Source organism: Pseudomonas sp. SWRI77 (assembly GCF_014269105.1).
GTDB classification, from domain to species: Bacteria; Pseudomonadota; Gammaproteobacteria; order Pseudomonadales; family Pseudomonadaceae; genus Aquipseudomonas; species Aquipseudomonas capeferrum.
In genome coordinates, this window is the sequence record NZ_JABWRV010000021.1 from 55,878 (window position 1) to 111,112 (window position 55,235).

Sequence of the window (55,235 nt, forward strand, 5' to 3'; positions counted from 1 at the left end):
CCTGGGTCGGCGCCAGCCAAGCCGGGAACACGCCAGCGTAGTGCTCGATGAGCATGCCGATGAAGCGTTCGAACGAGCCGAGAATGGCGCGGTGCAGCATGACCGGGCGCTTACGGCTGTTATCTTCGGCGATGTAGCTGGCATCCAGACGCTCTGGGAGGTTCGGATCGTACTGCAGGGTACCACACTGCCAGTTACGGCCGAGGCAGTCGCGCAGGGTGAATTCGATTTTCGGGCCGTAGAAGGCGCCCTCGCCCGGTTGATATTCCCACTCCAGGCCCGATTCATTCAAGGCATCGGCCAGTGCACCTTCGGCACGGTCCCACAGCTCTTCAGAGCCCACACGCTTGGCTGGGCGGGTCGACAGCTTCATGGCGATGTCGCTGAAACCGAAGTCTTTGTAGACGTCCAGGGTCAGCTTGATGAAGTCAGCGGCTTCTTTCTTTACCTGGTCTTCGGTGCAGAAGATGTGCGCGTCGTCCTGGGTAAAGCCACGTACACGCATGATGCCGTGCAGGGCGCCGGACGGCTCGTTACGGTGGCAGGCACCGAACTCGGCCAGGCGCATCGGCAGGTCGCGGTACGACTTCAGGCCCTGGTTGAACACCTGCACGTGGCACGGGCAGTTCATCGGCTTGACCGCGTAGTCGCGGTTTTCCGACGAAGTGGTGAACATGTTCTCGGCGTAGTTGGACCAGTGGCCGGAACGCTCCCAGAGAATACGGTCAACGACCTGCGGGGTCTTGATCTCGAGGTAGTTGTTGTCGCGCTGGACCTTGCGCATGTACTGCTCGAGCACCTGATAGACGGTCCAGCCGTCCGGGTGCCAGAACACCATGCCCGGGGCTTCTTCCTGCAGGTGGAAGAGGTCGAGCTGCTTGCCGATCTTGCGGTGGTCGCGTTTTTCGGCTTCTTCGATGCGCTGGATATAAGCAGCCAGCTGCTTCTTGTCAGCCCAGGCGGTGCCGTAGACGCGTTGCAGCTGCTCGTTCTTGGCATCGCCGCGCCAGTAGGCGCCGGACAGCTTGGTCAGCTTGAATGCCTTGAGGAAGCGCGTGTTCGGCACGTGCGGGCCGCGGCACATGTCGACGTATTCTTCGTGGTAGTACAGGCCCATGGCCTGTTCGTCCGGCATGTCTTCGACCAGGCGCAGCTTGTAGTCTTCGCCACGGGCCTTGAACACGTCGATGACTTCGGCGCGCGGGGTCATCTTCTTGACGACGTCGTAGTCCTTCTCGATCAGCTGCAGCATGCGCTTTTCGATGGCGGCCATGTCTTCTGGGGTGAAGGGGCGCTCATAGGCGATGTCGTAATAGAAGCCTTCGTCGATCACTGGGCCGATCACCATCTTGGCGGTCGGGTACAGCTGCTTCACCGCGTGGCCGATCAGGTGGGCGCACGAGTGACGGATGATCTCCAGTCCCTCTTCATCTTTAGGGGTGATGATCTGCAGGGTGGCGTCGTGAGTGATCAGGTCGCTAGCGTCGACCAGCTTGCCGTCAACCTTGCCGGCCAGGGTGGCCTTGGCCAGGCCTGCACCAATGGAGGCTGCGACTTCGGCTACGGATACGGCGTGATCAAACGAACGCTGACTGCCATCGGGAAGAGTAATAGTGGGCATGGCGCCTCCTCTCCTAGTGGTGACCCCTACCAAAGGTCACGTGGGTTGGGATGAGCCAGTACAAGATCCGCGCTGTCTTTCTCAAGAGAAAGCCTGCCTCACAGTGGCAGAAGCCTTTCGGCTTACCAGGGGCGAACCAGAGTGACTGGAAAGTAAGAAATAGCTGCAGGCCGCGGCTGCGGGACTGCAAGCCGAGCATGCTAGCACGCGGGGTTGGGCGCTATGCAGAAATATTTGGAAATTACACCGCAGGGGTGAACTTCCGCGGAAAATTCCCTATCAGACTTTGGGAAGCATCCTACTCTTGATGAGACCTAAACCAAGGAGTGTCTGGTTATGAGATTTCCGTCTCTTCTGGCCCTGAGCGTTGCTGGCGCCCTGCTGCTACCTGTGGCCGCCAATGCGGGTGAATTCCCGGCTGGCGCGAAGCAAAACTACATGACCCAGTGCACCGAGGCCGCCACCGGGCAGGGCCTGGACGCCAAATCGGCGCAGCAGCACTGCACCTGTGGCGCAACCGCTATCGAAAAGAACTTCAGCACTGAGGAAATCAAGGACCTGGACAGCAAGGACGGCGTTGACGCCGCCCTGATGCAGAAGGCACAGAAGGTCGTGCAGCAAGCGTGCATGAAGGGCTGAAACCATAAAGCCGGGGGGTTCGCCACCCCGTGTTTGCGCTGGATCAACATTTGGCGAAGGTAAAAGGCGCTAGATGCGCAGAATTAGACTATGATGTGTCCTGTGCTTCGAAGCCTCGGCAACATCGCACTACTGAAAAAAATCAAATCTGGAGATTCACCCCATGTCCAATCGCCAAACCGGCACCGTTAAATGGTTCAATGATGAGAAAGGCTTCGGCTTCATCACCCCACAAGGCGGCGGCGACGACCTGTTCGTACACTTCAAGGCCATCGAATCTGACGGCTTCAAGAGCCTGAAAGAAGGCCAGACTGTTTCCTTCGTAGCCGAAAAAGGCCAGAAGGGCATGCAGGCTGCACAGGTTCGTCCGGAGTAATTCGGGTAGCTGTAAAAAAACCCGCCCTGGTGGCGGGTTTTTTTATGGGGTTTGCAAAGGCTCAACCACAGTTGACGCGCGTGACCACACCTTGCTCGTCCACATTCAGGTTCAGGCGCTCGGAGCGGTACTCCAGCGTCACCACGTCATGCGGCTTGAGGATACGTGCCATCTGCGAGCCACTGGCCTTGCGCGCCTGCTCCAGAAGCTCTGCACTGCCCGGCTTGCCGATGGCGAAATCGGCACCGCTGGCCTCACAACGACCGTCGTTGCCTGCTGGCGCGGCAGGGGCGCCACCACCAGAGTTGCCACCTGTACTGCAACCAGCCAGGACAGCAGCCATCGCCAGGGTTGCCAGGTAAGCACGGGTACGGAACATGAATCCTCCTAAAATCGATCTGGGCACTGTCTGATCCGACAGCTGCGCGCATAGTTTGTTGCAAAACCGCACAAGTCTGCCTGAACACGCCCAAGGAGGCGAAATGCAATCGTGACCGGATTTTGCACAATGGGCTTGGTTTGCTGCGCAAAGCTTTTTATTCTTAAGTCGCAGAGTCATTGACGCAACGGCATGATTTACTGCAAAAAGTGGAGCGCACCGTGCCTCCAGCGAACACCAGGGTCCGGCGTTCGCCCTTCCGTCCCAGGCCCCCAGTGAGAGCCTTTCATGAGCAGCCACAGCATCGATGCCGATATCAAGGTCAAATGGGCCGAGGGCCAGAGCGCCTACAGCCCCAGCACACCGGAAGAGTTGCTACTGATTGCCATCGACCTGCTGGTACGCGATCGCGGCAGTGAAGCGGCGCGCAGCTTCATCGACCAGGTGCTCGAACGCTTCGCACCGCATCCGGCTATTGCAATCGAGCCAGGCGCGCGCTGAGCAGGTCGAACACGCCCTGGGCGTCACCTTCCTCCACCCACATCACGTTGGCGGGCTGTTTAAGCACGCCATACCAGTCGGCGACAGTCTGCCCCAAGGTCGGGCCTTCGCGGCTGTCGATGGCCAAGTGAATGCGCCGGCCGCTGAACAGTTCGGGTTTCAGTAGGTAGGCAATGACGCTGGCGTCGTGCACCGGCCCGCCGGGCATGCCGTACAGGTCCATGTCATGGGTAATGTAGGCGTTGAGAATGTCCACCACCCGCTGGCTGGCCCGGTTGTTCACCGCTGCAAGCTGCTTGAGGCGTGCCTCGCTGGTGAGCAGTTTGTGGGTGACATCCAGCGGCAGGTAGGTCAGCGGCACACCACTGGCCAGCACCACCTCGGCGGCATGCGGGTCGGCGTAGAGGTTGAATTCTGCGGCGGGGGTGATGTTGCCGCCATTGAAGTGGGCGCCGCCCATGACCACCACCTCTTTGATGCCTTTGGCGATTTCCGGGCGCTGGATGAGTGCCAGAGCCAGGTTGGTCTGCGGGCCTAGCATGGCGATGGTGATACTGTTGGGCTTGGCGGCGCCGAGGGTGTCGACCAAGTACTGCACGGCATTGCCCTGGGCCAGGGGCTTTTTCGGCTCATGCACCGGAACGCCGGTCAGGCCTTCTTCGCCATGGACGTCGGCGGCGTAAATGGGGGCGCGCACCAGCGGGCGCCCTGCCCCGGCGTAGACGGGGATGTCTTCGCGGCCAGCCCATTCGCGGGCCAGGCGGGCGTTGCGTGAGGTTTTGTCGAGGCGCACGTTGCCGGCCACGGTGGTAATGGCGCGGATGTTCAGCTCATCGGGCGAGGCCATGGCCAGGAACAGCGCGACCACGTCGTCGGCGCCGGGGTCGGTGTCGATGATCAGGTCGCGTGGGGCGGCCTGGAGGGTGGTGGTGGCAGCTGCAGCCATGAAAGTGAGTCCTTGTAGCAGGGGTTTGAGCATGAGGCACTCCTGTTGCCTTGGGGTATTTACCGGTTTTTGTAGGCACGGCGATGCGATCAGAACGTAACGCCTGAGATCAAAGCAATGTTGCTGTACGGCTGGCACTCCCCCGTGCGCACCACGGCCCGCGCGCTGCGTGAGAGCACTTTGAAATCTTCATGGGGCATCCATTCCCGTTTGCCCAACTTGCCGCGCAAGCGCTCGATTTCCACCAGCCCGGGCGGCACCACTTTCTGCATTTCCTCGGCCAGCACATGCCGCTCCACCTGCAACTCGCTCAGCACCACGCGCAAGACACTGGCGAAATCCGGTATGCCCGGGGTCAACGCCAGGTCGATCAGCTCGACGCCCGGCGGCACCGGCAACCCGGCATCGCCGATCACCAGAATATCGCCATGCCCCAACCCCGCAATGACCCGTGACAGGGCGACATTGAGCAGCGCGGTCTTCTTCATGGCTGCAGCTCCGCAAGGTAAGGGATCGACGGCTGCGCCCCGGCGCGAGTGACCGACAAAGCCGCTGCGCGCTGGCCGAGCGCGATCGCCTCGCCCTCCTCCAACCCACGCACCAGGGCGGCAGCAAAGCCACCGATGAAGGTGTCGCCTGCCGCCGTGGTGTCCAGCGGTTGCACGCTGGGCGCGGGAAAGTGCCGATGGCCCTGTTCGGTCACCAGCAAGGCGCCTTGGGCGCCGAGGGTGATGATCACTTTGCCAGCCCCCAGTTGCAGCAGCCGTTCGCCGGCGCGCCAGGCGCTGGCCTGGTCGCTGACGGCGATCCCGGTCAGGGCTTCGGCCTCGCTTTCGTTGGGGGCCAGGTAATCGATATGGGCGAACCATGCCGGTGGTAACGGCCCGGTGGCGGGTGCCGGGTTGAGAATGACCTGCTTACCCAGCTCACGCCCCCTCGCCAACGTCCAGGCCACGGTGTCGTACGGCACCTCCAACTGGCAGATGATGACCTCGGCCGCTTGCAGCAGCGCGTCGAAGCGCTGCACCGCCTGCGGTGTCAGCAGACCATTGCCGCCAGGTATGATGACGATGCAATTCTGGCTGGCGGCATCGACGGTGATCAGCGCCACACCACTGGAAACCCCTTCGCACACGCTCACTGCCTGGCAGTCGATACCTTCTACTTCCAGCGCCTTGCGCAGTTGCTGGCCGTAGGCGTCGTCGCCCACGTTGCCGATCATCGCCACGCTGCCGCCCAGCCGCGCCACCGCCACCGCCTGGTTGGCACCCTTGCCGCCGGGCACGGTGAAAAAGGCCTCGCCGGGCAGGGTCTCACCGGCCCGTGGCAGGCGCTGGGCGCGGGCCACCAGGTCCATGTTGAGGCTACCGACCACCACTACCTTGGCATGCATGGGAATTCCTTAGCGGTAATCATTGAACAGGTCCGGGCGTGGCCCGGTGGACTCGCGCTGCACGATGCGCGGGGCAACGATGCGTTGCTCCGCCGAGCCTTGCCGGGGCGTGGCGATGCGTGAAAGCAGCAATGCAGCAGCGCTTTCGCCCAGCTCGCGGATCGACTGGCCCACGGTGGTCAGCGGCGGGTACACGTAGCGGCTGAGCTCGATGTCATCGAAGCCGATCACCGACAGCTCGCCCGGTACGTTGATATTGCGCTCGGCCGCAGCGCGCAGCACGCCAAAGCCGATCATGTCGTTGCCGGCAAAAATCGCCGTGGGCCGGTTGCCATCCAGCAACCGTGCCGCCGCCCCGTGGCCGCCCGGGCTGGTGAAGTCGCAATGCAGCACGCGGCTCGCCCCCACCGCTGCGCCCGCCTCGCCCATGGCGCGACGGAAACCGGCCAGGCGCAGTTGGCTGACGCCGGTTTCGGACGGGCCGCCGATGTAGGCGATGTCGCGATGGCCAAGCTCAAGCAGGTGCCGGGTGGCGAGGTAGGCGCCGTGCTCGTGGTCGATGCGTACCAGGTCAGCGTCGACGCCATCCAGCTCACGGTCGACGATGACCATCGGCGTGCGCACGCAGGCCAGGCTGTGCAGCAGGTCGCTGTCCTCGCCCACGGACGCCACCACCAGGCCGTCGATGCGTTTCTCCAGCAGCACACGTAGGTAGCTGCGCTGCTTTTGCGGGTTGTCGTCGGAGTTGCACAGGATCACGCAGTAGCCGTTACGCTCGCAGGCGTCTTCGATGCCTCGTGCCAGTTCGGCGAAATACGGGTTCACGCTGTTGGGCACCAGCAAACCGATGGTGGCGGTGCTGCGCGCCTTGAGCGAACGCGCCACGGCACTGGGCACGTAGTCGAGTTCGACGATGGCGGCCTCGACCTTCAGGCGCACCTGTTCACTGACGGGGCGGGTCTTGTTCAGTACATGGGACACGGTGGTGTAGGAAATACCCGCCAGTGCCGCGACATCTTTAATGGTTGCCATGTTTTCAGTTCCGCCGGCCTGCACGCCGGCTACGGTAAGTGTCGAGCACCACGGCGATGACGATCACCGCCCCGGTGATGATGCGTTTGGTGGGTTCCGACGCGCCGATCTGCGCAAGCCCTGCGGCCAGCACCGAGATGATCAGCACGCCAAAGAAGGTACTGATCACCGAGCCGCGCCCACCCATCAAGCTGGTGCCACCGATTACCACGGCGGCGATCACCTGCAGCTCCAGGCCCGACCCGGCGTTGGGGTCGGCGGCTTCCAGGCGTGAGATCTGGAACAGCGCTGCCAGGCCGGCTAGCAGGCCCATCAGGGCGAACACCAGCACTTTGTAGGGGCGCGGGTCGATGCCGGCCAGGCGCACGGCCTCTTCATTGGTGCCGATACCGATCAAGTAGCGGCCGAACACCGTACGGGTCAGCACCAGGTGCGCCAGCACGATCACCAGCAAGGCGATGATGAAGGCCGGCGAGATGCCGAACGCGACCGGGTCGGAGAACCAGGCGTAGGCGTCGCCGATATAGGCAGTACGCGAGTCGGTGAACTGATAGGCCAGACCGCGCGCCATCTCCAGTACGCCGAGCGAGACAATGAACGACGGGATACGCCAGGCCACGGTGACGCCACCGGTGATGCTGCCAGCCAGGGCGGCCACGGCCATGCCGAGCAACGCCGAGGGCAGCACGCCCCAGCCCCAGCCGAGAATGGCCACGCTGACCGTGGAGGCCGCCAGCGCCAGCACCGAGCCGACCGACAGGTCGATGCCGCCGATAATCAGCACGAAGGTCATGCCGACCGCCAGTACCATCAGGTCGGGGATCTGATTGGCGAGGGTGCTGAAGGTGGCGTACGACCAGAAGTGGCTGCTGAGAAACGAGAACAGCACGATCATCGCCAATAAGGCGCCGGCCAGGCCCAGGTAGGTGCCCAGGCCGAAATACGTGCCAGTGCGGCGCACGGGGGCGGCGCTTTGGCTGTCGAGGGGGGTGGTTTTCATGCATCCGTCCTGGGCGCTGCGTCATGCAGCAGTGCGTCACGTTTCTGATAGCCGGCAAAGGCGGCGGCAAGTAGCTGGTCCTGGCTCCAGTGGTCACGCTCGAACGTGTCGATCAGGCGGCCGGCCGACAGCACGGCAATGCGGTCGCAGATCAGCATCAGTTCGCGCAGGTCGCTGGACACCACCACCAGGGCCTTACCCTGGCGCGCCAGCTCAGCCAGCAGGCCGTAGATGTCGAATTTGGCGCCGACGTCGATGCCTCGGGTCGGCTCGTCAAACAGCAGCACCTGGCAATCACGCTCCAGCCAGCGGCCGATTACCACCTTTTGCTGGTTGCCGCCCGACAATTCACCCACGGCCTGGTGCGGGCCGGCGCTGCGGATGCGCATGGCCTGAATCTGGCGCTCGGCCAGGGCCCTTTCTGCCGCGCCGTCCAGCACACCGGCACGCGATACCGCGCCGAGGTTGCCCAAGGCGATATTGGCGCTGATCGACTGGGTCAACAGCAGGCCCTCGCCTTTGCGGTCTTCGGTAATCAGGGCGATGCCGGCTTTTACCGCCGCCTTCGGTGAGTCGATCGTCACGGCCTGTGGCGGCTGGCCCAGCGCGATGCTGCCGCTGTCGGCGCGGTCGGCACCGTAGATCAGGCGCAACAGCTCGGTGCGGCCGGCGCCGATCAGGCCGGAGATACCGAAGATCTCCCCTGCCCTGACCTGGAATGACACGTCGCGCACCTTGTCGCCGCGGCTGAGCCGATCGACCTGCAGCAAGGGCTCGCCAATCTCGCGGCGGCCCAGATCGATGTGTTCGCCCAGCTCGCGGCCGACCATCAGGTTGACCAACTCGGCGCTGCTGTAACGCTGGATCGGTTCGTCGCACACCAGCTTGCCGTCGCGCAGCACCACAATCCGCTGCGCCACGCGCTGCAGTTCTTCAAGGCGATGGGAGATATAGACGATGGCCACGCCGCGCTGGCGCAGGCGCTCGATCTGGGTGAACAACAGCTCCACCTCGCGGGCGGTTAGCATGGCAGTGGGTTCGTCGAAGATCAGCACGTGGCAATCGCCGATCAGGTTGCGGGCGATCTCGACCATCTGCTGATGGCCGATGCCCAGCTCGCCGACTGGCGTGTCCGGGTCGATGGCGTCCAGGCCGACCTGGGCCATGGCCGCCGTGGCCAGTTGGCGCAGGCGCTTGTGGCTGATCCAGCCGAAGCGGCTGGGCAGGTTGTCGAGGAACAGGTTTTCGGCCACGGTCAACGTCGCCAGCAGGTTGAGTTCCTGCATGACCATGCGCACACCGAGGCGCTCCGCCTCGCTGCGGCTGCCGGGTGCGTAGGCCTGGCCGCGGTAGGTCATGTGCCCGGTGGTGGGCACTTCGAGGCCACTGATGAGCTTGGACAAGGTGCTCTTGCCGGCGCCGTTCTCGCCCGTCAGGGCCAGCACTTCACCGGCCCGCAGGCTCAGGCAGACGTCACCGAGCACGGGCTGGGCGTAGGTCTTGCCCAGCCCGCTGGCGGTGAGCACCACTTCATTTGCCGTAGCAGGCATGGCCCTCTCTCCTGGCGGGTATCAGGGCTGGGTGATGAGTTCGACCGGGGTCTGGATGACGTTGTCGGCATCCACGCCCGGCTTCTCGCCGTTGATCATCTTCAGCGCCGCCTGGATACCGAACACCGCCTGCTGGCTGGCGGCCTGGTCGAGGGTGGCGAGCACGCGGCCATCCTCGAGCATCGGCTTGATGGCATTGATGTTGTCGTAACCGACCACTTGTACCTTGCCGGCCTTGCCTGCCGCACGCACCGCCGACACTGCGCCCAGGGCCATGCTGTCGTTACCGGCCAGCAGGGCCTTGAGATCGGGGTATTCGTTGAGCATGGCGGCGGCGACGGCGCTGCCTTTGTCGATTTCCCAGTTGCCGGACTGCACCGCGACGATCTTCATCTGCGCAGCGTCCATGGCATCCTTGAAGCCTGCCGTGCGCTGCTGGGCGTTGGTGGTGGTCGACACGCCTTCGATGATGCCAACCTGGTCACCGGCCTTGAGCTTTTGCTGGGCCAGGTAGTCACCGACCATGCGTGCGCCCTTGCGGTTGTCGGGGCCGACGAAGGGCACGCTGATGCCTTTGCTCTTGAGCAACTCGGGGTCAAGGCGGTTGTCGATGTTGATCACCACCACGCCTTTGTCCATGGCTTTTTTAACCGCAGAAACCAGGGCCTTGGAGTCCGCCGGCGCAATCACCAGCGCCTTGACCCCCGAATTGACCATGTTCTCGACGATGCGGATCTGCTCGCCGGTGTCGGTTTCGTTCTTGATGCCGTTGGCGACCAGGTCGAAATCACTGGCGTGGGCTTTTTGATAATCCTTGGCGCCGTCTTCCATGGTGCGGAAGAATTCGTTGGCCAGGGACTTCATCACCAGGGCGACTTTGGGTTTTTCTTCGGCGTGGGCCTCAGACAGCGGCAGGGCCAGGGACAGGGTGGAGACGACAGCGAGGGCCAGCAGACGACCGGGGAACGGCAGTTTCATGGACGATGACTCCGAATCTTGTGTTTTTTATCGGATCGCAAACGTTTGCGTTGACTCACTATGGAAACAGGACCTGGTTTTGTCAAATCCGTTTGGCTGGCTGGGCCTGAGTCACGCCCTGGGGCAGAGTATCCGGAATTTATCCGAAAAACCGAACAGGTTTTCCTATTCTTGTTCGGGATACCGAATCAAACCTGATGTTTGTAGGAGCCGCCTTGCGTCGCGAAAGGGCCGCATAGCGGCCCCGGGATATCCGCAGCGACGCCTAAATCCGGGGGCCGCCTTGCGGCCCTTTCGCGACGCAAGGCCGCTCCTACCACAAGCCGCATCTAGGCTGGTACGAAACATGCCTAGCGTTTGTTGCACTTCAGCAATCGCCTCATTAGGAAGAGAGAACAATAACTATGAATGCTGCACTTAAAACCTTTGCCCCCAGCGCACTCGCTCTGCTGCTGATCCTGCCGACCACGGCTTCGGCCAAGGAAGCCGAAACCCAACAGAAACTGGCCAACGTGGTCATCCTCGCCACCGGCGGCACCATTGCCGGCGCGGGCGCCAGCGCGGCCAACAGTGCCACCTACCAGGCCGCCAAGCTTGGCGTCGACAAGCTGATCGCCGGCGTGCCGGAGCTGGCAGACCTGGCCAATGTGCGCGGCGAACAGGTGATGCAGATCGCCTCCGAGAGCATCACCAACGAAGACCTGCTGAAACTGGGCAAGCGCGTCGCCGAACTGGCCGAGAGCAACGACGTCGACGGCATCGTCATCACCCACGGTACCGACACCCTGGAAGAGACCGCCTACTTCCTCAACCTGGTAGAGAAGACCGACAAGCCCATCGTGGTGGTCGGCTCGATGCGCCCGGGTACCGCCATGTCGGCAGACGGCATGCTCAACCTGTACAACGCCGTGGCCGTGGCCAGCGACAAGCAGTCGCGCGGCAAAGGCGTACTGGTGACCATGAACGATGAAATCCAGTCCGGCCGCGATGTCAGCAAGTCGGTCAACATCAAGACCGAAGCATTCAAGAGCGCCTGGGGCCCAATGGGCATGGTGGTGGAAGGCAAATCCTACTGGTTCCGCCTGCCGGCCAAGCGCCACACGGTCAATTCGGAATTCGACATCAAGCAGATCAGCAGCCTGCCTGCCGTCGACATCGCCTACGGCTACGGCAACGTGACCGACACCGCCTACAAGGCACTGGCGCAGAACGGCGCCAAGGCGATCATCCATGCCGGTACCGGTAATGGCTCGGTGTCGTCGCGGGTAGTGCCGGCGCTGCAAGAGATGCGCAAGAACGGCGTGCAGATCATCCGTTCGTCCCACGTCAACCAGGGCGGTTTCGTGCTGCGTAACGCCGAGCAGCCTGACGACAAGAACGACTGGGTCGTGGCCCACGACCTCAACCCGCAAAAAGCCCGCATCCTGGCCATGGTGGCAATGACCAAGACCCAGGACAGCAAAGAGCTGCAGCGTATCTTCTGGGAATACTGAGTGCTGTAGCAGCAAGGCCGGTGCGCTGCCTGCGCCGGCCCTTCCCTTCAGCCAAGCCTACGGCGCAACGCGCTTGAGCTCATTCAGCAAGCCCATCAGTTGCTCCAGCTTGTCTTCGCCGAACTGCTGCTGGATCTTGCGGTAGTTGGCCTCCATACCCTCGCGCATCGACTCGAAGCAGGCCTCGCCACGTTCGGTCAGGCTCACGAACATGCGCCGCTGGTCCTGGGCGGCCTTTTGCCGGCGCACCAGGCCGTCGCGCTCGAGGCGGCTCAATACCCCGGTCATGCTCGGCTTGAGAATGCAGGCCAGGTGCGCAAGCTGGTAGCTTTCCAGTTCGCCCTGCTGGCTGAGGATACGGATGACTCGCCACTGTTGTTCGGTCAGGTCATGTTCGTTCAGCAATGGCCTGAAAAATGCCATCGCAGCCTCCCTGGCCTGCAGCAGGCTCAGCGTCAGCGAGGGTTGAGTCTTGGTCATGTTGGCGCCTGTGATAGGAGTACAACGGGCAAGATTAGGGGCATAGGCGAAAAGGGACAAGGCACCTGGAAAGTGCAATCTGTTCCATGGAAAACCCATTCAAGGCCAAGGGGCAAGCTGCGACCATCCGGATCAAACACCCACAACCCGATCCGGGCGTACCGACGTGGCCATATCACTGCAACTGGGCTTGCCGCTGGCGGTATTCGCCGGGCGTGAGCTTGGCGTAACGGTTGAAGAACCGGCTGAAATAGGCCGGGTCCTTGAAGCCCAGCTGGTAGCAGATTTCGTTTGCCGTGCTGCCGGAAAACAACAGCAGGCGCTTGGCCTCCTGCATCAGCCGCTCAAGCACCAGGCGTTTGGACGGCAAGTCGGCAATGCGCCGGCACACATCGTTAAGGCGTGCTTCGGTCACGCCGATCTGTTGTGCGTACTGCGCCAGCGGCCAATGCTCAAGGTAGTGCGCCTCGATCAGCGCATTGAAGCGGTGGAAGATTTTCAGGTCTTCATGCCGGGCCGGCGTCGACTCCAGCGAGTTGGGGCACAGCCGCAGCAAGCTGACCATGATCAGCCGAGTCAGCGACTGCAGTGCCGCCTCGCGCCCCGGGTGGGGGCTGGCAAACTCATCGCTGAGCGCATCCAGCCAGCGCTCCAGCCGGCGCGCCTCGGCCGTGTACGCGGCCGGCACGTTGCCCAGGGCAACGCAGGCAGGCTGTACCTGCACCCCCGCCGGCAGCAGGCTGGCGTCCGCTTCGATCAATTGCCAGACCAGCTGCTGACGCACCGTCAGCACATGGCCGTCGCTGTCCGCCTCGGTGACGAAGGCGTGCGCCACCGTCGGCGGCGTCAGGAAAAACATCGGCCCCGACTCGATGTACTGCTGATCGTCCAGGTACACCCGCACCGTGCCGGACTTCACGTAATGCACCTGAAAAAACCGGTCGTGACGGTGCACGGGCATGTTGCGCCCGAAGAACCCGGCAAGGTTGCCCAGCCGGTCGTAATGCACCTCGCTGTCACTGTAGCGCTGGTCGTAGACCTGGCCGATGTTGATGTTCGGAATCGGATGCCGATCGCTCATGCCTGCTTACCCGCAAATCGCTTGACCGTGTTGACGTTCACCCATGGTGCCCCGGCTGCCCGGCAGATACCACTGACGGATGTGTTGACCTTCGTTAACATATTAACTATAACATTAACACGTTAACAATCTCGGCAGAGCGACCACCGCCCTGCACCGCCTGGAGAAAAGCATGAGCCATGCCCTGCATGACGTTGCGACCGGCACCCTGTTCGGCGTTGCGCTGAACTACCAGGGTCTGCTGCAGCAGCACGAAGCGGCGTTTCACGAAGCGCCCTACAAACAACCGCCCGTCAAGCCGGTGCTGTTCATCAAGACGCCCAACACCCGCAATCACCATGAGGGCAATGTGCTGTACCCGGCCGGTGTCGAGCGCCTGCAACCGGGCCCTGCGCTGGGCGTGGTGATCGGCAAGGACGCCAGCCGGGTCAGCGCCGAAGACGCACTCGCCTATGTGGCGGGCTACACCATCGTCAACGAAATCAGCCTGCCTGAAACCAGCTACTACCGCCCTGCGGTCAAGGCCAAGTGCCGCGATGGCTTCTGCCCGGTCGGCCCCGAGCTGGTGCCTGCGGCCCAGGTCGCCAACCCGGACGCCCTCGGCCTGCGCCTGTGGGTCAACGGTGAACTGCGCCAGCACAACACCACCGCCAACTGCGTGCGCACAGTGGCCCAGTTGATCGCCGAACTCAGCGAATTCATGACCCTGCATGCAGGCGACATCCTGATCACCGGCACCCCCGAAGGCCGCGTCGATGTGCAGCCGGGCGATCGCGTCGAGGTCGAAATCGACGGCCTGGGCAAGCTCACCAACCACATCGTCGCCGAATGAGGACTCACCCTGTGAAACACGCCCGTATCCAGTTCGACGGCCAAGCCCACACCGTCACCGTCGAAGACAAGCACCTGCGTCTGGCCGATGGCCGTCTGGTGCATGAAGACCAAGTGACCTGGTTGCCGCCGGCCACCGGCAGCATGTTCGCCCTTGGCCTGAACTACGCCGACCACGCCGCCGAGCTTGCCTTCTCGCCGCCCACCGAGCCGCTGGCGTTCATCAAGTCGCCCGGCACCTACACCGGCCACAAGCAGGTCACCTGGCGCCCAGATAACGTCGCCTACATGCACTACGAGTGCGAGTTGGTCGCGGTCATCGGTAAAGCGGCGAAGAACGTCAAGCGCAAGGATGCCCTGGGCTACGTTGCCGGCTACACCGTTTGCAACGACTACGCCATCCGCGACTACCTGGAGAACTACTATCGCCCCAACCTGCGGGTGAAGAACCGCGACGCCACCACCCCGGTCGGCCCGTGGATCGTCGACGCCGCCGACGTGCCGGATGTAAGCAACCTGAAACTGCGCACCTGGATCAACGGCGAGCTGAAGCAGGAAGGCAGCACCTCGGACATGATTTTCGACATCCCCTACCTGATCGAATACTTCTCCAGCTTCATGACCCTGCAACCTGGCGACATGATCGCCACCGGCACCCCGGAGGGCTTGGCCGACGTGGTGCCGGGCGATGAAGTGGTGGTGGAGGTAGAAGGCGTCGGCCGCCTGGTCAACCGTATCGTCAGCGAAGCTGACTTCTTCAAGAACAACAAGGCATCAGCAGCATGATCAAGCACTGGATCAACGGCCGTGAGGTCGAGAGCAAAGACACCTTCGTCAACTACAACCCGGCCACCGGCGATGCCATCTGCGAAGTCGCCAGCGGCGGTGCCGAGGAAGTGGCCCAGGCGGTTGCTGCGGCCAAGGAAGCCTTCCCGAAATGGGCCAACACCCCGGCCAAGGAACGCGCCCGCCTGATGCGCAAGCTGGGTGAGCTGATCGAGCAGAACGTGCCGAAACTGGCCGAGCTGGAAACCCTCGATACCGGCCTGCCGATCCACCAGACCAAGAACGTGCTGATCCCGCGTGCCTCGCACAACTTCGACTTCTTCGCCGAAGTGTGCACCCGCATGGACGGCCACAGCTACCCGGTCGACGACCAGATGCTCAACTACACCCTGTACCAGCCGGTGGGTGTCTGCGCCCTGGTGTCGCCGTGGAACGTGCCGTTCATGACCGCCACCTGGAAGACCGCGCCGTGCCTGGCGCTGGGCAACACCGCGGTGCTGAAGATGAGCGAGCTGTCGCCGCTGACCGCCAATGAACTCGGCCGCCTGGCCGTTGAAGCCGGCATCCCCAACGGTGTGCTCAACGTGATCCAGGGCTATGGCGCCACTGCCGGCGATGCGCTGGTGCGTCACCCGGACGTGCGGGCGATTTCGTTCACCGGCGGCACCGCCACCGGCAAGAAGATCATGCAGACCGCAGGCCTGAAGAAGTACTCGATGGAGCTGGGCGGCAAGTCACCGGTGCTGATCTTCGAGGACGCCGACCTGGAGCGCGCCCTGGACGCGGCCTTGTTCACCATCTTCTCGCTGAACGGCGAACGCTGCACCGCCGGCAGCCGCATCTTCATCCAGGAAAGCGTGTACCCGCAGTTCGTGGCCGAGTTCGCTGCCCGCGCCAAGCGCCTGATCGTCGGTGACCCGACCGACCCGAAAACCCAAGTCGGCTCGATGATCACCCAGCAGCACTACGACAAGGTCACCGGCTACATCCGCATCGGTATCGAGGAAGGCGCACGCCTGGTCGCAGGCGGCCTGGAGCGCCCGGCCAACCTGCCAGCGCACCTGGCCAAGGGGCAGTTCATCCAGCCGACCGTGTTCGCCGACGTTAACAACAGCATGCGCATCGCCCAGGAAGAAATCTTCGGCCCAGTGGTGTGCCTGATCCCGTTCAAGGACGAGGCCCAAGCGCTGCAGCTGGCCAACGACACCGAGTACGGCCTGGCCTCCTACATCTGGACCCAGGACATCGGCAAGGCCCACCGCCTGGCGCGCGGCATCGAAGCCGGCATGGTGTTCATCAACAGCCAGAACGTACGTGACCTGCGCCAACCGTTCGGCGGCGTGAAAGGCTCCGGCACCGGTCGCGAAGGCGGGCAATACAGCTTCGAAGTGTTCGCCGAGATCAAGAACGTGTGCATTTCCATGGGCAGCCACCACATCCCGCGCTGGGGCGTGTGATCATCCTCCTGCAGCGCCGAGCAAACCCGCCGCGGCGCTGCGGGACTTACAAGAATAAGGAGTCTGATCATGGGTAAAGTGGCGCTCGCAGCCAAAATCACTCACGTGCCCAGCATGTACCTGTCCGAGCTGCCTGGCCCGCGTCAGGGCTTTCGGCAAGCCGCCATCGACGGGCACTACGAGATCAGCCGACGCTGCCGTGAGCTGGGGGTCGACACGATTGTGGTGTTCGACACCCACTGGCTGGTCAATGCCAACTACCACATCCTCTGTGGTGAGCACTTCAAGGGGGTCTACACCTCCAATGAACTGCCGCACTTCATCAGCAACATGGCGTACGAGTTCCCGGGCAACAAGGACCTGGGGCTGATCCTGGCCGAAGCGTGCAACCGCTTCAACGTCGAGACCATGGCCCACCACGCCACCACCCTGGGCCCGGAGTACGGCACCCTGGTACCGATGCGCTACATGAACCAGGACCAGCACTTCAAGGTGGTCTCGGTCTCGGCGCTGTGCACCTCCCACTACCTGGCCGACAGTGCGCGCCTCGGCTGGGCCATGCGCAAGGCCGTGGAAGACCACTACGACGGCACCGTGGCGTTCCTGGCCAGCGGTTCGCTGTCCCACCGCTTCGCGCAGAACGGCCAGGCGCCGGACTTCGCCACCAAGGTGTGGAGCCCATTCCTGGAAACCCTGGACCACCGCGTGGTGAAGATGTGGGAAAACGCCGAATGGGAGGACTTCTGCGGCATGCTCCCCGAATACGCTGCCAAGGGCCACGGCGAAGGGTTCATGCATGACACCGCAATGCTGCTCGGCGCATTGGGCTGGTCGAAGTACGACGGCAAGGCCGACGTGGTAACGCCCTACTTCGGCTCGTCGGGCACCGGCCAGATCAACGCGATCTTCCCGGTCACCCCCCAGGATGGTTCGGCCATTCCCGCCGCACAGGCCGCCAACCCGGCCGCTGTGCTTTCCACCAGCCGCCTGTGACCCCGCTGCCTGGCCGCCCTGCCCGGCGGCCAGGCACTCCTGCCCTGAGGATGCCCTTCATGCCACACCTGGTTCTGCTCTACACCCCCGACCTGGAAGCCGACGCCGATATCCCGGCCCTGTGCCGCGCCCTGGCCGACACCATGCTTGAACAGCGCGATGCCGCCGGCAAGGCGGTATTCCCCACCGGCGGTACGCGCGTGCTGGCCTACCCCGCCGCCCACTGCGCGGTAGCCGATGGCAACGGCGACTATGGCTTCCTGTACGCCAACCTGCGGATGGGCAGCGGCCGCGCTGCCGAGGTTCACAAAACGGTGGGCGACAGCCTGCTGCAAGTGCTCAAACACCACCTGGACGGGCTGCTGCAGCAACGCCCGATCGGCATCACCGTGCAGATCGACGAGAGCACCGCGCAGGTCTACGACGCCAAGCACAGCACCCTGCACCCGCTGTTCAACAGGCCGGCCTGAAGCCACAGCCAGCCCCTCTCAACGTCTCCTCCACTACAAGTACAAGAATATGAGCACACTGGAGCACGCCTCGCGCAGCACGGCGCAAGCCACACTCATCGACAGTACACACCGGGCCGTCACCTGGCGGCTGATGCCGCTGCTGCTGGTGTGTTACCTGTTCGCCCACCTGGACCGCATCAACATCGGCTTCGCCAAGATGCAGATGAGCCAGGACCTGCACCTGTCCGACACGGTCTACGGGCTGGGCGCCGGGCTGTTTTTCATTGCCTACGCGCTGTTCGCTGTGCCCAGCAACCTGATGCTCGAACGCTTCGGCCCACGGCGCTGGATCGCCAGCCTGATGGTGGTGTGGGGCGCGCTGTCGACCTGCATGCTGCTGATCGAGAGCAGCAGCGCGTTCTACCTGCTGCGCTTCGCCCTGGGCGCGGCCGAAGCCGGGTTCTTCCCAGGCATTCTGGTGTACCTCAACCGTTGGTACCCGGCCGGCCGCCGGGCGCAGATCACCGCGCTGTTCGCCATCGCCGTGCCGCTGGCGGGGGTGGTCGGCGGGCCGCTGTCTGGCGGTATTCTGGCCTTCATGCATGACGCTGCGGGCCTGCGTGGCTGGCAGTGGATGTTCCTGCTCGAAGGCGCACCGGTCATCCTGCTTGGCCTGGTGGTGCTGGCCACCCTGCCGGAACGCTTCGAGCAGGTGAACTGGCTCGACGCGCAGCAAAAAGCCGCCCTGCGCGCCCAGTTCGGCCAGGAAGAACAGCGCAAGCCGGTTACCTCGTTCGCCGGCATCCTCGCCAGCCCTGCGCTGTGGTTGCTGGTGGCGGTGTACAGCGCGGTGATGCTGGCGGTGAACACCTTGGCATTCTGGATGCCCAGCCTGATCCACACCGCCGGCATCGCCAGCGACGCCAGTGTCGGCCTGCTCAGCGCCGTGCCGTACCTGGCCGGCTGCGTGTTCATGCTGGCCTGCGGGCGCTCGTCCGACCGCCACCGCGAGCGCCGCTGGCACTTGTCCATCCCGCTGTTGATGGCCGCTGCCGGTATCGCGATCGCCGCCCTTGCGCCCTCTCAGCCGCTGCCGGTATTGGCCGGCCTGGTACTGGCAGGCATGGGTGCGAGCGCCGCCCTGCCGATGTTCTGGCAACTGCCACCGGCGTTTCTCAATGACCGTACCCAGGCGGCTGGCATTGCCCTGATCAGCTCGCTGGGCAGCATCGCCTCGTTCGCCACACCGTACTTCATCGGCTGGGTCCGCGACACCACGCAAAGCGCCAGCCTTGCGCTGTATGTGCTCGCCACTTTCATCACCCTCGGCGGCCTGCTGGTGCTGCGCACCCGCGCCGCCATCGTCAACCCTTGAACGCAGAGACTCTGACCATGCTTGATAACGCTTTCATTCAACAGGCGGCCGAGCGCCTCGACCAGGCCGAGCGCACGCGCGAACAGGTGCGCCAGTTCTCGCTCGACCAACCCGCTATCACTATCGAAGATGCCTACGCCATCCAGCGCGCCTGGGTCGCCAAGAAGATCGCGGCCGGGCGCAAGCTGGTCGGCCACAAGATCGGCCTGACCTCACGCGCCATGCAGGTGTCGTCGAACATCACCGAGCCTGACTACGGCGCCCTGCTGGACGACATGCTGTTCGATGAAGGCACCGACATCCCCTTCGAGCGGTTCATCGTGCCGCGCGTCGAAGTGGAGCTGGCCTTCATTCTCGGCAAGCCGCTCAAGGGCCCGAATGTCACGGTGTTCGATGTACTGGACGCCACCGAGTGGGTGATCCCTGCGCTTGAGATCATCGACGCCCGTATCCAGCAGGTCGACCCGCAGACCCAGGCCACACGCAAGGTGTTCGACACCATTTCCGACAACGCCGCCAATGCGGGCGTGGTGATGGGCGGACGCGCCGTGCGCCCCACCGAGATCGACCTGCGCAAGGTGCCAGCCGTGCTGTACCGCAATGGTGTGATCGAGGAGTCCGGGGTCAGCGCTGCGGTGCTCAACCACCCGGCCAAGGGCGTCGCCTGGCTGGCCAACAAGCTGGCCGCGTATGACGTCACGCTGCAGCCGGGGCAGATCATCCTGGGCGGCTCCTTCACCCGCCCGGTGGCCGCACGGCCGGGCGACACCTTCCACGTCGACTACGACCAACTCGGCTCGATTGCCTGCCGTTTCGTCTGAGGACTTGCCCATGGACATGCCCGTCAACCGTTTCAAACAACGCCTGCGCAGTGGCGAGGCGCAGATCGGCCTGTGGCTCGGCCTGGCCGATGCATACTGCGCGGAGCTTGCCGCCAACGCCGGCTTCGACTGGCTGTTGATCGACGGTGAGCACGCACCCAACGACCTGCGCGGCATGCTCGCGCAGTTGCAGGCGGTGGCGCCTTACGCCAGCCAGGCGGTGATCCGCCCGGTGATTGGCGATACCGCGCTGATCAAGCAAGTGCTGGATATCGGCGCGCAGACTTTGCTGGTGCCGATGGTGGAAAGCGCCGCGCAGGCGCGCCAGCTGGTGCAGGCCATGCATTACCCGCCCAAGGGCATACGCGGCGTGGGCAGCGCGCTGGCGCGGGCGTCACGCTGGAACAGCATCCCCGGCTACCTCGACCAGGCTGATGCGCAAATGTGTTTGCTGGTGCAGATCGAGAACATGGAAGGGCTGGCCAACCTGGATGAGATCGTGGCGGTCGAGGGTGTCGATGGTGTGTTCATCGGCCCGGCCGACCTGAGCGCCGCCATGGGCCATCGGGGCAACCCTGGGCATCCTGAAGTGCAAGCGGCCATCGAGGACGCGATCGTGCGTATCGGCCAGGCGGGCAAGGCGGCGGGGATTCTCAGCGCGGACCAGACGCTGGCACGGCGCTATATTGCGTTGGGCGCTGCGTTTGTGGCGGTGGGGGTGGATACCACGGTGCTGATGCGTGGGCTCACGGCGTTGGCGGGTGCGTTCAAGGGGGGGGCGTCTGCGGTTGGTGATGGGGGCGGCGTTTACTGACAACCTTTGGGGGGCGCGTTGCGCCCCTTTCGCGACGCAAGGCCGCTCCTACAGGCACAGCGTATGGCGCTGACGGTAGGAGCGGCCTTGCGTCGCGAAAGGGCCGCAACGCGGCCCCAGTCTGCAATGCCCTACCCCTGGATGATCGCCCTCAACACCGTCTTGAAGGTGTGCAGCTGCTCATCACTGAACTGCCCAAACACCTTGTCCTGTTGCTCCCTGGCAATGGTCCAGAGCATCTCGGTCTCATCCACACCTTTGACCGAAAGCCGCACACGGCCCTCCTCATCAGCAATCAACCCCTTGCGCTTGAGGTTGGCAACCGCTTCCTCGATTTCCCGGGCCGGCATCGCCACTTCACGCTGCAGGTCGTTCAGGCCTAGCCCGGCATCGTTCTCCAGCACCATCAGCATCCGCGCTTCGCTGGTACGCAGGCCGGTGCTCAGTTGCCGTGGCTGATAGTCACTCTGGTAAGCCCGCAACGCCTGGGTCATCAGGTAGTACAGGTTGTGCTGCAGGCGGCCCTGGAAGTGGCTGCTCGGCGCCTGGCCCTCGGCACGCTGGGTCATGCGGGTATGGGGCAGCACCATCGAGTAGGCCCCCTGGTGGTACAGCAACGGTGAGCGGCCGAAGTCATCGAACGCCACCACCTTGCCGATCAGTATCCAGTGGTCACCACCGTCCAGTTGCTGAAACTTCTCACACTGAAAACGCGCCGAGCAGTCGGCCAGCAGCGGTGCGCCGCCCGCCCCTTGCTCGCATTCGACACCGGCAAAACGGTCGTCCTTGGGCCGTGCGAAGTTGTTGGAAAGCTCGATCTGGTCCGCCGCCAGAATGTTCACGGCAAAGTGCGACGCTTGCTCGAACACCTCGTGGCTGGTGGAGCGTTTGTCGATGCTCCACAAGATCAACGCCGGCTCCAGCGATACCGAGTTGAAGCTGTTGGCGGTGACGCCGACCGTGCGCCCGCCGGGGGCTGCTGCGGTGACAACGGTCACGCCGGTGGCGAAGTTGCCCAGCGCGCGGCGGAAGGCACGGCTATCGAAGCCAGTGGCAGTTGCGGTTTCATTGGACATGCAAGACTCCCGGGCAGACCAAGAGCCTGCCCTGTTCGTTGTTGTAGTTGTAAGGGGGATCGGCCAGCCGGCGGCTCAGACCATCGCCGGGTCAGGCTCCAGGCCCATCAGCTCGCGGCCGAGGATTTGCGCGCACACGTCGTAATCGGTGTAGGCATGGGCACCGGTCAGGTGCGCATCGCGGAACAGGCGCTGCATCTCGTTGCTTTCGAACCAGGCGCCGCCACCGGCCGCTTCCATCAGCCGGTCTACCGCCTGGATGCACATCTTCACGGCATAGCCCTGGTTGGTGCGCCAGAACGCCAGGGTGGCGCGGGTCGGGTATTGGTGGCGCTCGCTGTGTTCGGCGATCTCTTCCCAGCTTTTTTCCAGCAGGGCTCGTGCGGCGGCGACTTGATGCGTGGACTCGGCCAGGCGCATGAGTGCCGGCGTTGCCGCGCCCACCGCAGCACCGGTGTAGGCGCGCACGCGGTTGCGGGTTTTCTCGCGGAACACCGCCAGCATGCGCTCGGCGACACCAAGGCTGACGGTGGAGAAACCACTGGCAAAATAGGGGCGGTACGGGGCGAAGAAGATCTTGCTGTCCGGGTACAGGCCAAAGCCTGCCGACTTGCCCTCCATCATGTCCTTGGCCTTCTGGATGCGGTGCTCCGGCACGAAGGCGTCACGCACGATCAAGGTCTTGCTGCCGCTGCCACGCATGCCGACGGCATACCAGTCATCACGGATTTCATAATCGCTGCGCGGCAGAATGGCGAAGCAATAGTCCTGGGTGCCCTCTGCATTCTGCCGGCGGAACCCCATGATCGCCCACTCGGCATGGTCGCAACCGGAGCTCCAGCCCATTTCACCGCTGAAGGTCACGCCGCCTTCGACCTCTTCGGTACGGCCAAAGGGCGCAATGCTGCTGCTGGCCGTTGCATCCGGGTTGGCTTGCCACACCTCCTGCTGCAGCTTGGGCGAGAACATCGCCATCTGGTGGCTGTGGGTGCACAGCAGGCTCATGGCCCAGGCGGTGCTGGCGCAGGCGCCTGCCAGCGTGGCGATGCACTGGGCAAACTGCGGCAGCGAAATCTCCATGCCGCCGTAATGCTTTGGCAAGAAGGCGCGGTGCATGCCGATGCTTTTGAGCAGCGCGATATTCTCTGCCGGGACACTACGATCCTGCTCCGCGCGCACAGCATTGGCGGCAATCGTCGGCAAGATCGACGTGAGGTCTTCCAGCAGGGAGTTTGGCTTTTTCATGAACGGTCTCTTGTTATTGGATAGTCGACAGCGGCTGCGCCAAGCCCGTCGTTGCGGGCGTTTGGGTGCGAAGGAACAGCCGGGAAGTCTGCAATGACACGTTCAGTATGTGAGGTAAGGCCAAACCTCGGAATGCACGTTACGGCGGGAAAATTGTACTTTCCATGGCGCCATCAGCCGATGAAACAAGGCCGTTGGCGTATCACGGTCTGATCTTTTTCATCTCGTTGAGCAGTTGCATCAGTTGCTCGAGTTTTGCCTCGCCGAACTGGCTGAGGATCCTGTCGTAGTTGCGGGCCATTTCTTCGCTCATGGCCAGAAACGCCTGCTGCCCCTTGTCGGTCAGCGTGATGAACACCCGCCGCTGGTCTTCCGGCGACTTTCGCCGTGCAACCACCCCGTCGCGTTCGAGCCGCTTGAGCACGCCGCTCATGCTGGGCTTGAGGATGCAGGCAAGCTCGGCAAGCTGATGGCTTTCCAGCTCGCCTTGCTGGCGCAGAATGCGAATGACCCGCCATTGCTGTTCGGTCAGGTCATGGGCATTCAATGCCGGTCGAAAGAACGCCATCGTGGCTTCACGCGCCTGTAGCAGGGTCAGGGTCAAAGAGGGTCTTGGTGTGGTCATGCGTGCCCGAGCATCATGGAAAGTGGCGAGCAGGCCAGTATGCCATCGCAGGCTCATTAATACATTAACCAATCTGCCGATGACGGGCCCGTACGCCACGCTGGCAGGCTGGTTACACTCGGGGGGCAGGCAAGGACAAGACCCCCGGCGATAGCCAGGCGTTCAATGGCCGCATGTGCCAGTGCGCTTGCGAAACAGCCCTATCACAACTCCCATTCGGCAGGCTGCGTCATGATCACCCTCGAAAGCCCGACCTATTACGGCGCAACCAAAAAGTACAACTTGAACTACCCCACTTTGGAACATGACATCGAGGCGGATGTGGTGGTCATCGGTGGCGGGTTTTCCGGCATCAACACGGCGCTGGAACTGGCCGAAAAAGGTGTGACCAACATCGTCGTGCTCGAAGCCCGCTACTTGGGTTTCGGCGGCACCGGGCGCAACGGCGGGCAGATCATGGCGGGCATCGGCCATGACCTGGAGAAGATCAGAAGCAGTGTCGGCGACCAGGGCCTGCAGGAAATCTTCGCGCTCAGCGAACTGGGCGCCGGCATCATCCAGGCGCGCATCGCCCGCTACGCCATCGACGCCGACTTCTGCCATGGTTACGGCTACATGGGCTTCAATCGCCGCCAGGCGAACACCCTGCGCGCGTGGGAGAAGCAGTTCAAGGCCATCAATTCGCAAGACGAAATCCGCTACCTGGAAGGCTCGGATGTGCGCCAGATCATCGGCAGCGACGCCTACAGCAGTGCCCTGCTGCACATGGGCGGTGGCCACGTGCATTCGCTCAACCTGCTGCTTGGCGAGGCCCAGGCCCTGGTCGGCCACGGTGCGCGCATTTTCGAGCACAGCCCGGCGCTCGAAGTGAGCTACGGCGAGCGTATCAAGGTGCGCACCGGCCGCGGCTCGGTACGTGCAAGCAAACTGCTGTGGGCGTGCGACAGTTTTCTCAACAAGCTGGAGCCGGAGCTGCACGCGCGCACCGTCAACACCTACGCCTTCCAGATGATGACCGAGCCGCTGCCGGATCAACTGATCGCGCGCATCAGCCCGATCCGTGGCGCCTACAGCGATATCCGCCCGGTGATCGACTACTACCGCGTCACCCGCGAGAACCGCCTGCTGTTCGGCGCCGCCACCTCCTGCATCGAACACATCCCGCTGGACCTCAAGGCGTGGAACCGCGCCCTGATGCTGAAGATTTTTCCGTACCTCAAGGACGTGCGCATCGACCTGGCCTGGGGCGGCCCGATGGCCACCAGCGCCAACCTGTTCCCCCAGATCGGTACGCTGAGCAATCGTCCTAACGCGTTCTATGTCCAGGGCTATTCGGGTTTCGGCGTCACCCCCAGCCACATCATTTGCAAACTTCTCGCCGAAGGCATGCACGAAGGGTCGGCACGCTATGAGCTGGTCAGCTCGGTCAAGCATGCGCGGATCTTCGGCAAGGACCATTTCCGCCCGCTACTGCTTACCGCCGGCAAAGCCGTGCACCAGCTTTCGGGCTATTTCAACGGCCGCCGCTGAACCTTTGCTTTCATTACTGAAGCACTGCCATGACCCTCACCGCCACTCGGCAAGGCGTACAACAGGCGGTGAGCTGAGGCCTACATGACCATGGCCTGTGCGCGGAAGTCCTTGGGCGATTGCTCGAACTGCTTCTTGAACGAGCGGCTGAAATGCGCCGAGTCGGTAAAGCCCCACTTGTAGGCGATCGAGGTAATCGACTCACGCTTGAAGAACGGGTTGGCCAGGTCGTCCGCGCTGCGCTTCAGGCGCGCTCGCTGGATGTAGCGGCAGACGCTGTCGCCCTCCTCCTCGAACAACCGGTACAGGTGGCGAACCGAAATATTCAGCCGGCCCGCCAGGTTGGCCGGTGTCAGCCCCGGCTGCGACAGGGACTCATCAATCACCTGCTGCACGTAGCTGCGCAGGTTGCCACCACTGAGCGGCCCCAGGTTGCAAGCGCCGTCGCCATTACGCTCGAAGCCCGGTTCGAGCAGCGCAATGAATGCAGTCTGCAGCGCATCGCCTTGTGCACCATCGCCACTGACATGGTCGTCCTTGCACAGTTGGTCCATCAGCACATGCAGCATGCGCCCACAGGCATTGGTCGAGGAGATCTTGCCAAACATTGCCCCCGCGCCTTGTACATGCTTGCGCACCTGCTCGCGGGAAAGGGCCAGCGACACATGTTCGATCAGGCCGTTGGGGGTGATTTCGCAACGCCCGACCGAATCCATCAGCAACAATTCACCCGGCGCCAGGCTGACGCTCATGCCGCCTTGCGCCACCGTCGAATGCCCCATGCGCTGGCTGACCAGAAAGCAATGCTGGTCATCGTCCAGGGTCGGGTTATCGCCCAGCCGGCGGATGTTGCCGGCGTTGGTGCGCAGGTTGGCCAGCGGCAGGCCCGCACGGGAAAACGTGGAGACTTCGCCGATGAACAAGGAATGGTTGGAGGCCAGCGCTGTCTCGAAACGGCCGCAGATCTGCTGCATGGCCGTGGTCCAGCTTTCCAGCCCCTGACGATTGGGTTGTTGAGTGTGCATGGATGCCCTCGACGCAGAATTTGTTGTTATGCGGCCATTGTTAACATGTTATCAATGACCGCACAACTGTGATCTCTCGCCTGAAACAGGAGCAAGGCACGTGCCAGAAAAAGGTCAGAGGCGGGGTAGCGACTCCCCGAACAGGCCGAGGCAAGCCATCAGGTGCGCCCGCTGCGGCGGGCTGATCTGGATGTAGCGCCGGAACGCCGGCATGCGGTTGACCACTTCGCTGCCGCCCATGTGTTCCAGGGTCAGCCACCAGTGGCCATCGCGGCATTCCAGGGCCAGGCGCTTGAAATCCAGCGGCATGAGCGCGGCGGTCAGTTGCGCATTGCTCAGCAGCAGGTCACGTGCCTGGATGAAGCGCGCCTTGTCACCGCTGCGGTACACGCAGGCCAGGCCCGTACGGCGGATTGCACCAGCGTGACGCAATTCAAGCCTCACCTCGCCCCCTTGCAGGGCAGGCAGGCACAGGTGGAATTCGCAGGTCACCACGTGCATCAGCAAGTGCGCCTCGACGCACTCGCGCACCTCGGCACGCCAGCCTTGGGCGGGGTTGTCGAGCACCGCGCGGGCGGGTTCCAGCAGGTGCATCTGTACCTGCCCCAGGTTACGCGACAGCAGCCCCAGCGTAGCCCCTGGCCGGTAACCGGTTGGGGCACGCGGCGCCAGCAGGCGCTCACGCAAATGTCTGATCATGCTGCATGTGCTCCACTGCAGGGCCCGGCTCTGCCGCGAATTCTTGTGCCAGCACATCCTCGACCCGCGCCGGCTTGAACGGGTTGACCTTCTGTACGCACAGCGTCCAGAACAGCGCATAGGTCGCGGTGCCGGCCAGCATGATGGCGAACGGCACGTAGATATCGGCCGGGTTCATGCCCGGTGGGGTGATGAACGCCATGCCGATGACGATACCGCTGCTGGAGAGGATCTGCGGCAGCGGGAACAACGGCGAGCGGTAGGCACGTGGCAGGTCCGGACGACGGATGCGCAGGATCACCACCGACAACGTCACCAGCAGGTAAGCGGTGCTCCAGGCACACACCGCCGCCAGTACCAGGTGCAGGATGTTGTCCGGGTTGCCCCCCAGGTACCAGGCGTGCAGGCACGGGATCAAGGCAACCACCAGAATGCACAGCAAAGGCGTCTTGAAGCGCGGATGCAGGTAGCTGAAAGCCTTGGGCAGTGCACCATCCACCGCCATGCCGTAGAGGATGCGCGGCACCCCGGCCATCAAGGTGTTGATGGTGGCAGCGCCGGCAAACAGAAAGCCGATACCCAGCCACACCGGGCCGATATCGCCCATCACCTGCTCGGCGAAACGCGGGATGGCCATAGGCGTGTCGAGCAGGTGCACACCGCTGGCGGCATCGAGCACGACGTTTTCCACCTGGCGCTTCATCGCCGCGCCGTAGATGAACATGCAGCTGGCCACGCCAAACAAACCCAACGCCATGGCCCGCGGCAACACCCAGGCCGAACGGCGCAGCTCCGGCGCCAGCGGGGTGACGAACTCACACCCGACGAACATGAACATGGCCATGCCGATCAGCGAGAGGATGGTCATCAGGTCGGTGCCGACCAGCGAAGCGCCGAACGGCCCTTCCAGCTCAACCGCCGGCGCAGCGATCAAGCCGAGCACGCCAAACACCATCAGCGTGGTCCACATGCCGAAGGTCAGGATCACCTCGGCGCGGCTGAAGGCACTGACGCCAAAAGCATTGAGCACCGCGAACGCCAACACGAAGAACACGCCGAGCAGCCACGAGCCCCCTGCGGACTCCGCCAGGGTATTGAGGTGCTCGAAGTTCACCAGGGCCATGACGCCAGACAGAATGGTCTCGGCGGTACCGGCGAACACGTGCACGATCAGGTAGGCCGACAAGGTGCCGGTGATGGCGAAGAATCGGCCCATGCCGCAGTTGATGTAGTCGTACACCGACCCTGTAGTCGGCAGTATCGCCGCCGCCTCGGCGAAGGTGGTCGACTGCGCCAGCATCATCAATGCCGCGATGACCATGGCCATGGCGAAGGCACCGCCGCCAATGCCAAAGCCCATGGTCGCGGTAAGGATCACCGGGCTGGCCATGATCAGCCCGACGGTGCTGGCCAGCGCAGTGGGGAACCCGACAGTGCCCCGGTTGAGATGCTCGGTGAGCTTATTGTTGAGTGACATCGTTATGCCCCGGCTTGTTTTTGTGGCGTTGAACGCGGCAAGCGAACCTGCACGCACGGCTGTTGTTTGCCTCCCTGCGCCCCCACTGTGCGCCGCAGCTGGCAGGGCGTCTTGCCCATGGCTGCCGTCGCCCTTGTTGCTGCCTGCCAATGCCATCACGCCTGGCAGGCAGCGTCATGCCGGCGTCAGGGAGATGCAAGATCAACACCGTGCCCGCTCACTATGCTCGACGCTTTGGCGGCCTGCCGGGCCGCGTCTCTGCCTCAGGAGCCTGCATGAGCGACATTACCCTTCTTCCCGCGGTCACCGCATTCATGGCCCGACAACATGGCGTGTTCATTCACGGCCAACACCTGGCGAGCCAATCGTCTGCGACCCTTGCGGTGGTCAACCCGGCCGATGGCGAAACCATCGCCCGCATCGCCGACGCCAACCAGGCCGATGTGGAGCATGCCGTGAGCTCGGCCCGCCAGGGCTTCACCACGTGGTCGCGCACCAGCCCCGCCGCCCGCGCCGCCGTGCTGTTCAAACTGGCCGACCTGCTGGAAGCCAACCGCGAAGAACTGGCCCAGCTCGAAACCTTGCAGTCGGGCAAGCTGATCGGTATCGCGCGCGCTTTCGAAGTCGAGCAGGCCGCGCACTTCTTGCGCTATTACGCAGGCTGGGCCACCAAGATCACCGGCCAGACCATCACCCCGTCCCTGCCCTCGTTCGCCGGTGAGCGCTACAGTGCATTCACCCTGCGCGAACCGATCGGCGTGGTCGTGGGCATCGTGCCGTGGAACTTCGCCACCATGATCGCCATCTGGAAACTGGCCTCGGCCCTGACCACCGGCTGCAGTATCGTCCTCAAGCCCAGCGAGTTCACGCCCCTGACGCTGCTGCGCATCGCCGAGCTGGCCAGCCAGGCCGGCCTGCCGCCGGGCGCGCTCAACGTGCTGACCGGTGGCGGCCTGGTGGGCAAGGCATTGATCGAGCACCCGGGCACCAACAAGGTCTCGTTCACAGGCTCGGTGCCTACCGGCATCGCCGTCGGCCAGGCCGCCATGGGCGCCAAGCTGACCCGGGCGACTCTGGAGCTGGGTGGCAAGAACTCAGTGGCATTCCTGCCTGACGTGGCGCTCGACAAGGCCGTCGATGGCGTCATCGAGGCCGGCTTCCTGCACTCAGGGCAAATCTGCGCAGCGGGTGAGCGCTTCTTCGTCCACCGCTCGCGCATCGACCCGCTGCTCGATGCGCTGTCCCAGCGCCTGAGCCAGCTGAAGGTCGGCTCCCCCCTGGATGAGGCCACCCAGTTCGGCCCAGTGGCCAACAAGCCGCACCAGCAAAAATTGGCCGAGCTGTTCGCCACCGCGCGCGCCGAGGGCAGCCAGATCATCCATGGCGGGCAGATTGGCGAGGGGCCGGGCTGCTTCGTCGAACCGACGGTGATCCTCGCCAAGGCCGCCAGCGACACCTTGCTGAACCAGGAAACCTTCGGCCCGGTGGCGACCTTCCTGCCTTACGACGACGAAGACGAACTGCTGCACCTGATGAACGCGACGCCTTATGGCCTGAGCGCCAGCCTATGGACCAACGACCTGGGCAAGGCCATGCGCCTGGTGCCGGAAATCCAGGCCGGCACCTTGTGGGTCAACATGCACACCCTGCTCGACCCGGCCGTGCCGTTTGGCGGTATCAAGGCGTCCGGCATCGGCCGCGAGTTCGGCTCGGCGTTCATCGATGACTTCACCGAGCTCAAGTCGGTGATGATCCGTTACTGAACCGGCCAATCGAACAGGCCTGGCCAAGGCGTGCAAACGCCTTGGCAGCCACGAACAAGACCCCACCCTGCCATCCACGCGCTAATAGGCCGTCGCAGCCAACCGCGACGGCGCCTCGTGCCCACACGGGTGCCCCCGAAAAACAAAGGCCGCCTTGCAAGGTGCCGAGAACAATCGAGGGAAGTGCAATGTTCAAACCGCAAAGGCTGTCCGCCCTGGCCCTGGCCACCTTACTGGCCAGCCAGGCCGCGCCCGCCTACGAGCTTTACGCCGACGACGACAGCCACTTGAATGCCGACATGCTCGCGGTGTGGGGCATGTTCAACAGCCGCAAGAACTATGACGGCACCCCCGGTGGCTCGACCTGGCGCGAGGGCTTCATCAAGTATGGCGTTAGCGGCGATCAGGGCCTGGCCGGCAACGGCAGCCTTTATGGCGCCTTGAACTGGGTCAGTTCCGCCACTTGGGGCGATGGCGATGCCGCAGGCAATACCGATGGCTCCGAACGCACCACCAAGATCGAAGACGCGTACCTCGGTTGGCGTTCGGGCGATCTGCTGCCCTGGCTGGGCAAGGATGGCGTGGATATCTCCGGAGGGCGCCAGGTGGTCCGCCTGGGCAGCGGCTTCTTGATCAACGACGACGGGCCCAACCTGGGCAACGGTGTGGCGGATGGCACCCTGGACCGCGGCGGTGCCTACTACCTGGCGGCGCGCCATGCCTTCGACCGCACCGCCGTGCTGCGCCTGGGCGGGCAGGATGGCCTGCATGGCAGCCTGCTGTGGCTCAAGTCCGACAACCGCGCGCAGGCCGAGACCGAACTGGCCGCAGGCACACTGGACTACACCCATGCCCTGGGCACCTTGGGGCTGACCTGGGTGCACGGCATCGGCGTCACCGACCAATGGGCCAGCGACTTCCAGAAGGCGCGTGAGGGCATGGATGTCTACAGCCTGCGTGGCGAAGGCAGCGCCGGCATCGACAACGCCAGCTTCGCCTTCGAATACGCGTGGCAAGACAAGCAAGGCGGCGCGGAAAAAGCCTGGTACCTGCAGGCCGGCTACACCTTCGCCGACCTGCCCTGGGCACCCCAGGTGACCTACCGTTACACGCGCTATTCGGCAGGCTGGGATTCGCTGTTCAGTGGCCTGTCCAGTGGCTATGGCACCTGGTTCCAAGGTGAGGTCGCCGCCAACTACGCCGGCCCGTTCAACAGCAACACCGGCATTCACCATGTTGGCGTAAAGGCTACCCCGCTGGAAAACCTCACGGTCGGTGCGCTGTATTTCGACTTCGATACCGTGCGCACCCGCGACAGCCTCAACCTCGATGCCAGGGAGCTCGACCTGTACCTGGAATGGGCGGTCAACGAGCACCTGATCATCAGCCCGCTGGTCGGCCTGTATCAGCCACGCAAGGGCGAAAGCAACGGCGGCAACCAGGTGGGTGGCAACGGCACCAACGTCTACAGCCAGCTGACCATCGCGGTGCCCTTCTAGGCCCTGATGGCAGTCACCGTCTTGCCAATACGCCGATGGCACGGCAGGTCAAAACGGCTGGCACGCAGGCACAAGACGCCCTGCCAGCCGTTAGCGAAACTGGCCGCACGTGTTAGCGCCAGCCCACAACAACAAAACCCGATGACGCCGTCGTCCCTGACAACGGCCGCCCTGCGAGACCCGCCATGACCCTCGATACCCGAATTGACTTCATCTACTTGTCCGAGCAGGACATGATCCGCGCCGGCGTGACCGACATGCCCGCTTGTGTCGACACCATGGAGGCGATGTTCAACCTGCTCTACCAGGGCGACTACCGCATGGCCGGCCCGAACAACGATTCCCACGGCGCGATGATCACGTTCCCCGAACAGTCGCCCTTCCCGCACATGCCCAAGCCCACCGCAGACCGTCGTATGATGGCCATGCCCGCCTACCTGGGCGGCAGCTTCCGCACCGCAGGCGCCAAATGGTATGGCTCGAACATCGCCAACCGGGAAAAGGGCCTGCCGCGCTCCATCCTGATGTTCACCCTCAACGACGCCGACACCGGCGCGCCCCTGGCGCACATGTCGGCCAACCTGCTGTCGGCGTACCGCACCGGCGCCATCCCCGGTGTTGGCGCGCGCCACTTGGCCCGCAAGGACGCCAAGGTCATCGGCCTGGCCGGGCCAGGTGTGATGGGCAAGACCACGGTCGCCGCGTTCATGGCCGTGTGCCCGCTGATCGACACGATCAAGATCAAAGGCCGTGGCCAGAAGAACCTCGATGAGTTCGTGGCCTGGGTCAAGGCCACCTTCCCGCAGATCACGCGGATCCAGGTCGTGCAAACCCTGGAAGAGGTGGTGCGTGATGCCGACCTGGTCAGCTATTGCAGCTCGGGCGAAGTCGGCGACCCCAGCACCTACCCGCTGGTACGCCGCGAATGGGTCAAGCCCGGCGCGTTTCTGGCGATGCCCGCCCCCTGCAGCATCGATGCAGGCATGGAGCGTTCGGACGTGCGCAAGGTGGTGGACAACACCGGGCTGTACGAAGCGTGGTTCGACGAACTGCCCAAGCCTGCGCACAACCATGTGCCGCTGGTAGGCGTGCGCTTCATGGACATGATCGCCGAAGGCACGCTCGACGCCGCGCAGGTCGAAGACATCGGCAAGATCATCAGCGGTGACGCGCCAGGGCGTCTGAACGACGATGAAATCATCATCATGTCGGTGGGCGGCATGCCCGTGGAAGACGTCGCCTGGGGCACCGTGGTGTACCGCAACGCTGTCGAGAAAGGCATCGGCGTAAAGCTCAACCTCTGGGAAAAACCTGTCCTCAGCTGACCCTCCTCACCTCAAAAGGCTCCCCCATGACGCAAATCACCAAACTGAAAACCGGCTCTAAATTCGAAGACATGGCCAGCTACTCCCGCCTGGTGGCGGTAGACAACTGGATCTACGTGTCCAACACTGCCGGCCGCAACCCGCAGACCCAGATCATCCCCGAAGACGTGATCGAACAGACTCACCAGGTATTCGCCAACATCGAAGCCGCGCTGGCGGCCGTCGACGCTGGGCTGGGCGATGTGATCAGCTCGCGCGTGTTCATCCAGGACCCGAACGATGTACCCAAGGTCATGGACGTGATCGGCGAGAAATTCAGGGGCGTCGACCCGGCCACCACCGTCACCTGCCCGCCGCTGGGGTCGACCGTGTACAAGGTCGAGCTGGAAGTGACGGCGTACCGGGGTGCCTCCCGCGCGCAGGTCTCGTTGATCCGGCTGGGCCAGTGACCTGCCCGCCTTGAACCCGCCACGTTCTGTTCACACTGCCGCCGAGTGAAGCCATGTCCCCCGTCATCGATCCTGTGCACACCAGTACCACCCACCCTCAGGCCACCAGCGTGGTGATCATCGGCGCAGGCATCATCGGCCTGACCGCAGCCCTGACCCTGGCCGAGCGCAACATCCCGGTGGTGGTGCTGGAGAAGGGCCGCCTGGCGGGCGAGCAGTCGTCGCGCAACCTTGGCTGGGTGCGCAAGACCAACCGCCATGCGCACGACATTCCGCTGGCCCTGGCCGCCGACCGGCTGTGGGCGAAGATGGCCGAGCGGGTTGGCTGCGATGTCGGCTACCGGCAAGCCGGCATCATGTTCATTGGCCGTAACGACACGCAGATGGGCATGCACGAGAGCTGGCTGAAGAGCATCGAGCACCTTGGCCTGGACTCTCGCCTGCTCAGCAGCAAAGAGATTGCCAACCGGGTGCCCGGTGGCCGTGCCGAATGGGCCGGGGGCATCTACACCGCCTCCGACGCCCGCGCGGAGCCAACCCTGGCAGCCAGCGCCATTGCCCGGGCGGCGATCGCCAAAGGCGCAGTGATCGTGGAAAACTGCGCCGTGCGCACATTGGTCACCGCCGCCGGCAGGGTCAGCGGCGTGGTCACCGAACAAGGCGAGATCCGCTGCGAGCAGGTGCTGCTGGCCGGGGGCATGTGGTCACGCAAGTTTCTCGGCAACCTCGATATCGACCTGCCCACCTTGCCGCTGACCTGTTCCGTGCTGCGGACACATCCGCTGCAAGGCCCGACCGACATCGCCGTGGGCGCACCGGATTTTTCGTTTCGCAAACACAAGGATGGCGGCTACATCATCACCCAACGCGGCGCGCTCGATGCGTTCCTGACCTGGGACCATGTGCTGCTGGGCAGGCGCTACCTGCCGCAATTGCGGGCGCAACGTGATTATTTGCGCATCAGTTTCGGCAAGTATTTCTTCAAGGACCTGGCCCTGGCCCGGCACTGGAAGGCCTCGCAAGTCACGCCCTTCGAACGCGTCAGGGTTCAGGACCCGCAGGCCAACACCGCACTCAATGACGAAGCCCTGCGTAACCTCAAGGCGGCCTGGCCGGTCTTCGAGCAAGCACAGATCGCCGCAGCCTGGGCCGGCACCATCGACGTCACCCCCGACTCCAACCCGGTCATCGGGCCGGTGCCGGCCCTGCCCGGCCTGACCCTGGCCACCGGCTTTTCCGGCCATGGCTTCGGCACCTCGCCGGCTGCCGGCCAACTGGCGGCAGACCTGGTGTCGCAAGCGCCACCGCTGATCGATCCAAGCCCTTATCGGTTCGAACGCTTCGCCTGAACCCTCAGCGGATATAGCACCGCATCACATCAGCGGAACTGATACTCCAACCCTGCCCCGGCATACCACGAGCGCCCAGGCGCAGCTTCGTAGTAACGCGAGTTGCTGTCGCCCACGATCACCGACCCCACGTACTGCCGGTCAAGCAGGTTATCCAAGCGGATCAGCTGATGAAACGTCCAAGGCCCGACGTGCTGCTCAAAGCGTGTTCGCCAGTTGAACACGGCATAGGCAGGCGCCGGCTTGGCGTTGTTGCTGTCCTCCACATACACCTTGCTGCGGTATTGCCCTTCCACCCCCATGCTGACGAACGTCGCAGGCTTCCACACCAGCTCGCCATACAGGTTGTTCAGCGGTACCCCAGGCAGCCGGTTACCGCTGTCGATGGTCTGCATGCCTTGGGCAAAATCTTCGGCATAGCGGGCATCGGTGCGGGTGTACACCACGGTGGTTTGCCACTGATCGCTCAGGTCACTGTGCAGGCTCGCCTCGAAACCGCGGCGCAAGGTTCGCCCAGCGTTTCGATAGCTGGTGCGGCCTTCGGTGGAGCGGTCCACGACGATTTCATCATCGGTGTGGATTTCGTAGACCGCTGCGTTGATCCGGGTGCACTCACCGAGCCGGTATTTAACGCCCAGTTCATACTGGGTACTGGTGGCAGGCTTGAGCCCGAAATTGAAGCTTTCGACCAGGCCGGGCGCGTAAGCCATCTCGGCCTGGGTCGGGGTCTCGAAACCCTTGCCGACACTCACGTAACCACGCAAGTCGGCAGTGAATGCGTACATCACCGACAGCGATGGCGTGTTCTGCTGATATTTCTTCTTGCCGCTGGCGTCGCCATTGGCCAGGTAGTGGTCATCGACGCGCATTTGCATGGTGCTGTGGCGCACGCCGAGCTGGGTGGTCCAGTCGCCGATTTCCCAATGCGCCTGGATGTATGGGTCCAGGCTGGTGGCGGTGTCTTGCTCGTCACGGCGTAACTCGCCTTTGACGCCTAGCGTGTCGCCGCTGAAATTCTGGTAGCCGCGGCGGTCATCCTTGCTCTGGTCGTAGTCCGCGCCCACCGTGACGGTCAGGTTGCCGGGTGCGGCGGTAACCGGCTGTATCCAGCGCAAGGTGCCACCGTGGAACTCACGGTCGAAGTCGACGACCCCACCGCCACGCTGGCTGTTGGAGGCCACCGTCTTGGGGATGGACAGGTACTGAATAACGCTGCGCTGCCCCGCATAGAGATTGAACTGCAACGTGGCATCGCCAAAATAGCGCTCGTAGTTCATGCCCAACTGCTGGTGGTCGATGCTTTTGCGGGTGTTGTAGGTTTCAGCCACTGTCGCGGTGGAGCGCGGGTCGTGCTGGTAAGCGCTCCAGGTCTGCCCCAACGGGTCTTGCGTGTTGTTTTGCTCAAGGCTGCTGTAGATCAGTGCCAGGCGTGAATCGGCGTCTGGCCTGACGTGCACCTTGGCGAAGGTCTGGTCGCGGCGGGCAGCGCTGTGGTCACGGTAACCGTCGGTGTCCATGCGCGAGGCATCGAGCACAAAGCCGGCCGTCTCGTTACCGCCCTCGGCCGACAGGTGATTCTTGTTGAAACCGTCGCTGCCGAAGGTGGTTTCGGCCCCGACCCTGGCAGGCCCCTGCCCGTCCCGGCTGAACATCTGGATGACGCCGCCGGCGTTGCTCCCGTAAAGGGTCGCGGCCGGGCCACGCAGTACTTCGATACGGTCGGCCACATCCAGGTTCAGCGAGGCCGCCTGCCCCTGCCCGTCCGGGGTACTGGCCGGAATGCCGTCGCTGAGCAGCTTCAGGCCACGAATGCCGAAGGCCGAGCGTGCGCCGTAACCCCGCGAAGACACCTGCAGGTCTTGCGCGTAGTTCTGCCGGTTCTGCACCACCAGGCCAGGCACCTTGGTCAGCACTTCCGACAGGTTGACGCCCAACTGGCCGTCATTGCCCTGTGAAAGGTCGACGGTATCGATCGAAAATGGCAAGTCGAAACTACCGGTTGGCGCATAGGCGCCGGTGACCACCACAGGGTCGGTGATCAGCACATCGGTTGCCTCGCTGCCGGCATGGCTCAAGGGGCTCATGCTACCGGTCAGCAACAGGGCCAGGCCTGTGCGCAAGTGGGCAGGTCGATGCAAAGGGAGTGGGTACATGTGAAGCTTCCTGAAACTTGCGCCTGACCCGTTGCGGGCCACGCCCAAGGCGTCGCTGCTGTGGCCATGCACAGCGCGCGCGAATGATGGCGGAGGGGTGATGGGCTAAATGGTATCAATCCTTCACCTCAGTCACACACTCTTTCGCCTCACAGGCAGTTGCGAATTTACTTACAGTGAAATACTGTATGCACATACAGCAAAAACAAGGAAATGCCTGTGGCCAGCACCTCCTCAGCAACGCCGAGCAGCTATGAACAACTGGGTGTCCGTATCCAGAAGATCATCAACAGCCAATCCGCCCAGCGCAACCGCGCCGCGCTGATCTTCCGCCTGGAGCAGGAATCCCCGGACGACTGGGAAACCCTGCTTGAGGAAATCGCCGAAAACGACAACGTCACCCTCGCCCATCGCGACGACGGTGGCGTGCAGATTTTCTGGACCGTGCCCAAGGAAGACTGACCGCGCATGAGAGTTACGCTTTTCGCTGCAACCTGCCTGCTGTTGGCCACCCCGCTTGCCCAAGCCGATGCCCCGCGCACCTTCCAGGAGGCCAAGAAAGTCGCCTGGAAGCTGTACGCGCCCCAGTCGACGGAGTTTTATTGCGGCTGCAAATATAAAGGCAACAAGGTCGACCTGGCCTCTTGCGGTTATGCCCCGCGCAAGAATGCGCAACGGGCTTCGCGCATTGAATGGGAGCACATCGTGCCGGCCTGGCACATTGGCCACCAGCGCCAGTGCTGGCAGGCCGGAGGGCGCAAACAATGCTCGCAACAGGATGAGGTGTACAAACGCGCCGAGGCCGACCTGCACAACCTGGTGCCCAGCATTGGCGAAGTCAACGGCGACCGCAGCAACTTCAGTTTCGGTTGGCTGCCCGAACAGCGGGGTCAGTACGGCAGTTGCCTGACCCAGGTCGATTTCAAGGCCAAGAAGGTCATGCCGCGCCCCTCGATCCGCGGCATGATCGCGCGCACCTACTTCTACATGAGCAAGCAGTACAACCTGCGCCTGTCGAAGCAGGACCGCCAGTTGTTCGAAGCCTGGAACAAGACCTACCCACCGCAGGCCTGGGAGCTGCAACGCAACCAGCAGGTGGCCTGCGTGATGGGGCGTGGTAACGCATTCGTCGGGCCGGTGAACCTCAAGGCCTGCGGCTGAGGGTCAGGCCAGTGTCTGCAGGTAGGCGCTGGCCTCCCGGTAACGGGCCAGCCGCGCCAGGTCGGCAGGGCCTGGGCAGGCGATGCGCGAGAGGTCGCTGTTGTCGGCCAGGTCGGCCAATTTGACGGTACGCGCCAGTGGGTCGACGCCCAGCCGTACCACGAAGTCCTGATAGGCCTCGCCGTCACGTCGGCTCAGCGCCAGCAAGGCGGCGAGAATTTTCAGTGCAAAACCTTCACGCGCCAGGTCGGACAGGGTCAGCGGGGTATCTTCGATCACATCATGAAGCACCGCGACGATCCGCTGCTCGGGCGTGGATACCCGCATCATCACGCGCAACGGGTGGAGGATGTACGCCGCCCCACCCTTATCGTATTGCCCTTCATGTGCCTTGGCTGCCACGACAATGGCCCGCTCCAGTGTAGACATGAGGCCCCTCCCCGTTCAGCTCTCCCAGTGCAAGCATAGCCCGCACTGGTCGCAGATGACAGGTCGGCTGCTGGCGATAGAGCCCTTGCGGCCTGCCTTGCAGCCTGGATAACCCTCAGCGCTGGGCGCCGTGCTGGATCACCACCGAATCGGTCCCCAGCTTGGCCATCACCTCGGCCTTGCGCGCCTCGGCTTCTTCCTTGGTGGGGAACGGCCCCATCAGCACGACAGGCTTGCCGTTGCGGTATTCGACAGAAGACGGGATGCCCTTCTCGATCAGGCGCGCTGTCATGTCGCTCAATGCGCCCATGTTCGCCCCCTGCACCACTTCGACATCCCAGCCTTCAGGGGCCGGCTCACCGGCCAGCGCCTCGGCGCGGCGCTGCAGGTCGGCACCGCCACACAGTTCGCGGATGCGCAGGTTGTTGCCGCTGTCGTCAACGATGATCTCATACTGGCCATCACGCTTGATCGCCACATAGCTGCGGTAGGCTTCGTACTGCCCGGCATCGTCCTTGCCGCGGACCTGGCCGCAGAGGGTGCCATTCGTGTCGATCCGCACGTTGCCGAACTTGGCCGTCTTGGGGTTGTGCAGGTGCTCGGCCACCTGCTTGTGCACGCCTTCGACCTCGTTCTCACAGCCCGCCAGGGCGAGCACTGCCATTACCACAGCCAGTTTGCGCACGCGTGTACCTCCAGATTCGAAGGGGCGGAGTCTAGCATGCCGACCCAGGGCAAGGACCGCGACCATACGTTACACCCTGCTACCGCGACGCTGCGACGGCAGTCCATTCCACCGGCAACGCCAGCCCACTGATCGCTATTTCTTATCCCCCTGATAAAAAACTTGAGGCAGCAGACACCGGGCGTTTCGTTGAACAATCCACACAGTCGTACGACGACGTATGTCCAATAATAAAAAGGTGACTCCATGCCCCGCTCACACCTACAGGTGGATGTTCCTGTCCGCGTTCTCGCACCAAGCGCTTTCGGCGCTCCCTGGGCAGTGATGCTCCAGGAGGCGCCATGAAAACACTGATCGATGGTTACTTCCTGGTTCTGAAGACGTTGGTGATCGGGTGCCTTGTCATCATCACCTGCCTGATTTTCACCAATGTCGTGCTGCGCTACGGCTTCAACTCGGGCCTGTTCTTCAGCGAGGAGATTTCCCGCCTGGCCTTCGTCTGGCTGGTGTTCGCCGACGCCCAACTGATGCTTCACGAACATGGCCACATCGGCGTCGACATCGTTACCCGACGGGTCTCCCCCGGCGTGGCCAGGTGCCTGCTGGCGCTCACTCAAGTGCTGATGCTCTACGTGACCTGGCTGTTCCTTGACGGCAGCTGGAAACAGACCGTGATCAACCTGCATGTAGGCGCCCCCTCCACAGGCATTTCCATGGCCTTGTTCCATGGTGCAGGCCTGGTCTTTTGCATACTCAGCGGGCTGCTGATCTTTACCCAGCTGGTCAGAAACCTCACGGGCACCCTGCCCGCCCACACCCCGGCCGAACCCTCGGCAGCCGAACACGGAGCAGTTGAATAATGGCCCTGTCTGTCTTCGTCGGCGTACTGATGGCCGCCATCCTGATCGGCGCCCCCATCGCCTACGCTCTGATCCTCTGCGGCGTTGCCTTGATGTGGCTGCTGGGCCTGTTCGATGGCCAGATCATCGCGCAGAACATCATCAACTCTGCAGGCAGCTTCCCCCTGCTGGCCATTCCGCTGTTCATCATCGCTGGCGAGGTCATGAACAGCGGTGGCTTGTCCAAGCGCATCATCAACCTGGCCATCACCTTGGTCGGCCACCTGCGCGGCGGGCTCGGCTACGTCACCATCATCGCTGGCGTGCTGCTGTCCAGCCTGTCCGGTTCGGCACTGGCGGACGCGGCCTCGCTGACCGCGCTGCTGCTGCCGATGATGGTCATCGCCGGCTACAACCGCGACCGCTCCGGCGGCTTGATCGCCTCGGTCTCGGTGCTCGGCTCGATCATCCCGCCCAGTATCGGCTTCGTCGTGCTGGGGGTGGCTTCCGGCCTGTCGATCACCAAGCTGTTCCTTGCCGGCATCGCCCCGGGGCTGATGATCGCCACCGCCCTGATCGTGGCCTGGTGGCTGATGTCGCGGCGCAATACCGAGGTCGAGCTGAGCCCAAAGGCCAGTGCCAAGGAGCGCCTCAAGGCCTTGGTCGACAGCTTCTGGGCATTGATGCTGCCGGTCATCATCGTGGTAGGCCTGCGCTTTGGCGTGGTCACCCCCACCGAGGCCGGTGCGGTTGCCAGCGTCTATGCCCTGCTGGTGTCGTCGTTGATCTACCGCGAACTCAGCCTCAAGTCGCTCAATGACCTGCTGCTGCGCGCCGGCAAGACCACCGCCGCCGTGATGTTCCTGGTCGCCGCTGCCTCGATACCCGCCTGGATGATCACCATTGCCGACATCCCGGGGCAGATCATCGACCTGATCCAGCCAGTGATGGACAACCCACGCCTGCTGATCGTGGTGCTGATGCTGTTGATCCTGGTGATCTCCATGGTCATGGACTTGACGCCGACGATACTGCTGCTTGCGCCCATCCTGGTGCCGGTAGTGACCGCCGCCAACATCGACCCGATCTATTTCGGCGTGCTGTTCATGATCAATTGCTCGATCGGCCTGATCACCCCACCCGTGGGCACGGTGCTGAACGTCGTATGCGGCATCGGCAGGATGCGCTACGAGGCGCTGCTCAAGGGCACGTTCCCGTTCCTGATCGCCGAAATCATCGTGCTGTTCCTGCTGGTCATCTTCCCCGAACTGGTCACCGTCCCCGCTCAGTGGTTCGGCCACTGATCCCCCTACAATAATAAAAGGCACACACCATGAAGAAGCTCGCCGTCATCGCCGCCCTGTTGCTCTCCAGCAGCCTGAGCATGGCCGCCGATTACAATCCGCGCGTGATCAAGTTCGCCGCCACCAGCCCCAAGGGCACACCACCGGCCATCGGCATGGAGCTGTTCGCCAAGAAAGTGCAAGAGCGCAGCGATGGCAAGATCAAGGTACGCACCTTCCCCAATGGCGTCCTGGGTGGCGACGTGCAAGTGCTGTCGTCGCTGCAAGGCGGCGTGGTTGAAATGATGACCTGGAACGCCGGGCTGATGATCAACCACGTCACCGACTTCGGCATCCTCGACTTCCCGTTCCTGTACACCGACACCGCCAAGGTCGATGCCATGCTCGATGGCGAAGTGGGCAAGATGCTCACCGACCAGTTGCCCGAAAAAAACCTGGTCGGCCTGGCGTTCTGGGAGCTGGGCGTACGCAACCTGACCAACAATGCGCGCCCGGTGCAAAGCCTTGAAGACATTGCCGGCCTGAAGATCCGCGCGCAGCAATCGCCGCTGTTCCTCGACGTGTGGGCTGCGCTGGGTGCCAACCCCACCCCTCTGCCTTTCACCGAGGTGCACACGGCACTGGAGACCGGCACCGTGGATGGCCAGGAAAACCCGGCGGCGCTGATCCTGGCCTCGCGCTTCAACGAGGTCCAGAAGTACCTGAGCCTGACCCGGCATAACTACAACCCGCAGATTGTGCTGATCAGCAAGACCTTCTGGGACACCCTCAACCGCGATGAGCAGCAACTGCTGACCGAGGTGGCCCAGGAAGTGCGCCTGGAGCAGCGCAGGATCTCCCGCGAGGCCGACAGCAAGGCCATCGCCGAACTGCGCAGCGACGGCATGCAGGTCAACGACATGCCAGCCGAAGAGGTCGCGCGGATCCAGGCCAGGATCCGCCCCGTGGTCGACAAGTACGCCGCCCAGATCAACCCCGAACTGGTCAGCAAGGTCTACCAGGCCATGGGCTACCAGGCGCAGTGACATTACCCGCGCCGCCCGTGGCGGCGCCCTTCAATTGCCACAAGGACCCGCATGAAAATCTCCGTTGCCCAGATTCATCCCGTGGCCGGCAACCCGGCCCTCACCCTGGAAAAGGTTGCCGAACTGGCACGTCAGACGGCGGCTGAAGGCTCGCGCCTGATCGCCTTTGCCGAATGCCTGATTACCGGTGGCGCTTTCGACAGCCGCGAAGACCTCGAACGCGGCGCCATTACCCTCGATGCCTTGGCACCGCTGCTGCAGGTATCGGCGCAGAGCGGCATCCTGATCGTGGTCGGTTTCTACGAACGGCATGAAGCCTCGGTGTACAACACCGCCGCGCTGATCGGCGCACAGGGCATCATCGGCCTGCACCGCAAACGCCATCTGCCGTTCATGATCGGCGACCGTTTCACCGACCGCCCGAGCGAGTGGGCGCCGCCGGTGTTCGACACCGAGATCGGCCGTATCGGCCTGGCCATCTGCTATGAAATCCGTTTCCCCGAGGTGGTCCGCACGCTGGCGCTCGAAGGCGCCGATATTGTCGTGCTGCCTGCCGCCTGGCCTGAGCAGGCGCGCATGCTGCCGGATATTTTCAGCACCGTGCGCGCGGCCGAGAACATGGTCTATTTCGTCGCGCCCAACCGCAACGACATGGATGAAGGCATGCAGTTCATCGGCACCAGCCACATCATCGAACCCTCCGGCAAGACCTTGGTACGCGCAGGGCTGGAAGACGGTGTGTACAGCGTCGAAATCGACCTGGCCAAGGCCCGCAACAAATCGCTGATACGTGACCCTGGCGTGTTCGAGGTGCACCCGTTCCGCGACCGCCTGCCCGAAACCTATCGCCTCTGATATCAGCCCAAGGCAGACCTTGACCATGAACCCAAACATCACACACACAACGCTGAAGGCGCGCATGGCACGCGGTGCTACCTTCGGCATGAACATTTACAGTACGGCCTGCATGCCCATCGAGGTGGCCGGCAACTGGGGCCTGGACTTCGTCTTCATCGATGCCGAGCACACTGCGCTGGGTGTCGACAGCCACATGGAGAAGCTCTTGCTGGCCGCCAACAGCACGGCCATCCCCTGCCTTGTACGGGTGCGTGGCACGCTGGAGTGGGACATCCGCAAGGCGCTGGAGATGGGCGCTTCGGGCGTGATCGTGCCGCAGGTCCACACGGCGGCGCAGATGCGCGAAATCATCCGCTACAGCAAGTTCCCCCCGCTGGGACGCCGCGGCGGTGACAGTTCGGTGCGCTCGGCAGGGTTCGCCGGGCCCGGCTTCGACTGGGCCACCTACACCCAGGCCGAAAATACCCGCAGCGTGATCGTGCCGATGGCCGAAAGTTACGAGTTCTTTGACAACATCGATGAAATACTCGACGTGGAGGGCATCGACGCCGTGCACTTCGGCCCTGCCGATTATTCATTGTCGCGACATTTGCCGGTCGACTACCGCCTTGGCAACCCCGAAGTGCTGCAACGCCTTGAGCTGCTGATCGAGAAGTGCCATGCCCGCGCGATCCAGGTCATGGTGCCGTGCTTCCCCGCAGACCAGGCCACCGCGCAGCGCCTCATCGAAATGGGCAGCGACATGCTGTTGATGGGCAGCGACCTGTCCTGGCTCAACCAGGCCGGGCAACAGATCTCGGCCGTTAAACGCGCACTGGCCTGAACGCCGGCCCGGCCAAGGCGCCTGCGCCGCGGCCGGGCACACCCGGTTTGATCAATCGACCAGAAAATTCTGTTTGACCAAGGTCGCCCGGATAATCGAAACCAAGGTATCAAGTTGCATATCCGGGCGTTCGGTCAAATAAGACAGGCAGAACTTGGCCGGCGGGATCGGCGGATCGCACGGTAATGTCTTCAACAAATCGACAGCCAGCAGGTCGCGAATCAAGGGTACCGGCAAAATACCAATGGCATGCCCTGCCGCTACCATCTTGGCAATAAAGGCCAGCGAGTTGCTCGAATGAAAGGCATGGCTGACCGAGCCACTTTCCTTCAGCCAGCGGTCCACCACTGAATACAGTGTCGAGGGCGCACTGTGGGTGACAATCGAATATTGCCGGGCCTGCTGCGCCAGAAAAGGCCCCGGGGCCACGTCCAGGTGCCGCGCCGCCACCCACTGGAAGGTCATCCACCCAAGGAATACATCGGTTACATCCTCACGCGTGGCCGGGTTGGTCAGCAGCGCGATGTCGAGTTCGTGGTCGTTCAGCTTGCGGTTGAGCACCGCACCGACATCGATGGATATCTCCAGGGTGATCTCGGGGAAGTGCGCCTTTATATCGCTGATTACCGCCGTCAGCCCGACCATCGCCGAACATTCGTCCGCGCCCAGGCGCAAGCGCCGGTGCTTTTTCTGCTGCGCGGCAAACTGCTCGAGTTGCGTGCTGTTGTTGAGCACCTGTTCGGCGTGGCGCAAAGCGGTATGGCCATCTGCGGTAAGGCTCATGCGTTGCTTGCTGCGGTCGAACAACTTGACGCTGAGCAGCGATTCCATTTCCTTGATCCGCGCCGACACTGCAGGTTGCGTCAGGTGAAGATGACGGGAGGCGGCATGAACGCCCCCGAGGCGGGCGGTCCAGTAGAACGCCTCGATCTGCATCAGCGTGATACGCATGATAAAAACTGCTCCGGTTACTGCTTACGGATTTTTATTATCGACCGTTAAGCGTGCTTGTTAGGATGACCGAAACCCTTCGAAAAAGCATCCGGCCTAATAACAACACCCTATGTATATTATCGAAGCACTGCCCGCCCCGATCAGCGCCGCTGAACTTGAAGTCTTGATCAACGCCGAACCGGCGACCATCGGCCACTTCATTACCCACGGTATTGCCAACCCGCACATCAAGGCACACTTTCAGAATGTCAGGGCCGTGGGTACTGCGGTGACCGTGAGGATGCCAGGCAACGATGGCGGGATTCTGCATTACGCCATGGGCTGCGTGCGCCCAGGCGACTTTCTGGTGGTGGACCGCTGCGGTGAACGCATGACCGCCGCCCTTGGCGGCGCCATGGCCTACGCCGCCAAGCAGGCTGGCGTGGCGGGGATCATCGTCGACGGCTACGTCACCGACCTGGGCGAAATACGCGAGCATGGTGTGCCAGTGTGGTCACGCGGTGCCAGCGCGATTACCACCCGCGTGATGGGCCTGGAAGGCGAGTTCTGTACCGCCATCCAATGTGGCGGGGTGATTGTCCACCCCGGCGATGCGGTGGTGGCAGACGAAAACGGCATGGTGTTTCTGCGCCCCGGCCAGGTGATCGAAATGGCTCAGCGGGCCATCGACTTTCAGCACAACGAAAAGCACACGCTGGCGCGGCTGGCCAAGGGTGAGAAATTCCCTGATATCGTCGGCTCGCGAACCACCATTGAGGCCGCGTCCCGCCCTCGTTGATCGAACAGCCCCAAAGTAGCTCCCGAACAAGCACAAGAGGACTACCGTGAAACTCAGCTCGCTGCTCATCCCCCTGGCGTTCGGCGCGCTGCTCGGTACCTCGCTGGCGCGCGCGCAAGACTACCCCGTGATGCGCTTCAACGTGGTGGGCGGTGGCAGCCACAACTACACGTTCCGGGCGGTTGAACAGCCGTTCTGGAATCAGACGTTGCCCGCGCGCTCGCAAGGCAGGGTCACCGCGCAACTGCTGGGGTTGTCGGAAAGTGGCCTGAAAGGCCCGGAGATCATTCGCCTGATGCGCTTTGGCGCAGTCGATATCGGCATGGGCGTGTTCGCCTTCGTCGCCGGCGACGATGCCACCTTCGAAGGTGTGGACCTGCCCGGCCTGGCCGACACCATCGACACCGCCCAAAGGGTCGCCAACGCCTACAAGCCGGTGCTCGAACAACGCATGGCCGAGCGTCACGGCATCAAGTTGCTGGCCACCGTCCCCTATACCGCGCAGGTCTTCTTTTGCCGCGATGCCGTGCACTCGCTGGCTGACTTGAAGGGCAGGAAAGTGCGCACTCGCGGGCGCAATATGGCCGAGCTGGTCAAGGCCATGGGCGCGGCGCCCGTCACCCTGCCCTTTGCCGAGGTGGTAACCGCCATGCAAACCGGCGTCATCGACTGCGCCATCACCGGCATTGGCTCGGGCAACGCCGCCAAGTGGTACGACGTTGCAGGCTACCTTTACAACCTGCCCGTGGATTGGTCGATCGGCTTCTATGGCATCGGCCTGAAGCGCTGGCAGCAATTGCCGCCCGAGGTGCAGCAATTGCTGCAGGTGCAATCGCAAGTGCTGGAGCAGGCCCTGTGGCAAGCGACCGCCAACGAGAACCGTTATGCCCAGGCCTGCAATGTCGGCGGCCCTGACTGCCAGATTCATCACCCCGCACACATGACCGCCTCGGCCCCGACCGCAGCAGAGCAGCAGACCCTGCGCCAGGCCGCACTGACCATCGCCAACGACTGGGGCAAACGCTGCGGCGGCCCCTGCGTGGCACGCTGGAATGCCACCGTGGGCGATGCCATCGGCATGCGCCTGGCCCCATGAGCCACCCTGCTTCGGAGACTACCCACATGCACACCGCCCGCTCAGGCATGGGAGCCATCAGCGCCATTGCCAAGGCCAGTACCTGGGTCGGCGGCTTCGCGCTGCTCACCTGCGCCCTTCTGATTGGCATCGACCTGATCTTGCGCAAGGCCCTGGGCATCTCCATGGGCGGCGCCGACGAAATAGCCGGTTACGTGCTGGCGATCACCAGCGCCTGGGCGCTCCCGGTCACCTTGCTGAAGCGCGCGCACATCCGCGTGGACATCCTCTACACCCGCCTTGGCCTGCGCCCCAGGGTCGCTCTCGACCTGTTCGCCCTCGCCTGCATGCTGGTGCTTGCCAGCACATTGGCCTACCACGCGTGGAACGTGCTGTGGGACTCCATCGAATACCGTTCAGTGTCAAACACGCCACTGCAGGTACCACAATGGCTGCCTCAATCGCTCTGGTTCGGCGGCTACGTGTTCTTTGCCCTGACTTTGTCGAGCCTGGTGGTCACCTGCACCCGCCACTTGCTGCACGGCCGCTGGCACGCTGTCAGCAAACTGATCGGCATCAACTCGGTGGAGGAAGATATCCAGCAGGAACGCTACCCCGGCAGCCCCGCTGCTGGCACGGGGCACAAACCATGCTGAGCCTCACCCTGATCGTGCTGCTCGCACTGCTGGCGCTTAGCGTGGCCGCTGCAGTCAGTGTCGGCCTGCTGGGCATGTCCCTGTCGCAGTTGTTCTCGACATTGCCGTTAAGCAGCGCCATGGGTGAAATTGCCTGGAATACCAGTAGCGAATTCCTTCTGGTGGCAATCCCTTTGTACATCCTGATGGGCGAACTGCTGGTGTGCTCAGGCGTGGCCGGGCGCATGTACCAGGCCGTCGAAAAGTGGCTGTCGTGGCTGCCAGGTGGCTTGATGAATTCGAACATCGGCGCCAGCGCACTGTTCGCCACCACCAGCGGCTCCAGCGTGGCGACTGCGGCCACCCTCTCGACCCTGGCCATCCCCGAGCAGGAACGCAAAGGCTACAACGCGCCGCTGTTTCTCGGCTCGATTGCCGCCGGTGGCACACTGGGCATCCTGATTCCGCCTTCGATCAACATGATCCTGTTTGCCCTGATCGCCAACGTGTCAGTGCCCAAGCTGTACCTGGCCGCGACCGTTCCCAGCATCATCCTGAGCGTGCTGTTTATCGCGTTGATCGTACTGGCCTGCCTGATTCGGCCACAGCTGGACGGCCGCAAGGCGCCTACGCGCTGGGCCGAGCGCCTGGCCTGCCTCCCTGACCTGTTGCCGCCACTGGCGATCTTCGCCCTGGTGATCGGTTCGATCTACAGCGGCTTCGCCACCGCCAGCGAGTCGGCAGCGCTGGGTGTGCTGAGCGCCTTGGGCCTGGGCCTATGGCGCCGGGCAATCACCTGGCAGAGCCTCGGTCAGGCGTTCGAGGCAACCCTGCGCACCACCGGCATGATCATGTTCATCACCCTGTCGGCGTTCTTTCTCAACTTTGTGCTGGCCTCCATTGGCCTGACCACCACGCTGGTCCATTTTGTCACTGACCTGAACCTTTCCCCCACGGCCACACTGCTGGCGATCATCCTGTTCTACATCGTGCTGGGTTGCTTCATGGACACGCTGGCCATGTTGATCACCACCGCGCCGCTGATCGTACCGATCATCGTCGCACTGGGTTTCGATCCGTTGTGGTTTGGGGTGGTGTTGATCGTGCTGTGCGAGATGGGCCAGATTACGCCACCGTTCGGCATGAACCTGTTCGTGGTGCAGAGCATTCGTGGCCGGGGCAACTTCATGGACGTGGTGTACGGCGCGCTGCCGTTCTGCCTGGCGTTGCTGGTGCTGATCGCGCTGTTGATCGCCTTTCCACAACTGGCGTTGTGGTTACCGGCAGCCGTTTAGCGGGCAATAAAAAAGGGCGATCCGTGTGGATCGCCCTTTTTCGATTTGGTAGGCACAATTGGACTCGAACCAACGACCCCCACCATGTCAAGGTGGTGCTCTAACCAACTGAGCTATGTGCCTGTCGTGTGGTGCGCATATTAGTGATCGAATGCGTACCTGTAAAGCTTTTTTTTCAGAAAAATCAAAAACTTTCGGTTTTGACCGGAGGGGCTGCTTCATGCCCCTTTTCGACCGGATCGACGCCCCCGCAAGGCCGCCCAATGAAAAAAGGGGCAACCCTTTCGGATTGCCCCTTCTTCGATTTGGTAGGCACAATTGGACTCGAACCAACGACCCCCACCATGTCAAGGTGGTGCTCTAACCAACTGAGCTATGTGCCTGTCGTGTGGTGCGCATTCTACGCACTCCGAAAACCATGTCAACACTTTTTTTCGCGCTAACTTACTGAATCTTAACCTCTTTATAGGAAGGCTTCGGCGACGGCCGGGTAAAGGATTTTCAACGGACGACTAGCGGGTGTTTATTATTATTGATAGCATCGCTACATTCGTTAAAAATATAACACACGAGGTTTCTCGAGCATGGCCAACACCCCCTACCCCCAGTCCTACTACGCCGCCTCGGCTAACCCGGTGCCGCCACGTCCGGCGCTGCAGGGTGAGGTGGAAACCGATGTGTGCATCATCGGTGCCGGCTACACCGGCCTGTCCAGCGCCTTGTTCCTGCTGGAAAACGGCTTCAAGGTCAGCATCGTCGAAGCCGCCAAGGTTGGTTTTGGCGCGTCCGGCCGCAACGGCGGCCAGATCGTCAACAGCTACAGCCGTGACATCGACGTGATCGAGCGCACCGTCGGCCCCAAGCAGGCACAACTGCTGGGCCAGATGGCATTCGAAGGTGGCCGCATCATTCGTGAGCGTGTCGCCAAGTACAATATCCAGTGCGACCTGAAAGACGGTGGCGTGTTCGCAGCCATCACCCCTAAACAGATGGGCCACCTGGAGTCGCAAAAGCGCCTGTGGGAACGCTTCGGCCACAACCAGCTCGAGCTGATGGACCAGAAGCGCATCCGTGAAGTAGTCGCATGCGACAGCTACATCGGCGGCATGCTGGACATGAGCGGCGGCCACATCCACCCGCTGAACCTGGCCCTGGGCGAAGCGGCCGCGGTCGAGTCGCTGGGCGGCATCATCTATGAGCAGACCCCGGCCATCCGTATCGAGCGTGGCGCCAACCCGGTCGTGCACACACCGCAAGGCAAGGTGCGCGCCAAGTTCATCATCGTCGCCGGTAACGCCTACCTGGGCAACCTGGTGCCAGAGCTGGCCGCCAAGTCCATGCCGTGCGGCACCCAGGTGATCACCACCGAGCCCCTGAGCGATGACCTGGCACGTACCCTGCTGCCGCAGGATTACTGTGTCGAAGACTGCAACTACCTGCTCGACTACTACCGCCTGACCAGCGACAAGCGCCTGATCTTCGGCGGCGGCGTGGTCTACGGCGCGCGTGACCCGGCGAACATCGAGGCAATCATCCGTCCGAAGATGCTCAAGGCCTTCCCGCAGTTGCAGAACGTGAAGATCGATTACGCCTGGACCGGCAACTTCCTGCTGACCCTGTCGCGCCTGCCGCAGGTTGGCCGCATCGGCGACAACATCTATTACTCCCAGGGCTGCTCGGGCCACGGCGTCACCTACACGCACCTGGCAGGCAAGGTGCTGGCCGAGGCGCTGCGTGGCCAGGCCGAGCGTTTCGATGCGTTCGCAGGCCTGCCGCACTACCCGTTCCCGGGTGGCCAGATGCTGCGTGTGCCATTCAGCGCCATCGGTGCCTGGTACTACAGCCTGCGTGACCGCCTGGGCTTCTGATTGATGCCTCGTTAACCTAACACCGGCCTCTTCGCGAGGCCGGTGTGCGTTCACCGCCCCAGGCTGTTCACGGCCTGCTTCGCGGCGATTTCCTGCCCTGCTCGGGCCAGTTCGTCAGCCGCCTGCAACCAGCGTTGCCGGTCTACCTGGGCGGGCAGTTGCCGCGGCGATTGCACCAGCACCGCCCAACTGCCCTGCTTGGCCCAGGCCGAAGCAAAATCATCAAAGGCCATCAGTTGCCTGCGGTGCATGCCTGAGCGCAACAGTACCCGCTGCTTGTAGCGGTCATAACCGATCAGCACCGCGTAGCGTGGCTCGCTCCACCAGGCTGAACCCTCCTCGTAACGCAGCAATACCGGGTTGCCCGCCGCCACCTGCGTCAGCAAGGCGTCCATCTGCTTGTCCAGCGCGTACACTACCATGCCGTAGTCACGCGCCACGCGGGGGATGCTGGTGTCCAGCGTTTCGGCGCCCTGGGGCAGGTTCAATGGTTTGTCCAGCAGGCCTGGCGTGATCGGCGCCCCCTGCTGCGAAAGCAGCGCTGCCAGGGCCATGGCGCCGCTGTGGTTGGCATTGCCACGGTAAAACGGCACGCTGCTGATCTCGACCCGCTGCGGCAGGCCTTTCAGGTTCGCGGGCGGTGCGCTGGCACAACCGGCCAGGCTGGCCGCCATCAGGCAGACCAGCAGCAGCCGCCGGGGGGCTGAGGCCAGCGGTTTGAAGGAAACTTGCTCCATGGGCACTCGCTTGTTCCGATGCCAGGCAGGCAGCGCCCGGCTCTGGGCTCAGATCATAGGGCCCACAGGTGCGCGGGTATAGTCCGACACAGGCTTGTAGCCAATCGGACCAAGCAATAGACCTTTGATCAATGGAACGTCACACGGGTCGAGCTAGACTAAAGCAGTGTCTGTAAGGCGAGCCCTGGCTGACAGCGCGCTTGCCCGAGAGAAGGAGGCACACATGAGCCTGACCCTGGCAATCCTCATGCTGGTAGGTATGTGGCTGAGCGTCGCAGCCGCCATGCTGTGGGGTGTACTGCGTATCGTGCGGCGTCATTCCCATCATCACTCCCTGCCCCCGCAGGGCCTGGCCAAACCTCAAGTTGGGCACAGGGTACGGCGGCAAGTGGAGGCGCATTAAACTCACGCTTTTGTGATGGTCCATTCGCAGGGCCCACCCCTGGCTTCAAGGCCAGCGGTGGGCCTGCGCCTTTTACATCAACCTTCTGCCGCTTCGCGCTTGAGCCGCGCCCGACGGGCCATGATGTTGAGGACCTCGATCAAGGTCGAGAAGGCCATCGCTGCGTACACATACCCTTTCGGTACATGAGCCCCCATGCCTTCGGCGATCAGGGTCATGCCGATCATGATCAGGAAGCCCAGGGCCAGCATCACCACGGTCGGGTTGTCATTGATGAACTTGGCCAGCGGGTCGGCCGCCACCAGCATCACGATCACGGCAGCGATCACGGCAATGATCATGATCGGCAGGTGCTCGGTCATACCCACGGCGGTAATGATGCTGTCGATCGAGAAGACGATATCCAGCAGCAGGATCTGGCCGATGGCTGCGGCAAAGCCCAAGGTGATGGTGGAACCGGCCTTGGACTCTTCCTTGGCACCATGCGGGTCGACGTTCTCGTGGATTTCCTTGGTGGCCTTCCACAGCAGGAACAAGCCACCTGCGATCAGAATCATGTCCTTCCACGAGAAGCTGTGGCCGAACACATCGATCACCGGCTCGGTCAGTTGCACGATCCAGGCCACGGTGCTGAGCAGCGCCAGGCGCATGACCAGGGCCATGCTGATACCAATGCGCCGCGCCTTGGAACGGTATTCCATGGGTAGCTTGTTGGTCAGGATGGAGATGAAGATCAGGTTGTCGATGCCGAGCACGATCTCCATGGCCACCAAGGTGGCGAGGGCGACCCAGGCGGTCGGGCTTGCGGCGAGTTCCAGCAAATATTCCATTTAATCAATCCTGCATCGGGTCTTGGGGTCAGATGTCCTGGGTCTTTTCGTGCTTTTCAGCATCTTTGGGCGGCTGGCCTTCGCTGCCGATGGCATCGCTCAGGGCCTGCTGGGCCGCTTCGTTGGTCTTGTCGATGGCCTGCTTGGCCGACTGGGCGGCTTGGTCGAGCATCTGCTGGGCAGATTTTTCAGCCTGATCGCAGCCGGCCAGGGTGAACAGGGCCAGGGCCAGCACCAAAGGCGTGCCAATGGATTTAAGCTGCAACATGGGTTCCTCGCTTGTCGATATTCCGGCGGCGCGCAACGCGCCTCATGGAGTCGCATTCTAGAGAGGCGAATACATCAGGAAAATTCGTATTTTCAGCGGTTATACTTCGGCTTTTACGAATCGAGAAATACACCGATGCTCAACTATCGCCAGTTGCACTACTTCTGGGCCGTGGCCAAGACCGGCAGCATCGCGCGTGCCAGCGAGCAGTTGAACCTCACCCCGCAGACCATCAGCGGGCAGATCAGCCTGTTCGAGCAGACGTATGGCCTTGAATTGTTCCAGCGGGTCGGTCGGCAGTTGGAGCTGACCGAGACCGGCCGCCAGACCCTGGTGTATGCCGAGCAGATGTTCCAGCTCGGCGGCGAGCTGGAAGCCATGCTGCGCGCCGGCCCGCAAGAGCAGATTCTGTTTCGCGTGGGGGTGGCCGACGTGGTCCCCAAATCCATCGTCTATCGCCTGCTGGCGCCGACCATGGAGCTGGACGAGGTGCTGCGCATCAATTGCCGGGAAGACAAACTCGAGCGGCTGCTTGCGGACCTGGCGATTCAGCGCCTGGACCTGGTCATTTCCGACAGCCCGATGCCCAACCACCTGGATATTAAGGGCTACAGCCAGAAGCTCGGCGAGTGTGGCCTGAGTTTCTTCGCCACCCAGGCGTTGGCGCAACGCCTTGCCGGGCCCTTCCCTGCCTGCCTGGACGATGCACCGCTGTTGATTCCGGGCCAGGAGACCGTGGTGCGTAGCCGTTTGCTGCGCTGGCTGGGGGAACAGCAGGTACAGCCGCGGATCGTTGGCGAGTTCGACGACAGCGCCTTGATGCAGGCGTTTGGCCAATCGGGCAGCGGCATCTTCGTGGCGCCCAGCGTGATCGCCGAGGAAGTGTGCCGCCAGTATGGCGTGCAACTGATCGGGCAGACCGAAGCGGTGCATGAGTCGTTCTATGCCATTTCGGTGGAGCGCAAGGTCAAGCACCCAGGGATCGTCGCCATTACCGAGGGGGCGCGACGGGAGTTGTTCCACTGGTGATGTGCTCGCCGCTTCGCGCGTGAACCCTGAAGACCGCGAACCTGCCCGACAAAGGTCTATGGTAAAGTTTCGCCCTTTTTGAACATGCCGGGATATCGCTGCATATGACCCCCTTCTTCCGCCTTCTCAACCGCACCAGCCTGGTGACGCAGATCGTCATCGGCCTGCTGGCCGGCATCGCCCTGGCGCTGCTCGCACCCGACGTCGCCCGCGACCTGGCGTTCCTCGGCAAGGTGTTCGTCAGCGCCCTCAAGGCGGTGGCACCCATTCTGGTGTTCATTCTGGTCATGGCCTCGATCGCCAACCACCGCCACGGCCAGGAAACCCACATACGCCCGATCCTGTGGCTGTACCTGCTGGGCACCTTCGCCGCATCGGTGGTGGCCGTGGTGGCCAGCATGCTGTTCCCATCCCACCTGGTGCTGAGTGCCGGCGATACCACGCTGAGTGCGCCGGGCGGTATCGCCGAGGTCCTGCAGAACCTGCTGCTGAGCGCGGTCGACAACCCGGTCAACGCCTTGCTCAATGCCAACTTCATTGGCGTGCTGACCTGGGCGATTGGCCTGGGCGTGGCGCTGCGCCATGCCGGCGAAACCACCCGCACCGTGGTCGAGGACCTGTCCAACGGGGTTACCTTGATCGTGCGCGTGGTCATCCGTTTCGCGCCCTTGGGCATCTTCGGCCTGGTCAGCGCCACCCTCGCCCAGTCAGGCCTCGAAGCCCTGCTCGGCTACCTGCACCTGCTGGCCGTGCTGATTGGCTGCATGCTGTTCGTGGCCCTGGTGATGAACCCGCTGATCGTGTTCTGGAAGATTCGCCGCAACCCGTACCCGCTGACCCTGCTGTGCCTGCGCGAGAGCGGTATCACGGCGTTCTTCACCCGCAGCTCGGCGGCCAACATCCCGGTCAACCTGGCCCTGTCGGAGCGCCTTGGCCTGCATGAAGACACCTATTCGGTGTCGATCCCGCTGGGCGCGACCATCAACATGGCGGGCGCAGCGATCACCATCACCGTACTGACCCTGG

Annotated in this window: 57 protein-coding genes and 2 tRNA genes (2 of these 59 cut by a window edge); 33 read left to right on the top strand and 26 right to left on the bottom strand. The window is 63.1% G+C overall.

Annotated elements, in window-relative coordinates:
- Window positions 1-1,621: the 5' portion of a threonine--tRNA ligase gene (gene thrS, locus HU766_RS19330; RefSeq protein ID WP_033696945.1), read on the bottom strand. It extends 302 nt beyond the left edge of the window; 1,621 of the gene's 1,923 nt are visible here — the first part of the coding sequence; it begins with the start codon at window positions 1,619-1,621; the stop codon falls past the left edge of the window.
- 336 nt (window positions 1,622-1,957) lie between these two features.
- Between thrS and HU766_RS19335 the strand changes: the two genes are divergently transcribed.
- Both HU766_RS19335 and HU766_RS19340 read left to right on the top strand, forming a co-directional pair.
- Window positions 1,958-2,260 carry a hypothetical protein gene (locus HU766_RS19335; RefSeq protein ID WP_033696944.1) on the top strand — a complete coding sequence of 101 codons (303 nt, stop codon included), beginning with the start codon at window positions 1,958-1,960 and terminating at the stop codon, window positions 2,258-2,260.
- Window positions 2,261-2,423: 163 nt separating this feature from the next.
- Window positions 2,424-2,636: a cold-shock protein gene (locus HU766_RS19340; RefSeq protein WP_003179963.1), complete on the top strand. Its 213-nt coding sequence runs from the start codon at window positions 2,424-2,426 to the stop codon at window positions 2,634-2,636.
- Window positions 2,637-2,697: 61 nt separating this feature from the next.
- Here HU766_RS19340 and HU766_RS19345 read toward each other — a convergent pair whose 3' ends face one another.
- Window positions 2,698-3,015: an I78 family peptidase inhibitor gene (locus HU766_RS19345; RefSeq protein WP_186659810.1), complete on the bottom strand. Its 318-nt coding sequence runs from the start codon at window positions 3,013-3,015 to the stop codon at window positions 2,698-2,700.
- 288 nt (window positions 3,016-3,303) lie between these two features.
- On the opposite strand from HU766_RS19345, the gene HU766_RS19350 reads away from it, so the two are divergent.
- Window positions 3,304-3,516, top strand: a complete 213-nt coding sequence (locus HU766_RS19350; protein WP_033696941.1) for a hypothetical protein — start codon at window positions 3,304-3,306, stop codon at window positions 3,514-3,516.
- Here HU766_RS19350 and HU766_RS19355 read toward each other — a convergent pair.
- From HU766_RS19355 to HU766_RS19385, 7 genes are read right to left on the bottom strand one after another with little or no spacing between them, the layout of a single operon-like run.
- Complete coding sequence (locus tag HU766_RS19355) at window positions 3,488-4,495, bottom strand: nucleoside hydrolase (protein WP_186659812.1); 1,008 nt, start codon at window positions 4,493-4,495, stop codon at window positions 3,488-3,490. The two genes, HU766_RS19350 and HU766_RS19355, sit on opposite strands and share 29 nt — an antisense overlap.
- Window positions 4,496-4,551: 56 nt before the next feature.
- Complete coding sequence (gene rbsD, locus HU766_RS19360) at window positions 4,552-4,950, bottom strand: D-ribose pyranase (RefSeq protein WP_033696939.1); 399 nt, start codon at window positions 4,948-4,950, stop codon at window positions 4,552-4,554.
- Window positions 4,947-5,855 (bottom strand): ribokinase, encoded by a 909-nt coding sequence (gene rbsK, locus HU766_RS19365; RefSeq protein ID WP_186659814.1) that lies wholly within the window; start codon window positions 5,853-5,855, stop codon window positions 4,947-4,949. Before rbsK ends, rbsD begins: the two co-directional genes overlap by 4 nt.
- A 9-nt stretch (window positions 5,856-5,864) precedes the next feature.
- Window positions 5,865-6,887 (bottom strand): LacI family DNA-binding transcriptional regulator, encoded by a 1,023-nt coding sequence (locus HU766_RS19370; protein WP_186659816.1) that lies wholly within the window; start codon window positions 6,885-6,887, stop codon window positions 5,865-5,867.
- A gap of 4 nt (window positions 6,888-6,891) precedes the next feature.
- On the bottom strand, window positions 6,892-7,887 hold the full coding sequence (locus tag HU766_RS19375; RefSeq protein WP_033696936.1) for an ABC transporter permease: 996 nt from the start codon (window positions 7,885-7,887) through the stop codon (window positions 6,892-6,894).
- Window positions 7,884-9,437, bottom strand: a complete 1,554-nt coding sequence (locus HU766_RS19380; RefSeq protein WP_186659818.1) for a sugar ABC transporter ATP-binding protein — start codon at window positions 9,435-9,437, stop codon at window positions 7,884-7,886. Before HU766_RS19380 ends, HU766_RS19375 begins: the two co-directional genes overlap by 4 nt.
- A 21-nt stretch (window positions 9,438-9,458) precedes the next feature.
- Window positions 9,459-10,415, bottom strand: coding sequence for a sugar ABC transporter substrate-binding protein (locus HU766_RS19385; protein WP_186659820.1), 957 nt, complete (start codon window positions 10,413-10,415; stop codon window positions 9,459-9,461).
- A 404-nt stretch (window positions 10,416-10,819) separates the two neighbouring features.
- On the opposite strand from HU766_RS19385, the gene HU766_RS19390 reads away from it, so the two are divergent.
- A complete protein-coding gene (locus HU766_RS19390; protein ID WP_186659822.1) occupies window positions 10,820-11,908 on the top strand; it encodes an asparaginase in 1,089 nt (362 codons plus the stop codon).
- A gap of 57 nt (window positions 11,909-11,965) precedes the next feature.
- Here the strand turns inward: HU766_RS19390 and hpaR (HU766_RS19395) are convergent, their stop codons facing one another.
- Entirely contained in the window at window positions 11,966-12,388 is a 423-nt protein-coding gene (gene hpaR / locus HU766_RS19395; RefSeq protein WP_033696931.1) for a homoprotocatechuate degradation operon regulator HpaR, read from the bottom strand.
- A 175-nt stretch (window positions 12,389-12,563) separates the two neighbouring features.
- Entirely contained in the window at window positions 12,564-13,469 is a 906-nt protein-coding gene (hpaA, locus tag HU766_RS19400) for a 4-hydroxyphenylacetate catabolism regulatory protein HpaA (RefSeq protein ID WP_186659824.1), read from the bottom strand.
- A 172-nt stretch (window positions 13,470-13,641) separates the two neighbouring features.
- Here hpaA and HU766_RS19405 point away from each other — a divergent pair, with 172 nt between their 5' ends.
- From HU766_RS19405 to hpaI, 8 genes are all read left to right on the top strand, one after another.
- Window positions 13,642-14,301, top strand: coding sequence for a fumarylacetoacetate hydrolase family protein (locus HU766_RS19405; RefSeq protein ID WP_033696928.1), 660 nt, complete (start codon window positions 13,642-13,644; stop codon window positions 14,299-14,301).
- Between the two features lie 11 nt (window positions 14,302-14,312).
- A complete protein-coding gene (locus HU766_RS19410) occupies window positions 14,313-15,086 on the top strand; it encodes a fumarylacetoacetate hydrolase family protein (protein ID WP_186659833.1) in 774 nt (257 codons plus the stop codon).
- Window positions 15,083-16,543, top strand: a complete 1,461-nt coding sequence (gene hpaE / locus HU766_RS19415; protein WP_186659834.1) for a 5-carboxymethyl-2-hydroxymuconate semialdehyde dehydrogenase — start codon at window positions 15,083-15,085, stop codon at window positions 16,541-16,543. Before HU766_RS19410 ends, hpaE begins: the two co-directional genes overlap by 4 nt.
- A gap of 69 nt (window positions 16,544-16,612) precedes the next feature.
- Entirely contained in the window at window positions 16,613-17,536 is a 924-nt protein-coding gene (gene hpaD / locus HU766_RS19420) for a 3,4-dihydroxyphenylacetate 2,3-dioxygenase (protein WP_033696920.1), read from the top strand.
- A gap of 59 nt (window positions 17,537-17,595) precedes the next feature.
- Window positions 17,596-18,006 carry a 5-carboxymethyl-2-hydroxymuconate isomerase gene (locus HU766_RS19425; RefSeq protein WP_186659836.1) on the top strand — a complete coding sequence of 137 codons (411 nt, stop codon included), beginning with the start codon at window positions 17,596-17,598 and terminating at the stop codon, window positions 18,004-18,006.
- A gap of 49 nt (window positions 18,007-18,055) precedes the next feature.
- Window positions 18,056-19,363, top strand: a complete 1,308-nt coding sequence (locus tag HU766_RS19430) for an MFS transporter (protein WP_186659838.1) — start codon at window positions 18,056-18,058, stop codon at window positions 19,361-19,363.
- Between the two features lie 17 nt (window positions 19,364-19,380).
- Window positions 19,381-20,184, top strand: coding sequence for a 2-oxo-hept-4-ene-1,7-dioate hydratase (hpaH, locus tag HU766_RS19435; RefSeq protein WP_033696913.1), 804 nt, complete (start codon window positions 19,381-19,383; stop codon window positions 20,182-20,184).
- A gap of 10 nt (window positions 20,185-20,194) precedes the next feature.
- Window positions 20,195-20,998 carry a 4-hydroxy-2-oxoheptanedioate aldolase gene (gene hpaI / locus HU766_RS19440; protein ID WP_186659841.1) on the top strand — a complete coding sequence of 268 codons (804 nt, stop codon included), beginning with the start codon at window positions 20,195-20,197 and terminating at the stop codon, window positions 20,996-20,998.
- A gap of 131 nt (window positions 20,999-21,129) precedes the next feature.
- On the opposite strand, the gene HU766_RS19445 is transcribed toward hpaI, so the two are convergent.
- The 3 genes from HU766_RS19445 to hpaR (HU766_RS19455) form a co-directional block, all read right to left on the bottom strand.
- Complete coding sequence (locus HU766_RS19445) at window positions 21,130-22,074, bottom strand: p-hydroxyphenylacetate 3-hydroxylase reductase component (RefSeq protein WP_186659843.1); 945 nt, start codon at window positions 22,072-22,074, stop codon at window positions 21,130-21,132.
- Window positions 22,075-22,149: 75 nt separating this feature from the next.
- Window positions 22,150-23,319, bottom strand: coding sequence for a p-hydroxyphenylacetate 3-hydroxylase oxygenase component (locus tag HU766_RS19450; protein WP_033696908.1), 1,170 nt, complete (start codon window positions 23,317-23,319; stop codon window positions 22,150-22,152).
- 202 nt (window positions 23,320-23,521) lie between these two features.
- Complete coding sequence (hpaR, locus tag HU766_RS19455) at window positions 23,522-23,944, bottom strand: homoprotocatechuate degradation operon regulator HpaR (RefSeq protein ID WP_186659845.1); 423 nt, start codon at window positions 23,942-23,944, stop codon at window positions 23,522-23,524.
- A gap of 231 nt (window positions 23,945-24,175) precedes the next feature.
- Between hpaR (HU766_RS19455) and HU766_RS19460 the strand changes: the two genes are divergently transcribed.
- Window positions 24,176-25,474, top strand: a complete 1,299-nt coding sequence (locus HU766_RS19460; protein ID WP_186659847.1) for an FAD-binding oxidoreductase — start codon at window positions 24,176-24,178, stop codon at window positions 25,472-25,474.
- Window positions 25,475-25,554: 80 nt separating this feature from the next.
- Here the strand turns inward: HU766_RS19460 and feaR are convergent, their stop codons facing one another.
- From feaR to HU766_RS19475, 3 genes are all read right to left on the bottom strand, one after another.
- Window positions 25,555-26,499: a transcriptional regulator FeaR gene (gene feaR, locus HU766_RS19465; RefSeq protein ID WP_156310105.1), complete on the bottom strand. Its 945-nt coding sequence runs from the start codon at window positions 26,497-26,499 to the stop codon at window positions 25,555-25,557.
- A gap of 114 nt (window positions 26,500-26,613) precedes the next feature.
- Window positions 26,614-27,198: a DUF3156 family protein gene (locus HU766_RS19470; protein ID WP_033696899.1), complete on the bottom strand. Its 585-nt coding sequence runs from the start codon at window positions 27,196-27,198 to the stop codon at window positions 26,614-26,616.
- Window positions 27,179-28,675 (bottom strand): APC family permease, encoded by a 1,497-nt coding sequence (locus HU766_RS19475; RefSeq protein ID WP_186659849.1) that lies wholly within the window; start codon window positions 28,673-28,675, stop codon window positions 27,179-27,181. Before HU766_RS19475 ends, HU766_RS19470 begins: the two co-directional genes overlap by 20 nt.
- Before the next feature lie 275 nt (window positions 28,676-28,950).
- Here HU766_RS19475 and HU766_RS19480 point away from each other — a divergent pair, with 275 nt between their 5' ends.
- From HU766_RS19480 to HU766_RS19500, 5 genes are all read left to right on the top strand, one after another.
- Window positions 28,951-30,438: an aldehyde dehydrogenase family protein gene (locus HU766_RS19480; protein ID WP_186659852.1), complete on the top strand. Its 1,488-nt coding sequence runs from the start codon at window positions 28,951-28,953 to the stop codon at window positions 30,436-30,438.
- Between the two features lie 188 nt (window positions 30,439-30,626).
- Window positions 30,627-31,937, top strand: a complete 1,311-nt coding sequence (locus HU766_RS19485; protein ID WP_186659854.1) for an alginate export family protein — start codon at window positions 30,627-30,629, stop codon at window positions 31,935-31,937.
- A gap of 185 nt (window positions 31,938-32,122) precedes the next feature.
- A complete protein-coding gene (locus HU766_RS19490; RefSeq protein ID WP_033696889.1) occupies window positions 32,123-33,262 on the top strand; it encodes a tyramine oxidase subunit B in 1,140 nt (379 codons plus the stop codon).
- Window positions 33,263-33,288: 26 nt separating this feature from the next.
- Window positions 33,289-33,711 carry a RidA family protein gene (locus HU766_RS19495; RefSeq protein WP_186659857.1) on the top strand — a complete coding sequence of 141 codons (423 nt, stop codon included), beginning with the start codon at window positions 33,289-33,291 and terminating at the stop codon, window positions 33,709-33,711.
- A gap of 53 nt (window positions 33,712-33,764) precedes the next feature.
- Window positions 33,765-35,060 (top strand): FAD-binding oxidoreductase, encoded by a 1,296-nt coding sequence (locus HU766_RS19500; RefSeq protein ID WP_186659860.1) that lies wholly within the window; start codon window positions 33,765-33,767, stop codon window positions 35,058-35,060.
- Between the two features lie 29 nt (window positions 35,061-35,089).
- On the opposite strand, the gene HU766_RS19505 is transcribed toward HU766_RS19500, so the two are convergent.
- Window positions 35,090-37,144: a TonB-dependent receptor gene (locus tag HU766_RS19505; RefSeq protein ID WP_186659899.1), complete on the bottom strand. Its 2,055-nt coding sequence runs from the start codon at window positions 37,142-37,144 to the stop codon at window positions 35,090-35,092.
- A 288-nt stretch (window positions 37,145-37,432) separates the two neighbouring features.
- Between HU766_RS19505 and HU766_RS19510 the strand changes: the two genes are divergently transcribed.
- Window positions 37,433-37,675, top strand: coding sequence for a DUF1654 domain-containing protein (locus HU766_RS19510; protein ID WP_033696884.1), 243 nt, complete (start codon window positions 37,433-37,435; stop codon window positions 37,673-37,675).
- A gap of 6 nt (window positions 37,676-37,681) precedes the next feature.
- Window positions 37,682-38,374 carry an endonuclease I family protein gene (locus tag HU766_RS19515; protein WP_186659862.1) on the top strand — a complete coding sequence of 231 codons (693 nt, stop codon included), beginning with the start codon at window positions 37,682-37,684 and terminating at the stop codon, window positions 38,372-38,374.
- A gap of 3 nt (window positions 38,375-38,377) precedes the next feature.
- Here HU766_RS19515 and HU766_RS19520 read toward each other — a convergent pair whose 3' ends face one another.
- Together HU766_RS19520 and HU766_RS19525 are read right to left on the bottom strand one after the other, a co-directional pair.
- Window positions 38,378-38,803, bottom strand: a complete 426-nt coding sequence (locus HU766_RS19520; RefSeq protein WP_033696882.1) for a GTP pyrophosphokinase — start codon at window positions 38,801-38,803, stop codon at window positions 38,378-38,380.
- A gap of 115 nt (window positions 38,804-38,918) precedes the next feature.
- Window positions 38,919-39,488, bottom strand: coding sequence for an SPOR domain-containing protein (locus tag HU766_RS19525; protein ID WP_186659864.1), 570 nt, complete (start codon window positions 39,486-39,488; stop codon window positions 38,919-38,921).
- 341 nt (window positions 39,489-39,829) lie between these two features.
- On the opposite strand from HU766_RS19525, the gene HU766_RS19530 reads away from it, so the two are divergent.
- Genes HU766_RS19530 through HU766_RS19550 form a run of 5 tightly spaced genes read left to right on the top strand, consistent with a single transcriptional unit; the run spans window position 39,830 to window position 44,337 of the window.
- Entirely contained in the window at window positions 39,830-40,348 is a 519-nt protein-coding gene (locus tag HU766_RS19530; protein ID WP_186659867.1) for a TRAP transporter small permease, read from the top strand.
- Complete coding sequence (locus tag HU766_RS19535; RefSeq protein WP_186659871.1) at window positions 40,348-41,631, top strand: TRAP transporter large permease subunit; 1,284 nt, start codon at window positions 40,348-40,350, stop codon at window positions 41,629-41,631. Before HU766_RS19530 ends, HU766_RS19535 begins: the two co-directional genes overlap by 1 nt.
- A 29-nt stretch (window positions 41,632-41,660) precedes the next feature.
- On the top strand, window positions 41,661-42,656 hold the full coding sequence (locus HU766_RS19540; protein ID WP_033696877.1) for a TRAP transporter substrate-binding protein: 996 nt from the start codon (window positions 41,661-41,663) through the stop codon (window positions 42,654-42,656).
- A 51-nt stretch (window positions 42,657-42,707) separates the two neighbouring features.
- Window positions 42,708-43,511: a carbon-nitrogen hydrolase family protein gene (locus tag HU766_RS19545; protein ID WP_033696876.1), complete on the top strand. Its 804-nt coding sequence runs from the start codon at window positions 42,708-42,710 to the stop codon at window positions 43,509-43,511.
- Window positions 43,512-43,536: 25 nt separating this feature from the next.
- Window positions 43,537-44,337 (top strand): aldolase/citrate lyase family protein, encoded by an 801-nt coding sequence (locus tag HU766_RS19550; protein WP_095064276.1) that lies wholly within the window; start codon window positions 43,537-43,539, stop codon window positions 44,335-44,337.
- A gap of 51 nt (window positions 44,338-44,388) precedes the next feature.
- Here HU766_RS19550 and HU766_RS19555 read toward each other — a convergent pair whose 3' ends face one another.
- The gene (locus HU766_RS19555) at window positions 44,389-45,288 is read right to left on the bottom strand and encodes a LysR family transcriptional regulator (RefSeq protein ID WP_186659873.1); all 900 of its coding nucleotides are present in this window, start codon (window positions 45,286-45,288) and stop codon (window positions 44,389-44,391) included.
- Between the two features lie 112 nt (window positions 45,289-45,400).
- On the opposite strand from HU766_RS19555, the gene HU766_RS19560 reads away from it, so the two are divergent.
- Genes HU766_RS19560 through HU766_RS19575 form a run of 4 tightly spaced genes read left to right on the top strand, consistent with a single transcriptional unit; the run spans window position 45,401 to window position 49,074 of the window.
- A complete protein-coding gene (locus tag HU766_RS19560) occupies window positions 45,401-46,069 on the top strand; it encodes an RraA family protein (RefSeq protein ID WP_186659875.1) in 669 nt (222 codons plus the stop codon).
- Between the two features lie 46 nt (window positions 46,070-46,115).
- Complete coding sequence (locus HU766_RS19565) at window positions 46,116-47,165, top strand: TRAP transporter substrate-binding protein DctP (protein WP_186659877.1); 1,050 nt, start codon at window positions 46,116-46,118, stop codon at window positions 47,163-47,165.
- A gap of 26 nt (window positions 47,166-47,191) precedes the next feature.
- Window positions 47,192-47,800, top strand: a complete 609-nt coding sequence (locus HU766_RS19570; protein ID WP_186659879.1) for a TRAP transporter small permease — start codon at window positions 47,192-47,194, stop codon at window positions 47,798-47,800.
- Complete coding sequence (locus HU766_RS19575) at window positions 47,794-49,074, top strand: TRAP transporter large permease (RefSeq protein ID WP_186659881.1); 1,281 nt, start codon at window positions 47,794-47,796, stop codon at window positions 49,072-49,074. The genes HU766_RS19570 and HU766_RS19575 overlap by 7 nt, the downstream gene beginning before the upstream one ends.
- 46 nt (window positions 49,075-49,120) lie before the next feature.
- Here HU766_RS19575 and HU766_RS19580 read toward each other — a convergent pair.
- Both HU766_RS19580 and HU766_RS19585 read right to left on the bottom strand, forming a co-directional pair.
- Window positions 49,121-49,197: transfer RNA gene (locus HU766_RS19580), tRNA-Val, on the bottom strand.
- Window positions 49,198-49,380: 183 nt separating this feature from the next.
- Window positions 49,381-49,457: transfer RNA gene (locus HU766_RS19585), tRNA-Val, on the bottom strand.
- 201 nt (window positions 49,458-49,658) lie between these two features.
- Here HU766_RS19585 and HU766_RS19590 point away from each other — a divergent pair.
- The gene (locus HU766_RS19590) at window positions 49,659-50,942 is read left to right on the top strand and encodes an FAD-binding oxidoreductase (protein ID WP_033696870.1); all 1,284 of its coding nucleotides are present in this window, start codon (window positions 49,659-49,661) and stop codon (window positions 50,940-50,942) included.
- 50 nt (window positions 50,943-50,992) lie between these two features.
- Here HU766_RS19590 and HU766_RS19595 read toward each other — a convergent pair whose 3' ends face one another.
- The gene (locus HU766_RS19595; protein ID WP_186659883.1) at window positions 50,993-51,679 is read right to left on the bottom strand and encodes a peptidase C39 family protein; all 687 of its coding nucleotides are present in this window, start codon (window positions 51,677-51,679) and stop codon (window positions 50,993-50,995) included.
- 223 nt (window positions 51,680-51,902) lie between these two features.
- Between HU766_RS19595 and HU766_RS19600 the strand changes: the two genes are divergently transcribed.
- Window positions 51,903-52,082: a hypothetical protein gene (locus HU766_RS19600; protein ID WP_033696866.1), complete on the top strand. Its 180-nt coding sequence runs from the start codon at window positions 51,903-51,905 to the stop codon at window positions 52,080-52,082.
- 77 nt (window positions 52,083-52,159) lie between these two features.
- Here the strand turns inward: HU766_RS19600 and HU766_RS19605 are convergent, their stop codons facing one another.
- Window positions 52,160-52,912: a TerC family protein gene (locus tag HU766_RS19605; protein WP_033696865.1), complete on the bottom strand. Its 753-nt coding sequence runs from the start codon at window positions 52,910-52,912 to the stop codon at window positions 52,160-52,162.
- Between the two features lie 28 nt (window positions 52,913-52,940).
- Window positions 52,941-53,180 (bottom strand): hypothetical protein, encoded by a 240-nt coding sequence (locus tag HU766_RS19610; protein ID WP_033696863.1) that lies wholly within the window; start codon window positions 53,178-53,180, stop codon window positions 52,941-52,943.
- 135 nt (window positions 53,181-53,315) lie between these two features.
- On the opposite strand from HU766_RS19610, the gene nhaR reads away from it, so the two are divergent.
- Both nhaR and sstT read left to right on the top strand, forming a co-directional pair.
- Entirely contained in the window at window positions 53,316-54,209 is an 894-nt protein-coding gene (gene nhaR, locus HU766_RS19615; RefSeq protein WP_033696862.1) for a transcriptional activator NhaR, read from the top strand.
- Between the two features lie 104 nt (window positions 54,210-54,313).
- Window positions 54,314-55,235, top strand: the 5' portion of a protein-coding gene (gene sstT / locus HU766_RS19620; RefSeq protein ID WP_186659885.1) for a serine/threonine transporter SstT. Its footprint extends 290 nt past the window's final position; 922 of the gene's 1,212 nt are visible here — the first part of the coding sequence; it begins with the start codon at window positions 54,314-54,316; its stop codon lies off the right edge, out of view.

Bases quoted from the DNA above. Each gene is read 5' to 3' on its own strand.
- HU766_RS19335 (WP_033696944.1), top strand. From the start codon at position 1,958: ATGAGATTTCCGTCTCTTCTGGCCCTGAGCGTTGCTGGCGCCCTGCTG.
- HU766_RS19340 (WP_003179963.1), top strand. From the start codon at position 2,424: ATGTCCAATCGCCAAACCGGCACCGTTAAATGGTTCAATGATGAGAAA.
- HU766_RS19345 (WP_186659810.1), bottom strand. From the start codon at position 3,015: ATGTTCCGTACCCGTGCTTACCTGGCAACCCTGGCGATGGCTGCTGTC.
- HU766_RS19350 (WP_033696941.1), top strand. From the start codon at position 3,304: ATGAGCAGCCACAGCATCGATGCCGATATCAAGGTCAAATGGGCCGAG.
- HU766_RS19355 (WP_186659812.1), bottom strand. From the start codon at position 4,495: ATGCTCAAACCCCTGCTACAAGGACTCACTTTCATGGCTGCAGCTGCC.
- rbsD (WP_033696939.1), bottom strand. From the start codon at position 4,950: ATGAAGAAGACCGCGCTGCTCAATGTCGCCCTGTCACGGGTCATTGCG.
- rbsK (WP_186659814.1), bottom strand. From the start codon at position 5,855: ATGCATGCCAAGGTAGTGGTGGTCGGTAGCCTCAACATGGACCTGGTG.
- HU766_RS19370 (WP_186659816.1), bottom strand. From the start codon at position 6,887: ATGGCAACCATTAAAGATGTCGCGGCACTGGCGGGTATTTCCTACACC.
- HU766_RS19375 (WP_033696936.1), bottom strand. From the start codon at position 7,887: ATGAAAACCACCCCCCTCGACAGCCAAAGCGCCGCCCCCGTGCGCCGC.
- HU766_RS19380 (WP_186659818.1), bottom strand. From the start codon at position 9,437: ATGCCTGCTACGGCAAATGAAGTGGTGCTCACCGCCAGCGGGCTGGGC.
- HU766_RS19385 (WP_186659820.1), bottom strand. From the start codon at position 10,415: ATGAAACTGCCGTTCCCCGGTCGTCTGCTGGCCCTCGCTGTCGTCTCC.
- HU766_RS19390 (WP_186659822.1), top strand. From the start codon at position 10,820: ATGAATGCTGCACTTAAAACCTTTGCCCCCAGCGCACTCGCTCTGCTG.
- hpaR (WP_033696931.1), bottom strand. From the start codon at position 12,388: ATGACCAAGACTCAACCCTCGCTGACGCTGAGCCTGCTGCAGGCCAGG.
- hpaA (WP_186659824.1), bottom strand. From the start codon at position 13,469: ATGAGCGATCGGCATCCGATTCCGAACATCAACATCGGCCAGGTCTAC.
- HU766_RS19405 (WP_033696928.1), top strand. From the start codon at position 13,642: ATGAGCCATGCCCTGCATGACGTTGCGACCGGCACCCTGTTCGGCGTT.
- hpaE (WP_186659834.1), top strand. From the start codon at position 15,083: ATGATCAAGCACTGGATCAACGGCCGTGAGGTCGAGAGCAAAGACACC.
- hpaD (WP_033696920.1), top strand. From the start codon at position 16,613: ATGGGTAAAGTGGCGCTCGCAGCCAAAATCACTCACGTGCCCAGCATG.
- HU766_RS19425 (WP_186659836.1), top strand. From the start codon at position 17,596: ATGCCACACCTGGTTCTGCTCTACACCCCCGACCTGGAAGCCGACGCC.
- HU766_RS19430 (WP_186659838.1), top strand. From the start codon at position 18,056: ATGAGCACACTGGAGCACGCCTCGCGCAGCACGGCGCAAGCCACACTC.
- hpaH (WP_033696913.1), top strand. From the start codon at position 19,381: ATGCTTGATAACGCTTTCATTCAACAGGCGGCCGAGCGCCTCGACCAG.
- hpaI (WP_186659841.1), top strand. From the start codon at position 20,195: ATGGACATGCCCGTCAACCGTTTCAAACAACGCCTGCGCAGTGGCGAG.
- HU766_RS19445 (WP_186659843.1), bottom strand. From the start codon at position 22,074: ATGTCCAATGAAACCGCAACTGCCACTGGCTTCGATAGCCGTGCCTTC.
- HU766_RS19450 (WP_033696908.1), bottom strand. From the start codon at position 23,319: ATGAAAAAGCCAAACTCCCTGCTGGAAGACCTCACGTCGATCTTGCCG.
- hpaR (WP_186659845.1), bottom strand. From the start codon at position 23,944: ATGACCACACCAAGACCCTCTTTGACCCTGACCCTGCTACAGGCGCGT.
- HU766_RS19460 (WP_186659847.1), top strand. From the start codon at position 24,176: ATGATCACCCTCGAAAGCCCGACCTATTACGGCGCAACCAAAAAGTAC.
- feaR (WP_156310105.1), bottom strand. From the start codon at position 26,499: ATGCACACTCAACAACCCAATCGTCAGGGGCTGGAAAGCTGGACCACG.
- HU766_RS19470 (WP_033696899.1), bottom strand. From the start codon at position 27,198: ATGATCAGACATTTGCGTGAGCGCCTGCTGGCGCCGCGTGCCCCAACC.
- HU766_RS19475 (WP_186659849.1), bottom strand. From the start codon at position 28,675: ATGTCACTCAACAATAAGCTCACCGAGCATCTCAACCGGGGCACTGTC.
- HU766_RS19480 (WP_186659852.1), top strand. From the start codon at position 28,951: ATGAGCGACATTACCCTTCTTCCCGCGGTCACCGCATTCATGGCCCGA.
- HU766_RS19485 (WP_186659854.1), top strand. From the start codon at position 30,627: ATGTTCAAACCGCAAAGGCTGTCCGCCCTGGCCCTGGCCACCTTACTG.
- HU766_RS19490 (WP_033696889.1), top strand. From the start codon at position 32,123: ATGACCCTCGATACCCGAATTGACTTCATCTACTTGTCCGAGCAGGAC.
- HU766_RS19495 (WP_186659857.1), top strand. From the start codon at position 33,289: ATGACGCAAATCACCAAACTGAAAACCGGCTCTAAATTCGAAGACATG.
- HU766_RS19500 (WP_186659860.1), top strand. From the start codon at position 33,765: ATGTCCCCCGTCATCGATCCTGTGCACACCAGTACCACCCACCCTCAG.
- HU766_RS19505 (WP_186659899.1), bottom strand. From the start codon at position 37,144: ATGAGCCCCTTGAGCCATGCCGGCAGCGAGGCAACCGATGTGCTGATC.
- HU766_RS19515 (WP_186659862.1), top strand. From the start codon at position 37,682: ATGAGAGTTACGCTTTTCGCTGCAACCTGCCTGCTGTTGGCCACCCCG.
- HU766_RS19520 (WP_033696882.1), bottom strand. From the start codon at position 38,803: ATGTCTACACTGGAGCGGGCCATTGTCGTGGCAGCCAAGGCACATGAA.
- HU766_RS19530 (WP_186659867.1), top strand. From the start codon at position 39,830: ATGAAAACACTGATCGATGGTTACTTCCTGGTTCTGAAGACGTTGGTG.
- HU766_RS19535 (WP_186659871.1), top strand. From the start codon at position 40,348: ATGGCCCTGTCTGTCTTCGTCGGCGTACTGATGGCCGCCATCCTGATC.
- HU766_RS19540 (WP_033696877.1), top strand. From the start codon at position 41,661: ATGAAGAAGCTCGCCGTCATCGCCGCCCTGTTGCTCTCCAGCAGCCTG.
- HU766_RS19545 (WP_033696876.1), top strand. From the start codon at position 42,708: ATGAAAATCTCCGTTGCCCAGATTCATCCCGTGGCCGGCAACCCGGCC.
- HU766_RS19550 (WP_095064276.1), top strand. From the start codon at position 43,537: ATGAACCCAAACATCACACACACAACGCTGAAGGCGCGCATGGCACGC.
- HU766_RS19555 (WP_186659873.1), bottom strand. From the start codon at position 45,288: ATGCGTATCACGCTGATGCAGATCGAGGCGTTCTACTGGACCGCCCGC.
- HU766_RS19560 (WP_186659875.1), top strand. From the start codon at position 45,401: ATGTATATTATCGAAGCACTGCCCGCCCCGATCAGCGCCGCTGAACTT.
- HU766_RS19570 (WP_186659879.1), top strand. From the start codon at position 47,192: ATGCACACCGCCCGCTCAGGCATGGGAGCCATCAGCGCCATTGCCAAG.
- HU766_RS19575 (WP_186659881.1), top strand. From the start codon at position 47,794: ATGCTGAGCCTCACCCTGATCGTGCTGCTCGCACTGCTGGCGCTTAGC.
- HU766_RS19590 (WP_033696870.1), top strand. From the start codon at position 49,659: ATGGCCAACACCCCCTACCCCCAGTCCTACTACGCCGCCTCGGCTAAC.
- HU766_RS19595 (WP_186659883.1), bottom strand. From the start codon at position 51,679: ATGGAGCAAGTTTCCTTCAAACCGCTGGCCTCAGCCCCCCGGCGGCTG.
- HU766_RS19600 (WP_033696866.1), top strand. From the start codon at position 51,903: ATGAGCCTGACCCTGGCAATCCTCATGCTGGTAGGTATGTGGCTGAGC.
- HU766_RS19605 (WP_033696865.1), bottom strand. From the start codon at position 52,912: ATGGAATATTTGCTGGAACTCGCCGCAAGCCCGACCGCCTGGGTCGCC.
- HU766_RS19610 (WP_033696863.1), bottom strand. From the start codon at position 53,180: ATGTTGCAGCTTAAATCCATTGGCACGCCTTTGGTGCTGGCCCTGGCC.
- nhaR (WP_033696862.1), top strand. From the start codon at position 53,316: ATGCTCAACTATCGCCAGTTGCACTACTTCTGGGCCGTGGCCAAGACC.